This window comes from Nocardiopsis sp. NPDC007018, from assembly GCF_040635075.1.
GTDB lineage: Bacteria > Actinomycetota > Actinomycetes > Streptosporangiales > Streptosporangiaceae > Nocardiopsis.
Genome location: NZ_JBEYHA010000009.1, coordinates 113253 through 165974 on the forward strand (window position 1 = coordinate 113253; position 52722 = coordinate 165974).

Annotated in this window: 62 protein-coding genes, 5 tRNA genes, 1 other RNA gene and 2 pseudogenes (1 of these 70 cut by a window edge); 48 read left to right on the forward strand and 22 right to left on the reverse strand. The window is 70.7% G+C overall.

Going from position 1 to position 52722, the window contains the following annotated elements:
* Positions 1-262 (forward strand): annotated as a pseudogene (locus tag ABZ635_RS07140) (MFS transporter) (it extends 924 nt beyond the left edge of the window).
* Between the two features lie 122 nt (positions 263-384).
* On the opposite strand, the gene ABZ635_RS07145 reads toward ABZ635_RS07140, so the two are convergent.
* Complete coding sequence (locus tag ABZ635_RS07145; protein WP_357760233.1) at positions 385-1116, reverse strand: rRNA methyltransferase; 732 nt, start codon at positions 1114-1116, stop codon at positions 385-387.
* A gap of 67 nt (positions 1117-1183) precedes the next feature.
* A tRNA-Asp gene (locus ABZ635_RS07150) sits at positions 1184-1258 on the reverse strand.
* Positions 1259-1357: 99 nt separating this feature from the next.
* Here ABZ635_RS07150 and ABZ635_RS07155 point away from each other — a divergent pair.
* The 3 genes from ABZ635_RS07155 to ABZ635_RS07165 all read left to right on the forward strand — a co-directional run bounded on the left by ABZ635_RS07155 (position 1358) and on the right by ABZ635_RS07165 (position 3283).
* Entirely contained in the window at positions 1358-1765 is a 408-nt protein-coding gene (locus ABZ635_RS07155; protein WP_357760235.1) for an RNA-binding S4 domain-containing protein, read from the forward strand.
* Between the two features lie 17 nt (positions 1766-1782).
* Complete coding sequence (locus ABZ635_RS07160; RefSeq protein WP_357760238.1) at positions 1783-2436, forward strand: phosphotransferase; 654 nt, start codon at positions 1783-1785, stop codon at positions 2434-2436.
* Between the two features lie 124 nt (positions 2437-2560).
* Positions 2561-3283, forward strand: coding sequence for a hypothetical protein (locus tag ABZ635_RS07165; RefSeq protein WP_357760240.1), 723 nt, complete (start codon positions 2561-2563; stop codon positions 3281-3283).
* 36 nt (positions 3284-3319) lie between these two features.
* Here ABZ635_RS07165 and ABZ635_RS07170 read toward each other — a convergent pair whose 3' ends face one another.
* Entirely contained in the window at positions 3320-4120 is an 801-nt protein-coding gene (locus ABZ635_RS07170) for an alpha/beta fold hydrolase (RefSeq protein WP_357760243.1), read from the reverse strand.
* 70 nt (positions 4121-4190) lie between these two features.
* The gene (locus tag ABZ635_RS07175; RefSeq protein WP_357760245.1) at positions 4191-4763 is read right to left on the reverse strand and encodes a hypothetical protein; all 573 of its coding nucleotides are present in this window, start codon (positions 4761-4763) and stop codon (positions 4191-4193) included.
* A 192-nt stretch (positions 4764-4955) separates the two neighbouring features.
* Here ABZ635_RS07175 and ABZ635_RS07180 point away from each other — a divergent pair, with 192 nt between their 5' ends.
* Complete coding sequence (locus ABZ635_RS07180) at positions 4956-5882, forward strand: phosphatase (RefSeq protein WP_357760248.1); 927 nt, start codon at positions 4956-4958, stop codon at positions 5880-5882.
* A gap of 266 nt (positions 5883-6148) precedes the next feature.
* On the opposite strand, the gene ABZ635_RS07185 is transcribed toward ABZ635_RS07180, so the two are convergent.
* Together ABZ635_RS07185 and ABZ635_RS07190 are read right to left on the reverse strand one after the other, a co-directional pair.
* Positions 6149-6589 (reverse strand): NUDIX domain-containing protein, encoded by a 441-nt coding sequence (locus tag ABZ635_RS07185; RefSeq protein ID WP_357760251.1) that lies wholly within the window; start codon positions 6587-6589, stop codon positions 6149-6151.
* The gene (locus ABZ635_RS07190) at positions 6586-7377 is read right to left on the reverse strand and encodes a GntR family transcriptional regulator (protein WP_357760253.1); all 792 of its coding nucleotides are present in this window, start codon (positions 7375-7377) and stop codon (positions 6586-6588) included. Before ABZ635_RS07190 ends, ABZ635_RS07185 begins: the two co-directional genes overlap by 4 nt.
* A gap of 478 nt (positions 7378-7855) precedes the next feature.
* On the opposite strand from ABZ635_RS07190, the gene ABZ635_RS07195 reads away from it, so the two are divergent.
* The 25 genes from ABZ635_RS07195 to ABZ635_RS07315 all read left to right on the forward strand — a co-directional run bounded on the left by ABZ635_RS07195 (position 7856) and on the right by ABZ635_RS07315 (position 23468).
* Entirely contained in the window at positions 7856-8143 is a 288-nt protein-coding gene (locus tag ABZ635_RS07195) for a hypothetical protein (RefSeq protein ID WP_357760256.1), read from the forward strand.
* Entirely contained in the window at positions 8143-8337 is a 195-nt protein-coding gene (locus ABZ635_RS07200; protein ID WP_357760259.1) for a hypothetical protein, read from the forward strand. Before ABZ635_RS07195 ends, ABZ635_RS07200 begins: the two co-directional genes overlap by 1 nt.
* Positions 8334-9086, forward strand: coding sequence for a hypothetical protein (locus ABZ635_RS07205; RefSeq protein ID WP_357760262.1), 753 nt, complete (start codon positions 8334-8336; stop codon positions 9084-9086). Before ABZ635_RS07200 ends, ABZ635_RS07205 begins: the two co-directional genes overlap by 4 nt.
* 88 nt (positions 9087-9174) lie before the next feature.
* Entirely contained in the window at positions 9175-9363 is a 189-nt protein-coding gene (locus ABZ635_RS07210) for a hypothetical protein (protein ID WP_357760263.1), read from the forward strand.
* An 89-nt stretch (positions 9364-9452) separates the two neighbouring features.
* Positions 9453-9866 (forward strand): hypothetical protein, encoded by a 414-nt coding sequence (locus ABZ635_RS07215; RefSeq protein WP_357760266.1) that lies wholly within the window; start codon positions 9453-9455, stop codon positions 9864-9866.
* Positions 9867-9978: 112 nt separating this feature from the next.
* A complete protein-coding gene (locus ABZ635_RS07220; protein WP_357760269.1) occupies positions 9979-10116 on the forward strand; it encodes a hypothetical protein in 138 nt (45 codons plus the stop codon).
* A 109-nt stretch (positions 10117-10225) separates the two neighbouring features.
* On the forward strand, positions 10226-11611 hold the full coding sequence (locus ABZ635_RS07225; RefSeq protein ID WP_357760272.1) for a hypothetical protein: 1386 nt from the start codon (positions 10226-10228) through the stop codon (positions 11609-11611).
* 300 nt (positions 11612-11911) lie between these two features.
* Complete coding sequence (locus tag ABZ635_RS07230; RefSeq protein ID WP_357760275.1) at positions 11912-12277, forward strand: hypothetical protein; 366 nt, start codon at positions 11912-11914, stop codon at positions 12275-12277.
* A gap of 12 nt (positions 12278-12289) precedes the next feature.
* Positions 12290-12826 (forward strand): hypothetical protein, encoded by a 537-nt coding sequence (locus tag ABZ635_RS07235; protein WP_357760278.1) that lies wholly within the window; start codon positions 12290-12292, stop codon positions 12824-12826.
* A gap of 23 nt (positions 12827-12849) precedes the next feature.
* A complete protein-coding gene (locus ABZ635_RS07240; RefSeq protein ID WP_357760281.1) occupies positions 12850-13284 on the forward strand; it encodes a hypothetical protein in 435 nt (144 codons plus the stop codon).
* A 4-nt stretch (positions 13285-13288) separates the two neighbouring features.
* Positions 13289-14311: a hypothetical protein gene (locus tag ABZ635_RS07245; RefSeq protein WP_357760284.1), complete on the forward strand. Its 1023-nt coding sequence runs from the start codon at positions 13289-13291 to the stop codon at positions 14309-14311.
* A 166-nt stretch (positions 14312-14477) separates the two neighbouring features.
* Positions 14478-14909: a hypothetical protein gene (locus tag ABZ635_RS07250; RefSeq protein WP_357760287.1), complete on the forward strand. Its 432-nt coding sequence runs from the start codon at positions 14478-14480 to the stop codon at positions 14907-14909.
* An 18-nt stretch (positions 14910-14927) separates the two neighbouring features.
* An RNA gene (locus tag ABZ635_RS07255) (hammerhead ribozyme type II) lies at positions 14928-15014 on the forward strand.
* Between the two features lie 23 nt (positions 15015-15037).
* Positions 15038-17341: a hypothetical protein gene (locus ABZ635_RS07260; RefSeq protein WP_357760289.1), complete on the forward strand. Its 2304-nt coding sequence runs from the start codon at positions 15038-15040 to the stop codon at positions 17339-17341.
* 170 nt (positions 17342-17511) lie between these two features.
* Positions 17512-17760 carry a hypothetical protein gene (locus ABZ635_RS07265; protein ID WP_357760293.1) on the forward strand — a complete coding sequence of 83 codons (249 nt, stop codon included), beginning with the start codon at positions 17512-17514 and terminating at the stop codon, positions 17758-17760.
* Between the two features lie 161 nt (positions 17761-17921).
* The gene (locus tag ABZ635_RS07270; RefSeq protein WP_357760296.1) at positions 17922-18491 is read left to right on the forward strand and encodes an NUDIX domain-containing protein; all 570 of its coding nucleotides are present in this window, start codon (positions 17922-17924) and stop codon (positions 18489-18491) included.
* Entirely contained in the window at positions 18491-18865 is a 375-nt protein-coding gene (locus ABZ635_RS07275; protein ID WP_357760299.1) for an RNase adapter RapZ, read from the forward strand. The genes ABZ635_RS07270 and ABZ635_RS07275 overlap by 1 nt, the downstream gene beginning before the upstream one ends.
* Positions 18862-19188, forward strand: coding sequence for an HIT family protein (locus tag ABZ635_RS07280; RefSeq protein ID WP_357760301.1), 327 nt, complete (start codon positions 18862-18864; stop codon positions 19186-19188). Before ABZ635_RS07275 ends, ABZ635_RS07280 begins: the two co-directional genes overlap by 4 nt.
* Before the next feature lie 231 nt (positions 19189-19419).
* The gene (locus ABZ635_RS07285) at positions 19420-19752 is read left to right on the forward strand and encodes a hypothetical protein (protein WP_357760304.1); all 333 of its coding nucleotides are present in this window, start codon (positions 19420-19422) and stop codon (positions 19750-19752) included.
* A 602-nt stretch (positions 19753-20354) separates the two neighbouring features.
* Positions 20355-20600, forward strand: coding sequence for a hypothetical protein (locus tag ABZ635_RS07290; RefSeq protein ID WP_357760307.1), 246 nt, complete (start codon positions 20355-20357; stop codon positions 20598-20600).
* A 10-nt stretch (positions 20601-20610) separates the two neighbouring features.
* Positions 20611-21303, forward strand: coding sequence for an ATP-binding protein (locus ABZ635_RS07295; protein ID WP_357760310.1), 693 nt, complete (start codon positions 20611-20613; stop codon positions 21301-21303).
* Between the two features lie 27 nt (positions 21304-21330).
* Positions 21331-21504, forward strand: coding sequence for a hypothetical protein (locus tag ABZ635_RS07300; RefSeq protein ID WP_357760313.1), 174 nt, complete (start codon positions 21331-21333; stop codon positions 21502-21504).
* A 91-nt stretch (positions 21505-21595) separates the two neighbouring features.
* The gene (locus ABZ635_RS07305; protein ID WP_357760316.1) at positions 21596-21781 is read left to right on the forward strand and encodes a hypothetical protein; all 186 of its coding nucleotides are present in this window, start codon (positions 21596-21598) and stop codon (positions 21779-21781) included.
* Positions 21778-21999, forward strand: a complete 222-nt coding sequence (locus ABZ635_RS07310; protein ID WP_357760319.1) for a helix-turn-helix domain-containing protein — start codon at positions 21778-21780, stop codon at positions 21997-21999. The genes ABZ635_RS07305 and ABZ635_RS07310 overlap by 4 nt, the downstream gene beginning before the upstream one ends.
* Complete coding sequence (locus tag ABZ635_RS07315) at positions 21996-23468, forward strand: site-specific integrase (protein WP_357760322.1); 1473 nt, start codon at positions 21996-21998, stop codon at positions 23466-23468. The genes ABZ635_RS07310 and ABZ635_RS07315 overlap by 4 nt, the downstream gene beginning before the upstream one ends.
* Positions 23469-23596: 128 nt before the next feature.
* On the opposite strand, the gene ABZ635_RS07320 is transcribed toward ABZ635_RS07315, so the two are convergent.
* The 4 genes from ABZ635_RS07320 to ABZ635_RS07335 all read right to left on the reverse strand — a co-directional run bounded on the left by ABZ635_RS07320 (position 23597) and on the right by ABZ635_RS07335 (position 25565).
* Positions 23597-23670 (reverse strand) — tRNA-Phe (locus ABZ635_RS07320).
* 28 nt (positions 23671-23698) lie between these two features.
* A tRNA-Asp gene (locus ABZ635_RS07325) sits at positions 23699-23773 on the reverse strand.
* Between the two features lie 89 nt (positions 23774-23862).
* A tRNA-Glu gene (locus ABZ635_RS07330) sits at positions 23863-23935 on the reverse strand.
* Positions 23936-24032: 97 nt separating this feature from the next.
* Entirely contained in the window at positions 24033-25565 is a 1533-nt protein-coding gene (locus tag ABZ635_RS07335; RefSeq protein WP_357760424.1) for a metallophosphoesterase, read from the reverse strand.
* A gap of 96 nt (positions 25566-25661) precedes the next feature.
* Between ABZ635_RS07335 and ABZ635_RS07340 the strand changes: the two genes are divergently transcribed.
* Together ABZ635_RS07340 and ABZ635_RS07345 are read left to right on the forward strand one after the other, a co-directional pair.
* A complete protein-coding gene (locus tag ABZ635_RS07340) occupies positions 25662-26012 on the forward strand; it encodes a metallopeptidase family protein (RefSeq protein WP_357760325.1) in 351 nt (116 codons plus the stop codon).
* Positions 26013-26587: 575 nt separating this feature from the next.
* Positions 26588-27808: an MFS transporter gene (locus ABZ635_RS07345; RefSeq protein ID WP_357760427.1), complete on the forward strand. Its 1221-nt coding sequence runs from the start codon at positions 26588-26590 to the stop codon at positions 27806-27808.
* A 127-nt stretch (positions 27809-27935) separates the two neighbouring features.
* Here ABZ635_RS07345 and ABZ635_RS07350 read toward each other — a convergent pair whose 3' ends face one another.
* Positions 27936-28196 carry a PspC domain-containing protein gene (locus tag ABZ635_RS07350; RefSeq protein WP_357760328.1) on the reverse strand — a complete coding sequence of 87 codons (261 nt, stop codon included), beginning with the start codon at positions 28194-28196 and terminating at the stop codon, positions 27936-27938.
* 146 nt (positions 28197-28342) lie between these two features.
* Positions 28343-28951: a helix-turn-helix domain-containing protein gene (locus ABZ635_RS07355; protein ID WP_357760331.1), complete on the reverse strand. Its 609-nt coding sequence runs from the start codon at positions 28949-28951 to the stop codon at positions 28343-28345.
* An 891-nt stretch (positions 28952-29842) separates the two neighbouring features.
* On the opposite strand from ABZ635_RS07355, the gene ABZ635_RS07360 reads away from it, so the two are divergent.
* Positions 29843-30280 (forward strand): hypothetical protein, encoded by a 438-nt coding sequence (locus tag ABZ635_RS07360; protein WP_357760334.1) that lies wholly within the window; start codon positions 29843-29845, stop codon positions 30278-30280.
* 174 nt (positions 30281-30454) lie between these two features.
* Here ABZ635_RS07360 and ABZ635_RS07365 read toward each other — a convergent pair.
* Both ABZ635_RS07365 and ABZ635_RS07370 read right to left on the reverse strand, forming a co-directional pair.
* Positions 30455-30527 (reverse strand) — tRNA-Lys (locus ABZ635_RS07365).
* 350 nt (positions 30528-30877) lie between these two features.
* Positions 30878-31270, reverse strand: a complete 393-nt coding sequence (locus ABZ635_RS07370; RefSeq protein WP_357760337.1) for a VOC family protein — start codon at positions 31268-31270, stop codon at positions 30878-30880.
* Between the two features lie 210 nt (positions 31271-31480).
* Here ABZ635_RS07370 and ABZ635_RS07375 point away from each other — a divergent pair, with 210 nt between their 5' ends.
* The 8 genes from ABZ635_RS07375 to ABZ635_RS07410 all read left to right on the forward strand — a co-directional run bounded on the left by ABZ635_RS07375 (position 31481) and on the right by ABZ635_RS07410 (position 38470).
* A complete protein-coding gene (locus ABZ635_RS07375) occupies positions 31481-31714 on the forward strand; it encodes a hypothetical protein (RefSeq protein WP_357760340.1) in 234 nt (77 codons plus the stop codon).
* Positions 31715-31995: 281 nt separating this feature from the next.
* Entirely contained in the window at positions 31996-34839 is a 2844-nt protein-coding gene (locus ABZ635_RS07380) for a DUF4040 family protein (protein WP_357760343.1), read from the forward strand.
* Positions 34836-35144 carry a cation:proton antiporter subunit C gene (locus ABZ635_RS07385; protein WP_357760346.1) on the forward strand — a complete coding sequence of 103 codons (309 nt, stop codon included), beginning with the start codon at positions 34836-34838 and terminating at the stop codon, positions 35142-35144. Before ABZ635_RS07380 ends, ABZ635_RS07385 begins: the two co-directional genes overlap by 4 nt.
* The gene (locus ABZ635_RS07390; RefSeq protein WP_357760349.1) at positions 35141-36694 is read left to right on the forward strand and encodes a monovalent cation/H+ antiporter subunit D family protein; all 1554 of its coding nucleotides are present in this window, start codon (positions 35141-35143) and stop codon (positions 36692-36694) included. The genes ABZ635_RS07385 and ABZ635_RS07390 overlap by 4 nt, the downstream gene beginning before the upstream one ends.
* Positions 36691-37065: a Na+/H+ antiporter subunit E gene (locus ABZ635_RS07395; RefSeq protein ID WP_357760352.1), complete on the forward strand. Its 375-nt coding sequence runs from the start codon at positions 36691-36693 to the stop codon at positions 37063-37065. Before ABZ635_RS07390 ends, ABZ635_RS07395 begins: the two co-directional genes overlap by 4 nt.
* Positions 37065-37322, forward strand: coding sequence for a monovalent cation/H+ antiporter complex subunit F (locus ABZ635_RS07400; protein WP_357760355.1), 258 nt, complete (start codon positions 37065-37067; stop codon positions 37320-37322). The genes ABZ635_RS07395 and ABZ635_RS07400 overlap by 1 nt, the downstream gene beginning before the upstream one ends.
* Positions 37319-37669, forward strand: a complete 351-nt coding sequence (gene mnhG, locus ABZ635_RS07405) for a monovalent cation/H(+) antiporter subunit G (protein WP_357760358.1) — start codon at positions 37319-37321, stop codon at positions 37667-37669. Before ABZ635_RS07400 ends, mnhG begins: the two co-directional genes overlap by 4 nt.
* A 54-nt stretch (positions 37670-37723) precedes the next feature.
* Entirely contained in the window at positions 37724-38470 is a 747-nt protein-coding gene (locus tag ABZ635_RS07410) for a GIDE domain-containing protein (protein ID WP_357760361.1), read from the forward strand.
* Between the two features lie 40 nt (positions 38471-38510).
* On the opposite strand, the gene ABZ635_RS07415 is transcribed toward ABZ635_RS07410, so the two are convergent.
* Positions 38511-39713: an ATP-binding protein gene (locus ABZ635_RS07415; protein WP_357760364.1), complete on the reverse strand. Its 1203-nt coding sequence runs from the start codon at positions 39711-39713 to the stop codon at positions 38511-38513.
* 166 nt (positions 39714-39879) lie between these two features.
* Complete coding sequence (locus ABZ635_RS07420) at positions 39880-40884, reverse strand: helix-turn-helix domain-containing protein (protein WP_357760367.1); 1005 nt, start codon at positions 40882-40884, stop codon at positions 39880-39882.
* An 84-nt stretch (positions 40885-40968) separates the two neighbouring features.
* Here ABZ635_RS07420 and ABZ635_RS07425 point away from each other — a divergent pair.
* The 4 genes and pseudogenes from ABZ635_RS07425 to ABZ635_RS07440 all read left to right on the forward strand — a co-directional run.
* A pseudogene (locus ABZ635_RS07425) lies at positions 40969-42246 on the forward strand (MFS transporter); the annotation flags it as partial.
* A gap of 811 nt (positions 42247-43057) precedes the next feature.
* The gene (locus tag ABZ635_RS07430; RefSeq protein WP_357760371.1) at positions 43058-44161 is read left to right on the forward strand and encodes a sugar diacid recognition domain-containing protein; all 1104 of its coding nucleotides are present in this window, start codon (positions 43058-43060) and stop codon (positions 44159-44161) included.
* Positions 44162-44213: 52 nt separating this feature from the next.
* Positions 44214-45425 (forward strand): glycerate kinase, encoded by a 1212-nt coding sequence (locus ABZ635_RS07435; RefSeq protein ID WP_357760374.1) that lies wholly within the window; start codon positions 44214-44216, stop codon positions 45423-45425.
* A gap of 33 nt (positions 45426-45458) precedes the next feature.
* On the forward strand, positions 45459-46820 hold the full coding sequence (locus ABZ635_RS07440) for a GntP family permease (protein ID WP_357760377.1): 1362 nt from the start codon (positions 45459-45461) through the stop codon (positions 46818-46820).
* A 119-nt stretch (positions 46821-46939) separates the two neighbouring features.
* Here the strand turns inward: ABZ635_RS07440 and ABZ635_RS07445 are convergent, their stop codons facing one another.
* The 6 genes from ABZ635_RS07445 to ABZ635_RS07470 all read right to left on the reverse strand — a co-directional run bounded on the left by ABZ635_RS07445 (position 46940) and on the right by ABZ635_RS07470 (position 50422).
* A complete protein-coding gene (locus ABZ635_RS07445; RefSeq protein ID WP_357760381.1) occupies positions 46940-47872 on the reverse strand; it encodes a hypothetical protein in 933 nt (310 codons plus the stop codon).
* Entirely contained in the window at positions 47865-48209 is a 345-nt protein-coding gene (locus tag ABZ635_RS07450) for a PadR family transcriptional regulator (RefSeq protein ID WP_357760384.1), read from the reverse strand. Before ABZ635_RS07450 ends, ABZ635_RS07445 begins: the two co-directional genes overlap by 8 nt.
* Before the next feature lie 185 nt (positions 48210-48394).
* The gene (locus ABZ635_RS07455) at positions 48395-48748 is read right to left on the reverse strand and encodes a hypothetical protein (protein WP_357760387.1); all 354 of its coding nucleotides are present in this window, start codon (positions 48746-48748) and stop codon (positions 48395-48397) included.
* Positions 48749-48900: 152 nt separating this feature from the next.
* Entirely contained in the window at positions 48901-49443 is a 543-nt protein-coding gene (locus ABZ635_RS07460) for an ATP-binding protein (RefSeq protein WP_357760390.1), read from the reverse strand.
* Between the two features lie 110 nt (positions 49444-49553).
* Positions 49554-49871 carry a hypothetical protein gene (locus tag ABZ635_RS07465; RefSeq protein WP_357760393.1) on the reverse strand — a complete coding sequence of 106 codons (318 nt, stop codon included), beginning with the start codon at positions 49869-49871 and terminating at the stop codon, positions 49554-49556.
* Entirely contained in the window at positions 49871-50422 is a 552-nt protein-coding gene (locus ABZ635_RS07470) for an ATP-binding protein (protein WP_357760396.1), read from the reverse strand. The genes ABZ635_RS07465 and ABZ635_RS07470 overlap by 1 nt, the downstream gene beginning before the upstream one ends.
* Before the next feature lie 533 nt (positions 50423-50955).
* Between ABZ635_RS07470 and ABZ635_RS07475 the strand changes: the two genes are divergently transcribed.
* The 3 genes from ABZ635_RS07475 (at position 50956) to ABZ635_RS07485 (ending at position 52398) form a co-directional block, all read left to right on the forward strand.
* Positions 50956-51789: a helix-turn-helix transcriptional regulator gene (locus ABZ635_RS07475; RefSeq protein WP_357760398.1), complete on the forward strand. Its 834-nt coding sequence runs from the start codon at positions 50956-50958 to the stop codon at positions 51787-51789.
* A gap of 7 nt (positions 51790-51796) precedes the next feature.
* The gene (locus tag ABZ635_RS07480; protein WP_357760400.1) at positions 51797-51994 is read left to right on the forward strand and encodes a DUF397 domain-containing protein; all 198 of its coding nucleotides are present in this window, start codon (positions 51797-51799) and stop codon (positions 51992-51994) included.
* Between the two features lie 215 nt (positions 51995-52209).
* Positions 52210-52398: a DUF397 domain-containing protein gene (locus tag ABZ635_RS07485; RefSeq protein ID WP_357760402.1), complete on the forward strand. Its 189-nt coding sequence runs from the start codon at positions 52210-52212 to the stop codon at positions 52396-52398.
* Positions 52399-52722 lie beyond the last annotated feature (324 nt).

Consider the following 52722-nt stretch of genomic DNA (forward strand, 5'->3'; position numbering starts at 1 on the left):
GTTCGTCCTGATCGCGATCACCCTGGGCCTGGGCACCGGTGCGGTGTTCGCCCTCGTAGCGAAGTTGGTCGACCCGTCCCGGGTGGGCACGGTCACCGGTCTGGTGGGCGCCGCCGGAGGGCTGGGCGGCTACTTCCCGCCGCTGCTCATGGGCGTGGTGTACCAGGCCACCGGGGCCTACACGCTGGGGTTCGTCCTCCTGGCCGTGATCGCTCTGGTCGTGGCGCTGTACACGACCAAGGCCTTCCGCGACGTCTCCTGAGCGTGGGCTGGCGGTCGTCCGGGACGCCCGTGCCAGGGAAGTCCGTGTCCGGGGCGCCCGGGGCGCTCGGGGCGCCCGCGTCCGGGCCGTCCACAGGCTGTGGACGGCCCCGCCCCCGCGGTTCACAGCGCGGCGGCGAGGTCCCTGGCACGGACCAGCACCGCCGACCGGTTGCCGACCCTCACGCGCTCCAACGCCCGCACCCCCTCCGGCAGCGGCACCCGCCGGGTCCGCGCCGCCACGACCGCCACCGCGTGGCGCGGCAGAACCCGACCCATCGAGGCGAGCAGCGCCCGGATCGGGTCGCCCTCGGGGACGCTGCCCTCCCAGTGCGTCATCTCCCCGTAGGGGACGTCGGTGATCACGAGGTCGGCGTCCACCGGGTCGGTCAGCGTGAAGACGTCGGCCACACCGGCCTCGTGCGGGAGGTCTCCGCCCGTGGCGGCCAGCCCGGCGGCCAGGTCCCGGGCGGCCTCGGCGCGTTCCACGAACGCCACCCGGCCGAAGTCGCGGGCCGACCGGCGCAGCTCCCGCTCCCGCTCGGCCAGCCCCTCGGCGGTCAACAGCTCCAGGTTGCGGGCGGCGATGGCCACCGCGTCCCCGTCCACGTCCGTGGCGCGCACGTGCGTGAGGTGTTCGCGGTGGAGGAGCCCGAGCACCGCCGCCAGGTACCCGCTGCCGCAGCAGGGGTCCCACAGGCGGACCCGGTCGCCCTCCACGTGCACCATCGCCCGTTGGAGGAGTTCGCTCGCCAACCGCACCGGAAAACCGGGGTATCCGGGCGCGGACCGCAGCACCTGTCCGCTGGCCAAAGCCGAGTGGTCCGCACGCTCCGTGGCATACCGGTAACTCACAACCGTCTCCCCTGTCACGCGACAACGCCGAAGGCCCGGTGTCGGGGACACCGGGCCTTCGATGATGCGGTCCTGACGGGATTTGAACCCGCGGCCTCCACCTTGACAGGGTGGCGAGCACTCCTAACTGCTCCACAGGACCTCGTTGCAAGAACAACTGTAGCGCGACTTCGGAGCACTTCGTACCGGAAGCGACCTAGAGTGGCTCACGACGCACCCGAACCCGTGAGAGGACCCCCGCGTGAGCGACTCGTCCGCCCCCCTGCCCTCCGGCCCCGACTCCACACGGGTCGACCGTTGGCTGTGGGCGGTACGCCTCACCAAGACCCGGGCCGACGCCGCCCAGGCCTGCCGGGGCGGGCACGTGCGCGTCAACGACCGCCCGGCCAAACCCGCCACGGCGGTGACGGTCGGCGACCAGGTCAGGGTGCGCCTGCACGGCACCACCCGCGTGGTCGACGTGAGCCACGTCATCGCGAAGCGGGTCGGCGCCCCCGTCGCCGTCCGCTGCTACGTGGACCGCACCCCCGCGCAACCGCCCCAGGCGACCGCACCGGTGATCCGCCGGGACCGGGGCGCGGGACGGCCCACCAAGCGGGACCGCCGGCAGCTGGACCGGCTCCGCACGGAGTTCCCGCCCCAGGCCTGAGAACCACAGGAGCCCCGGTGACCACCCCCGTCCCCCTGGCCTCCGGGCGCGACGCCGAGGTGTTCGCCCTGGACGGCGCCCGGGTGCTGCGCCGCTACCGTCACGCGCGCGACACCACAGCCGAGGCCGCCGCCATGGCCCGCGCCGCGGACGACGGCTACCCCGTGCCCAGGGTGTACCGGGCCGACCACGGCGAGCTGGAGATGGAGCGACTGCACGGGCCCACGATGCTCGACGCCGCGTCGGAGGGGCGCCTCACCCCCGAGGAGACCGGCAGGGAGCTGGCACGGCTCCACGGGCGCCTGCACGCGGTCCCCAAAGGGTCCGGCGGCCGCCTGCTGCACCTGGACCTGCACCCCGGCAACGTGATCCTCACCCGTCGGGGACCGATGGTCGTGGACTGGACCAACGCGCGTGAGGGCGTCCCGGGGCTGGACCTGGCCGTCACCGCGCTCCTGCTGGCGCTGACCGGGCTGTGCGGACCGCCCGGCCTCGCTCCCCTGGCCGAGGCGTGTCTGGCCCCCTACGTCCGGCACACCGGCGGCAGGCCCGGGAGGTTCGTCGACGCGGCCGTCGCCCTGCGCGCGGACGACCCGCACCTGACCGCGGAGGAGGTCGCCCGGCTGCCCCGGGCCGCCGCCCTCGTCCGGGCGGTTCCGGTACGCGCCTGAGCGAAGGGCCCGGTCGCCCGCCGCCACCGCGCCCGCGCCGTGGCGTCCATCCGCTCGGAAAGGCCTGGTGTCCCCCGGGTCCCTGAGCCAGGATGGGGAAGACCCCCTTCGGAAGCCAGGAGCCGTGGACAGACAAGATCCTCCCGAACACCCCCCGGAGAACCTCCCCTCCCACCGCCCGCCCGCCGCACCCGACCCGGACACGACCGAGCCCGGTACCGAGCGGGCACCCCGTGCGGGAGACGGGTCGGGCCCCTTCGCGCAGACCCGCGTGGGCGACGTGCACGGGAACGTCTACTTCAGCTACGGACCGAGCGTCGCCATGCCCGGTCCACCCCCGGACCGGCGGCGCCGGGCCCAGGACTTCCTGGTCAGTGTCAACGAACAGGCGCTGCGCCACGCGAACGACTCGTTCCGGATGAGCATGGTCGTCATGGGGACCGGCGCCCTGGTCATCGGGCTCGGTGTCGTGCTGGGCCTGCTTCTCCCCCTGATCACCTCGGCCGACACCGGTTCCGCGCCCGCCATGCTCGCCTCCGGTGTCACGGGCGGCTCCGTGCTGGCCCTGGGGACGGCCCTGGCCCTCCACGCGCACCGGTCCCGCAAACACCTCGCCGAGCAGGCCCGGAAGGTCCACGACGAACTGAGACTGGAGGAGGCGATCGACCGCGTCATGGACATCACGGAGTCCCTCAACGACCCGGGTCAGGGCGACAACCTGCGTGTGATGGCGGCACTGCGCATTCTCGGGCTGGAGCCGACGCAGGAGTCCGTCGGCGTCATCCTGAGGGCGCGGCGAAGCGGGGGACCCCACGGGTCCGAACCACCCCCGGCCCCCGAGCCGTGACCCTCGTGGGCCCTGACCCTCGCACGGCCGATCGGGTCAGAGGCCGCCGTCCTCCAGGGGGTGAGCGGCCAGGAACTCCAGGACGGCCTCGGTGGCCTTGGGCGCGGCCTCGTGCAGGTAACCGTGGCGGGCGCCGGGCAGCACCAACAGCTCCGCCCCGGGAACACGCGCGGCGATCAGCTCGGCGTTGCCCACGGGGGTGAGCTCGTCGTCCTCACCGTGCACCACCAGGGTCGGCGCCTGCACCCGGGGCAGCAGGTCCCAGCCGTCGTGCTTCAGGCTCGCCTCGTAGTGGCGGCGCTGCGCGCGCAACGGGTTGCGCGGCAGGATACGGGTCACCGACTCAGGGTGCTCCCCCGCCCACTCCGGCGAGTAGAACAGCGGTCCGATCAACGCCCGCCCCTCCTCCCCGCTGGCCCTGCGCAACGCGAGCGAGGCGTGCTCGGGGCGCTCCACCTCGTGCGCCCCGCCAGGGGCGGTGGCGCCGAGCACCAGGGCGCCGACCCGCTCCGGGGCGGTCGCGGCGAGGGTCTGGGCGACCTTGCCGCCCATCGAGAACCCGTAGACGTGCGCGCGCCCGACCCCGAGGTCGTCCAGGACGGCGAGCACGTCTCCGGCCAGGAGCTCCATGGTGTACGCCCGGTCCACCGGTGCGTCGCTGCCCCCGGTGCCCCGGAGGTCCACCCGCACCACACGGTGGCGCTCGGCGAGGTCCTCGTACACCCCGTCCCACATCTCGTGGTCGAGGGACTGCCCGTGGATCAGTACCAGGGGGTCCCCCGCACCGTGGACGTCGTACCAGATCAGGGTTGCGTCTGCGGCGGTCGCGTGGTTCACGTCAACGGACACTACCCGACATTCCCGGCGCGGTCGGGCCGGTTCGAGGAGCGTGCCAGGGACGGGGGACCTAAACGGACCGGGTCTGGCCGTCGTGGCTGGCCCGATAGGCGGCCACCGCCACCACCAGGCAGGCGACAAGGGCCACCGTCACCCCCGGCCCGGCCTCCATAGAGGTGGTCCGGGCGTAGACGGGCCAGGTAACCGGCACCAGCAGCACGGGTACCACGGAGAACCAGGCCGTGGACAACGAGAGACCCCGTGCCTCGACGAACAGTCCGAGCACCGCCAGCACCCCCAGCACGGCCACGGAGAAGAAGAACAGCGGCATCACTCCGGCTCCGAAGAGCTCCCACCCCGTGGCGACGGACTGGTCCCCGCCGAGCCAGAGGGACGAGTCCGACTTCCACCAGTCCCCTGTCGGAGCGTCGGTTCTCGCGCTGTACCTGGCTTCGGTCCCGCTCCGCACCCACGGCAGGGACATCGAGAGGAACAGGGCGACGGCGCCGCTCGACAGTCCCGCGGTCACCGCTCGGGCCCGCGCCTCCTGCAGGGTGTGTTTGTCGAACTCGGCCTCCAGACGGTTCAGGCGCTTGCGGAGCGCCGCCGTCTCGCTGGGCTGTTCGGCGGGGCGATGCGTCATCGTGGATCTCCCGGGATGGGGGACGGGGAACAGCACATGGGACCCCGCCCCTGGCACGGTGGTTCACCCCGTTCGGGACCGCCCTCACCCGTTCGTGACCTTCCTCCGCGAACCAAACCCCGGTCGGTGAGCATCTCCCCAGGTCCCATCGTCCTTGGGTGAGGTCCACCCGAACCGGTTGAAGGAGCGCGCATGAGTGCCCCCGTCATCGCCACCGACACCGACCAGGGGCCCCGACCGACCCAGCAGGACGCCTGCGCCCACCGGATCGAGTCCGCGTCCGACGGTTGGCGGGCAGCCGTGGCCGACGGGTTCGGCGACCATCCCGACACCGCCAGGGCCGCGCAGCTGGCCGCCGACACCGCCACCGCCGCCCCGGGGGAGGCCGCCGACGCCGTCCTGGCCGCCGCCCGCGCGATCATCCGCGTGTACCCCGGAACGGACTGTGTGATGGCCCACGCCCGCCAGGACGCGCCCGACGACCCCGTCGACATCGCCTGGGTGGGCGACTGCCGGGTGTGGACCTGGAGCCCCTGCGAGGGTCTGCGCCAACACACACGGGACCACACCCACGGACAGGAGCTGCGCGACCGGTGGGCGTCGGACGACCTCGCCCGCACCTGTGACCACACCGTCACCACGTCCGTGGCGACGGCGGGCCGCGAGGACGTGGGCACCGCCACCGTGCCCGCAGCCGACCTCACCCTGTTCACGTGCGACGGCATCCACGACTACGTGGACGAGCGGCTCCTGGCGGAGCTCGTGGCCGACCACGCGCACGACCCCGGGACCCTGGTGCGGGTGCTGGTGGACGCGGCGCGCGAGGCGGAGAGCACCGACAACGCGACGGCCCTGGTGATCCGGTCGCAACCCCGGGCCGCGCCCGCCGCCCGGACCCGCCAGGGACGCCTCCTGGACGGTCTGGAGAGCTTCGGGGAGCCGGGGTTCGGCGACCCCGCCCCGGAGAGCCCGGAACGGCTCCTGCACGCGCTGGCCGAGGACCGCGCGGCGGGGATCGCCTGCGACGATTTCCTGCTGCGCGACGGCACCACGTACTGGTGCACGAAGGACTCCGACCACACGGACCACCACGTGAGCTGGCACGGCGTCACCTGGTGACGAGGCGGCTCCCCCAGCCCCGCCGGGCCCGGGGGTCCCGTGCACGACGAACGCCCGGAGCCTTGGGGCTTCCGGGCGTTTCTGGATGTGGCTAGGGGCGGGGTCGAACCGCCGACCTTCCGCTTTTCAGGCGGTCACACTGAACCCGCCAACATGGCCCCTGAGCTGGGGTAATGCACACTCCGCTCGTCACTTCCGCCAACTTCAGCACGTATTCAGCACACAGAGCTGTTGGAAGCACTTCCGTCGACTGAAGCTTCATGCCTTCAGGTTCGAGGCGTTGGCAACAGGGATGTCCCATCGTGAGCTCGAACATAGGGACCATGCGCCGACAAGGCGTCTTGGATGCGGATTCCCCTCGCTTCGGGGCATCGCTCCACAGCCTCCTCGGGGGTAACCCACGTGACCACGCTCGACTCGCTACTCGCCCTTGGCTCGCCCCCGATGGCTTCGCAGAGGAATGCTAGCGAAACCACAGCGAGGTTCATGTTCTTGTACACCCCAACCAGGCGAACCGGGGAAACTTCGATCCCGGTCTCCTCCCAAACTTCTCGCACCACGCACTGCTCTGGAGTCTCATTCAGCTCCAGGACGCCGCCAGGCGGGACCCAACGGCCATCGTCCATACGCTTGATGATGAGCACCTTGCCATCCTCGGAGCGGATTACCACTCCGGTGACACTGACGCTGTGTCGGGGAAGGCTCATGAACTCACATCCTGCTGCCAGGCGTAGGTGAGCTTCCACTGGAGTGCCGAGATCACGTTCAGGCACGTCTCTACCGGCCGGTCGACCTTGTCGAAGGCCGTGCGAAGAATGGCGAACACGGGCTGCCCGACAGAGATGTTGAGGAAGGATGCCTCGTCCTCGGAGGCGCTTCGCACCTCGATGTCTTCGGTGAACCGCACCGGCCCGAAACCGCGCTCAGCGATGCGGGCGTACATGCCACTCGGTCCAACATCCGGCATGGCGATGTCCACGCTTCCCGCCACGCTCATCGGGATGTAGGAGGCCGCGATCTGCACGGGCTTCTCTTCGGCGTACATGTGGCGTTTGCGAAGTAGAGCCTGCTCCGACTCCGCAAGCCCCAAGTGCTCAGCGATGTCCGCAGGAGCGTTCACCGCTTCACAGGCCACCAGCTCAGTGCGGGAGGTGCGCCCCTTTTTGGTCAGCTCCTCAGCGAAGCTGCTGCCTGTGGGGCGGGTCCGGTAGTCACGGTCGATGCGGCGCACACGCTTGACAGTGGGCACTTCCAGAACAACGGAGCCTTTCCCATGCTCCGTGCGAATCAGCCCCTCAGACCGCAACACGGCCATCGCCCGGTTGATGGAGCTCTGGTTGAGGCCGTACTTCCGGGCGAGGTCCGGCTGGCTGGGCAGACTCGACCCCGCCGGGTACTCGCCACGACTGATGGCTTCGCGAAGCAGCTCAGCAACCTGCTTGTAGCGCGCTTTGGGCGGTTCGAGGCCGGCCATCTTGCCTCCGTCTTCTGACATATCCGAGGTCCTTCCACCGTAGCCGTCTTGCGGGGTCGCCGGAGAGCCCCCGCCCTCACCTGGTCTCAACAACGCCTCACCTCAACTTATGCCATATGTCTTGACGCTTATTGCATAAGTGCGTATGGTCAAGGACGTAGCCAGAGCCCGGAGGCAGACTCCGCTGGTCAGAGGGCCTCTTCTCTGTCCTGTGTGTGGAAGCCCGGAGCACATGAGCGTTGAGAAGCCCTTTGCGGCACATAGCGAGCACGCCCTGACCCCACCCCGAGCAGACAAGGGGCGGCGAAGGGAAGACGTGGCCACGGCACCCCCACACGGGTGCGCCGACCGGAATAGACCGGCGGCACGGAATGGCCGCGCCGCACCCCTGGGGTGCCTGTCCCTCCCCGACCCCCACCTCCTGGTGGCGGCCGGGGGCGGGCAGGGACAGCAGGGCCTCCGGCCCACACCACGTTCCACCAGCTGAAAGGACCACATCATGACCCTCAGTAAGAGCATCGTGTACCCGATCATCAAGACCGTCCGCGACATCTGGAGCACCGCCGAGACCCCCGCCGGGCTGCTGGTCCGCCTCACCCACGACGGCAGCGGGCTGGTCGCTGCCGTCCTGCGAGCCAGCGGCTACACCGTCACCGAGATCGACGACCAGACCGTCCTGGTCGGCGGAGTCGACCGCCTCGCCCTCCTCGAGGGACAGATCGCGGCCCTGACCGCTGAGCGGGACGCGCTCCTCCAGGAGCGCCGCTCCACGGTCGGAGCGCTCTGATGGCCTCCGCACTCGTCGACCAGCTGGCCGAGATCGACCTCGCCGACACCACCCGCCCCGGCGGGGTCGCCGCCCGGGTCGAGGAGGTCTCCGAGCTGATCCGCGCTGACCTGGAGGGCTTCTCCACCGGCCGTCTCGCGGACGTCGTCCCGATCACCACCGACACCGAGACCACGAGGAGCGCCGCCGCATGATCCGCTTCACCCACCGCCGTTGCCGGGACGAGGTCACTGCTCTCGACGCCGAGGCAGAGCGGCTGACCAGCGAGGCCACGACCCTGACCGGCCAGGTCGAGTCGCTGACCGACGACCTCCAAGCCGCCGAGCACGCCCTGGACGAGGTCGTGGACGCCTGCCAGTCCCTGGACTACGGACTCGGGGACGAGGTCGACATCCCCGAACCGCTGCGCTCCCGGCTACGCGACGCCGCCGACCTCCCCGAGGTCCTGCACCGCCTGTCCGAGGCGCAGGAGGAGAACGACCGGCTGGTCCGCGAGCGTGACGACCAATGTGAGGCGCTGCTGGTGGCCGCGCACGAGGCCGGAACGCTCGTCCGTACCTGGGCCCTGATGGCCCAGGCCGGACACACGGCCGTGAGCCCGACCGGGCCCGGCAAGCTGCTGAACGACATCGTCATCACGTCGTGGCGCGGTTTCGCCACCTCCTGGCCTTGCCAGGATGCCGCGTGCGACGCATCCGAGCGCACCTTGGCCTGGCACCCCGACCACCTCGACCAGGCGTACCTGGCGTGTGAGTGCGGGCGCGTCTGGCGGGCCGGGTCCGAGGCGGTCGAACGCTCGAAGCAGCGGATGGACGCTGTTGAGCGATCCTCCCTCTACTCCCGGGCGCCGCTGCGCTGGGAGCACATGTCCCGGGCCGCGTTGGAGGCTGCGGATCGTGCGCTTCCCACTCCGGCTCTGACCCGCCGCGAACTCGCGGCCTGAGTCCCTGGGTTGCCTGTGCTGTCCGGCCCGTCCTGCCGGACAGCGCGGGGACCACCAGGGTCCACCGATCACCCACGAAGGAGCCACCGTGACCACCACGATCTTCGCCGCCGACCTGTGCGTGGGCGACACCATCGTCTCCACCGCCGGCACCCCGGGCCGACTCACCAAGAAGGAGACGAGCCGCGGCCGGGTCCGCATCTGGGTGGACTGGGTCGACATCGGCCCGGGCCAGGCCCCCGACATGGCCCCCACCGACCGCGTCACCATCGCCTGACCCACCCGAAGAACACAACGAGCCCGCCCGGGATCGCCGCCCGGACGGGCTCTTGCACACCCACATCCACTCTCAACAGGAGGAATCAGATGTACGAGCCCGAGCCTACCCCCGAGGAACTGTACGAACTCGCCGCGCTGGCTGACCTGGAGGCCGCCGAGATCGTCCAGACGCACAGCCCCCGCTTCTGGGACGCCGACACCGCCGAGGTCGCCTTCTGCGACCCCTACGACCACCCGTCCTGGGACGTGCGCGAGGCCCTGACCGAGGCCGGGTGGGACGACCCGGCCGACGCGGCCCTGCTCCTGGAGCAGACCGTCCAGACCGACTACCGGCTGGTCGGCCTGGTCGACACCCCCACCGGCCGCCCCCACGTGCGCCCGGTGAACGAGGCCCTCCTCGAGGAGCCGGACGGCGAGGAGGCCCTCCACGAGCGCGTTCTCGCCCTGGTCCCGTCCACCCGGCCCGCCGACCAGATACGGGCGGAGGTGAGGGCGGCATGAGCGTCCTGACCTGGGCCCCCGGAGCGGTCGTCTACTACCACTGCGGCGTCCCCATGACCTACGAGGACCTGCCCCGATCCGCCTACATCTGCATGGTCTGCGGGGACACCAAGTGACGCTCCTGATCCCGGTGGCCGCCCTCCTGCTGTGGGTCGCGACCACGATCGTGCTGCTGGTGCTCACCGACCACGCCGAAGCCCACCACCTGGTGCGGCCCCGGCCCGCTCCTGACACCGAGGACGTCCCGTGACGCCGACCCGCCTGCTCCTGACCGCCGTGACCACGCTGACGCTGCTGGCCCTGGTGCTGCTCGCCCTGAGCCGAGCGCCCACCCGCTGACCTGGAAGGAACACACGACCGTGTCCAACAAGAGGAACCGCGAGAAGCCCGACCACCCGCCCACTCCGGCGGCCCTGCCCCTGGACGAGGTCGTCAAGGCCTACGCCGCCCAGGCCAAGGCCGCCGACCAGCTCGCTGACGTCGACACCACCCACCTGGAAACCCCTACCGTCAACCCGAACGTGGTCGGGGTGCTCAACGCCGAACGCGACCACACCGCCCGCGAACGCATCCGCCTGGACTACCAGCGCGAACGCATGAGCGACGCGGCCGACCACGAACGCCTGGTCGACCGGCACCGTGCCGAACGGCGCCGGGCCGGAGCCGTGGACGCCCGGGCCGACCGCGCGGTCAACGAGGGCCTGGCCGACGCCGACGAGGCCGCCGCCGAACTCACCGAGGTACGGGCCTTCGAGCAGAGCACCTCCCCGGCGACCGCGACCCGCCGGTTGACGGTCGCCGCACGCGGGTGGCGGCGCGAGGAGTTCGCCTACGCCATCGCCGGATCGGCCCTGTCAGCGGTGGGGATGGCGGCCATGATCATGGCCGCCGCGTCGGTTCCGGCTCTGGCCGCCGGTGCGATCGCGATCGCCTTGGAGATCGTGCTGACCGTGCGGGTGATCCGCCTGATCGGGCAGCGCGCCGAGCTGGCCGAACAGCACAAGGGTCAGAATCTCTCCGCTGGTGGGGCGAAGGCGCTGCGGTTCCTGACCAGGCAGATCATCGCCTTGCTGGCGGTGTCGGTCCTGCTCAACCTGGCCGGGTTGGTCTTCTTCAACACCAGCGTCCTGGGAGCCCTGGGCGCCCTGGGTGCGGGGGCGGCCGCACTGGCGTCCTGGTCGGCGTGGCAGGCCTCGGTTGCCGCCACCGAAACGGTGCGCTCCAACGTCAAGGCGTGGCAGGGAGAGAACTGGTCGGCTGCCCGGGAGGAGCTGCGTGTGCGGGCGGGCGGTGCTCACATCCCCGTGCCGGACCAGCTGATCGAGCAGCCGTCCACGGCCACGGTCGTCGACGTCGACATGGTCCGCCAGGTGCTGGCGGGGATGGCCGAGGAGCACCTGGCCGCGCTCGCTGACCGGGGCACCGACGCCCTCGCCGTCATGCTCAAGACCCGTTCCGGTGAGGGTGGAACCCCCACCGGAACCGGGGGTGGAACCCCCCCTGGAACCCCCCTGGAACCCCAGGCGGAACCCGCCTCTGACCGGCAGGTCGAGGTGGAACCCGAGGACCACCGCGAGGCGGTGCTGGCGGCGATCACCGACCCCGAGACGGGGCTGGGTGCCGGTGCCAACAACTCCGAAATCGGCCGCCGTGTGGGCCTGTCCCGCACCGCGGTGCGCAAGCACCGGGTCGCCTTGGCCGCAGAGGGTCACCAGGTGTTCCAGCCCGAGACCGAGTCCGAGTAGCTCTTCGTCCCGCCACCGCCTCGCGCGGTGGCGGGCACCCGCCACCGGCGGGTGAACACACCCACCCTCCCCATGGGTGGTGGGTGTGTTCACCACTCCGGTGGTCGTGACGCACGACGGTGACGCACGGCCAAGCGCCTGCGAGCTGTCTGCGAGCGACCCCACGTCCACCACCCCTGCCACCAGCGAAGGAGAACCGATCGACCCACCCCGACGACTCGCTCGGGCCCCGCCCGGGGCCACCGAAAAGGGTCGCCACCCCACACGCGGGTGGCGGCCCGCTCTCTGCCGAGGAGGACGATGACCCACCCCAACACCACCGGCCGCCCGCAGCGGCCGACCAAGCACCGACCCCACGTGCGGCGCACCCACGAAATGACCCCGGACGGGTTCGCGTGGGTGTACCGGGTCCACTGCTCACCCGGCTGCGACAGCCGCTTCGAGCCGCGCTTCGCCAAGGCCGCGGCCGCCGCTGACCGGCTGGAGCACCTGGAGCAGGTCGCCCCGCCCGCGAGCGAGCGGTGCCGCGACCCCCGCGCGCACCGCACCCGCCCCCACGACCACTGCCCGCTGTGCGCCGACCAGCTCCCGCTGCCCGGCCTCGAGGCCGTGGGCGGGGCGGGGCGGCCTCACTCACACAGACCTGACCTGCACGACCACGATTGATGGGAGGGGCCGATGGGTGCCCTGCCTGACCGCGAGCCCCCGGTGGGGGCCGAACCATACAAGCGCCCCGACCAGGCGCCACCGCTGTTCGCGGTACCCGGCGCTCGCAGCGAACCGGCCCCGGCCTCACCGCCGGCGCCGGTGCCGCCCAAGGCGGCACCGCGACCGGCCCCTCCTGCCGCGCAGTCCGCGACGTCCGTCGAGCCTGCCTCCGAAGAGAAGACCGGCGGGCTGGACCTGGACAAGGTCACCGCGCTGCGGGCCTGGGCCGTGGAGCACCTGCGCCCCCCGGACCTGCTGAACGAGGCCAGCCCGGGGCTCAAGGGGCTGTGGGAGCAGGCCCTGAAGGGCGACCACCTGCCCGACAACCGCGTGGTGCGGGTGGCGGAGGTGGCCCGGTTGGTCGTCTCGCTGCCGGTGATCGGCGCGGCGGTGCTGCTGGCGTGGTCGTGCGTGTCCGCGGCCCGCCAGGCGGCCCTGGCCCTGGCCGTGCTCGCTGTGTGGGTGCTGGCCTCGACCCTGGTCTCCGCCGTCACCGACCTGCTCTAACCCCCCTGAACTGGAGGAACACCGTGTACATCATCACCGCGATCGGCTTGTTCTGGGCCGCGTGGATCACCAACAAGAAGTGGGGCAAGCACTGGTGGCTGCCCCTGTCCCTGGCGGCTCTGGGCTCGCTCGCCCTGGCCGCGTCAGCGGTCGGCGGGTGGATGGGGTCGATGATGATGCTGCTGGCCAGCATGGTCGCCGGGATGCTCAACAGCGTCTTCGGTGGCGGGGTCTCCGCGACCATGATCCTGGGCGTGTTCGCGCTGATCGGCACCATCGTCATCGTCGCTGACGTCATGGTCGACCACACCTGCAACAAGTACGCGATCGCGTCCTTCGTGCTCACCCCGGTCGCCGCGATGTACGCGGGCGGCATCATCGGGTCTCTGCACGCCGGCCTGCGCGACGCCGGGTCCGGTGCGGCCACCGGCCTCGTCGGCGCCCTGATCGGGGGCTGAGCCGATGGACCCGATCACCGCACTGGTGCTGGCGTCCCTGGTCACCTGGGGAACGGCGGGGGGTGGCATCAAGGACACCGCCGCGATCCTCAAGGGGCAGACGCCGCCCTCCTACGCCTACCGGACCGCGAAGATGGCCGCCTCCGAGCGCGAGCGCAAGGCCGCGCACGCCCTGATGCAGCAGTGCCTGGACCAGGGGAAGCCGATCCCGGCGCACCTGGAGCCGCGCCGGATCCGGATGCGGGACCTGGTGCGGCACTGGTGGGAGGACGCCCTGGAGGACGCCGACCACTGGCGCTCCACCACTCGGTGGGATCGGCGTCGGGCGCGCCGGGCCTGGCGGGCCAAGAAGAAGGCGCAGATCAAGCGCGGCTACGAGCTGCTCAAGCGGCGGGGCGAGGAGCGGTTCGCCACCCCCGAGCCGGAGGAGCCCCGCTGGGACGAGGGACCCCGCTGGGACGAGGGACCCCGCTGGGACGAGGGACCCCGCTGGGACGAGGAACCCCGCAGGGACGAAGAGTTCCCAGAGCCGCAGGAGCTGCCCGACAACGTCATCCCCTTCGGCAAGAAGGGGTCCGGCCACCACCCCGACCCCGAGCTCGAGGAGGAGGTGGCCTTGGACGCCGTCATCGACGCCCAGAACCAGCGCCGCGAGGCCTACGAGGCCCTCGGGGACTTCCTCGAAACCAAGAACACCCAGCACACCAACGAGAAGGGGGCCCCTGTGGCCATCGACCTGTCTGACGCCCCGACCCTGGCCGCGCACCTGAAGGCGCTCCAGGCCTACACCGGCTACCTGTCCAAGATCGCCTCCGACATGGACGCCCTGGCGGCCGGGATGCGCTCCCACCAGATGGGTGACATCGCCGTCTCCGAGGTCTCCTTCGCGGGGATCGCCAACTCCGAGGCGGCCTCGTCCATCTCGGCGGCGCGCACCCAGTTGGAGCAGGCCCACACCCCGGTGGCCGACGCTCGCCAGGCCGCTCCCGAGGCCGCCGACGGCGAGTACTTCAACCGGGGCCGGTAGACGCACAGTCACCGACCGAACCGCGACCGAACGAGATTCGGTCGCCTTCTTTGTCACCTTTTCACCCGATTCTTTCGGTCGCCGGACCCCCAAACCAGGGGTCCGGCCCGTTCGGTCGCGACCGACCGAACCACACCCATATCACCCTGCGTGAAGAAGGAGCTCCATGTCCGAGAACACCAGCAACAGCGGCCCGACCCCCTCGAACCCCTCCTCGACCGGCGGCCAGGGCGACGCCTCGACGGGCTCCTCCTCGACCTCCTCCGGCGGCCAGACCGGAGGCGAACAGCAGCAGCCCGTGGTCGTGGTCGACATGCCCTCCTTCGAGGGCGACGTCGCCGCGATGCGCGCCCACACCAGCTTCCTGGACACGGTGCTGCTGCCGCACTTCGAGTCCCTGGTCGCCTCCGCCCGCGCCCAGGGCATGGGCGAGGGCCTGGTCGGCGTGCTGGCCCAGGGCCAGGAGCAGGCCCAGTCCAGCCGGGACGCGGTCGCCCGGGCCACCGACGCGACCGTGCGCCTGAACCAGGCAGTGGCCCAGGCCTACGCCGACGCCGTGGACGCGGCCAAGAACAAGTCCTACTACCAGGGCGAATAGCGCGTAGGTCCGTCGAGTAGCCGAAACCCCGCCCCCAGCAACCAACAGTTGCCGGGGGCGGGGTCCGTCGGGGGTGTCGCCCCGACGCTGACGAGGCAGACACCCCACCCACACGAAGGAGGCCCGTCGTGGCCACGAAGACCAGCAAGCGACCCGTGACCGCGCGGGATGTGGAGACGGCTCTGGCCGAGCGCCCCTGGGACATCGACGGCGTCCTGGGCCCCCACGCCCAGACCAAGAAGACGCGGGCGTGGAGCCGCGAGGGCATCCTCGGGCAGACCTGGGACGCGATCGCCCACCCCGGCGAGGCCTCCTTGCGGCGGATGTACTCCCACGTCTTCACCCCCTGGTACTGGGGCGGGGGCGCCTTCGCCGCCACCGCCCTGCACGTGGGTCTGGCCGCCGAAGCCAGCATCGCCCCGGGCTTCTCAGCGATGATCGCCGCCGCCGGTGCGGGGCTGAGCGCCGCCGTGGCCCCCCGGGTGCTGCGCTCGCGGTGGGGGACCAGGCGCTTCCCGCTGGCCGCGCACTGGGTGCGCACCGAGGTCGGCCACAGCCGCGTCATCGCCGGGGTGGCGGTGGCGGCCGCGACCCTGACCGCAGCCTGCGCCCCCACCACCTCCGAAGGGTGGTCGGCCGCCGCAGCCGCCGGGGTACTGACCTTGCTGAGTGTGTCGGCGCGCTGGTGGCAGCACCACCGCCACCACCTGATCGTGCGGCGTCCAGGGTTGGAGGAGATCTTCACCGGCCCCCTCCCGGACCCACAGGAGTCCGGAGCGGCCGTGCCCGCCGACCTGCACGGGCGCATCACCCAACGGTGGGACACCCACGTGGCCGCCCAGGGCAAGATCCTCGCCGGAGCCCAGCTCCTGAGGGCCACTCCGACGACGTTCGGGGTCATGGCCAAGGTCGAGACCACCTCCGACGGCCACTCCGCCGAGATGGTGCGCGCCAACCTCCCCCGGCTCGGGACCGCGCTCAAGATCTCGCCTTCCCAGTTGGAGATCGAGGAGGACGCCCCCGAGGAGGGCGAGCCGGACCCGACGATCTTCTGGATCCGGGCGATCAGCCGCCAGATCATGGACGTGCCCGTCCCGCTCGAGGACGGCCAGGACCGCGTCCTCGAGCGGGACGGCAAGACCTTGATCCGTATGGGCCGCTACGTCGACGGCGACGGCGAGCCCGAGTGGCTGCTCTACGACGGCAAGTCCATGTGGTCGGGCTACATCGGCGGCATCACCGGCTCCGGGAAGTCCTCGCTGTCGGAGGGGCTGATGCTGGGGATGATGCAGACCGGGTGCACCTACACCATCTACATCGACCCCAAGGGCGGACAGTCCAGCCCGCGGATCGCGGAGCACGCCAACTGGTTCATCGGCTCGAGCGAGCTCGAGGACTGGCACGCGGTGGTCGATGGCCTGATCACCCTGGTCAAGGAGCGCGGCGCCTACCTCAAGACCCAGGGCCAGTCCGGGTTCGCCCCCTCCCCCGAGTTCCCGGGGGTGTGCCTGATCTTCGATGAGTTCTACGAGGTCAAGGCCGACCTGGCCCTGGCCGAGAAGGTCGGCTGGCTGTGCCGCAAGGGCCGCTCCTCCGGGGTGGTCGCCATGATCATCACCCAGGGGTACGGGCTGGAGGACTTCGGCCACGACAGCGTGCGCTCCAACGCCACCGCCGCCAACAGCGTCGCGTTGAAGATGAAGGCCAACCAGGCCAGCATCTTCGTCCGCGACTTCCCCAAGTCCAACCCCGCCACCCTGCCCGACCCCGAGAACCAGCCCCGCAACAAGGGCCTCGCCGTCAGCTTGAAGGGGCGGGACACGGTGATGCGCACCGCCTACTCCGGCGACGAGGTCACCGACCGGCTCATGGCCGCGGCCGCCGAGGTCCAGGTCCAGGACCTGGACCCCTACTCCGCCGACGCCCTCGACGAGGGCAGCGGCGGGTTGTTCGCCTCTCGGCTGGAGGACGCCGACGCTGCCGAGGCGGCCACCGAGCAGAAGATCGCTGAGCGCATCGCCCGGGGCCGCCGGCTGCTGGCCGGGGACAAGCCGACCCGGGCGAAGAAGACCAAGCCCTCCTCCTCACCGGCCGGTGGGGCGGGTGGTGGTCCGGCGGTGGGGGTGACCCTGCCCCCGGAGGTTCCCCACCAGGTGCTCCTCGACCTGGGGTTGGCCCGCGCCGAGAAGCAGGCCGCGACCGAGGTCGCGCACACCGAGGTCACCGACCCTGAGGGGGTCACCGGCACGGCCGCCGAGGTACTCAAGGTGCTGCGCGAGCGCAGGACCGCCACCACCGCTGAGGTCCTGGACGCCCTCAAGGGCCGTCCCGGGTGCGGGGCCACGGCCGTCAAGGCGGCCCTGACCTCGCTGCGCGAGGCCGGGCACATCATCAAGCCGGGCTCGAGGAAGGCCCCCTACCGGCTGGCCTGAGGTCGACGCAGAGTGAGCGACCAGACGGCGACCGAACCACGGTTCGGTCGCCTTCTTTGTCATCTTTTCGACCGATTCTTTCGGTCGCCGGACCCCCAAAACGGGGGTCCAGCCGATTCGGTCGCCAGCGACCGAACACGCACACCATCACCCAACGTAAGGAAATGCCCATGAAGTCCATGACCGTCGCTGACCTGCGCCGCGCTCTGGAAGACCTGCCCGGCGACCAGCCGGTGGTCAACGCCGCCACCGGCCATGCCCTGGTCGAGGTCGATTCCGACCCCAACGAGCCCGTGGAACTGCTGTTCATCGACACCACCCCGCGCCGCCCCAAGAACCGGAACACCTTCGTCGGCACGATCCAGAGCGGAGCACTGATGCAGATCGGCGGCGATCACCACGGAGACATCAGCTTCTGACCCTCCCGGCTGTCCCGGCTGCTGGCTCTGCTCACCCCGCCACGCGGCGGGGTGAGCGGGGGGACCAGCCGGTCCACCACATGACGACGGCCCGCCCTGGCTCTGGTTTTGCCGACAAGGACCCGGGCGGGCCGCCACCCCATGAATGGAGCACACCCAGTATGACCACGAAGAAGCGCTGCTGCGGCACGAGCGTGGGCGTCATCATCACCGATGAGGCCGACCGTCTGCTCATGGTCACCCGCGGCTGGTGGCCCAAGGGCACCGCCCCCGTGGCCGGGCACGTCAAGGACGCCCACACCGACGTGGCCGGGGCCCTGGTCGAGGAGGTCCAGGAGGAAGTCGGACTCACCGTCACCGGGTCCGGGCTGGTGTGGGAGGGGCAACTGCCCAACCTCTGCGCGTCCCTTCCCCACCAGCCGGTGGCGGGCCACTACTGGCACCTGGCCGTGGCCACCGCCGAAGGCGAGGTGACGCCCGCCCCGGGCGAGACCAAGGGCGCCCGGTTCTACGCCCGGACGGAGGTCGACGCGCTGGCGGAGGCGACGTTGGCCCACTACCGGACCGGAGGCGAAACGGCCACCCAGCCCGACGACAGCCTCGAGGCCGTCTGGTTGCGCCTGCTGCACGAGGCCGGGCGTCTGTCGTGGGTGAGCGAGGACGACCTCGCCCTGGCCGAGAAGGCCTACAGCACCGCGCCGGGCGAGTACTGGCTGGGAGGCCGCCGGTGATGATCCACCTGACGTCCTTCGGGTTCCTGCACGCCGCCCCGCCCGAGGCGCACGCGACCTTCGACGCCCGCTCTCACTTCCGTGACCCGCACGTGGACCCGGCCTTGCGGGAGATGACCGCGCACGACCAGCCGGTCGTCGAGCGGGTGCTGGCCACCTCCGGCGTCGAGGACCTGATCCGGGCGGTCGCGGCGACCGCTGCCGCGATGGCGGCCGGACCCAGCGGCACCGACGTCGACCTCGCGGTCGGGTGTGCTGGAGGCCGCCACCGAGCACCGACCATCGCCGCTCAGGCCGCGAGCCTGCTGCGCGAGCAGGGGTTCGAGGTCCAGGTGCACCACCGCGACCTGCACCAGCCGGTGGTGGCCCGATGACGTGCGTGTTCTGCCAGATCATCGACGGCCAGGAGCCCGCCGAGATCGTGCGGGTCTGGGACGACGCGCTCGCGATCGTCCCCCTGGCCCCGCTCACCCCCGGCCACGTGCTCGTCATCCCGCGGATCCACGTGGCCGACGCCGCCGTCGACCCGGTCATCACCGCGATCACCGCCCGCCGGGCCGCCCAGCTCCTGCGGCCCGGCCACCACCTCGGTCTCAACACCGGGGCCGAAGCCGGGCAGACCGTCTTCCATCTGCACCTGCACCTCTGGCCCTGTCAGGGCGACCAGCGCTGCATGCCGTGGGGGTGCCCGCAGTGACCGACCCCGCACACCTGCGGTGAAGGGGATGGCCGAAGCCGTCCAGGCGGCGGTCGAGAGCCTCGTGGCGGTGCGTGGGCACCTGCGCACGGCCCAGCGGCACACCAGCGGCATGGAGAAGCCCCGCAAGTAGAGGCACTCGGCCCAGCTCAGACGCGGGCCCACCCGAACGCCAATCCCGGTGGGCCCGCCGCTTCCCGACAATCCCTTGAACAGGAAGGCCACACCAGTATGACCACCCAGACCACCAATCAGGATCTCCAGCGCACCGGTGCCAGGGTGCTCACGAACCTGCTCTCCGCTGAACTGCCCGAGGTGAATTGGAGTCTGTACGCGCCGGGCGACTTCACCCAGTGCTTCGTTCCGGCACACCTGGGCACCGCCCTGTTGATCGGGCAGGCCGACTCCCACCAGGCGGTCCGGGACTGGGCCGAACACCTGGGCGCCCGTGTGGAACTGTGCCACGGCACGACCCCCGACACCCGCACGATCGTGGACGGCATCGTCGTGCGGGTCTGGTGCGCCCCGGAGTTCCGAGACGACGTGACCGCCTCGGAGGGGTAGTGGCACCGGCCGACCCGAACACGGTGCGCGGGCGGTGGCTGCGCTACGTCTACGCCACCGCCCGCGTCCCTGACAGCGTGCGCGTGCTCCTGCTCGTCATGGCGGAGCACATGGACGAGGACGGCCGTGTCGAGATCGGCCGAAACGACCTCGCCGCACTGCTCTCACGACAGCCGAGACGCATCTCCGCGCGACTTGCAGAGGCCGTACAGGCCGGGTTCCTGACGCAGGTACGCCGGGGAGCACGAGGGCAAGTCTCCATCTTTCAAGCCGCTCATCCCTCGAACGAATTGGTGTCCCCCGGGGGCCAACCGCTTCCCAGGAAACAGGGGACGGAATCTAGCACCCTTTCCCAGGAAGAGGGTGTCCCCCGGGGGACACCTGTTTCTGAGGAAGAGGGTGTCCCCCGGGGGACACAAGAAGACCCCAACTGGTGTCCCCCGGGGGACACCAGTTCCGGGGCCCCTATAAGGGAAGGTTCGCGCGACCAACCACCACAAGACCCCGTAACCACCCCGACGACACAGCTCGACGCAGCGGCACCGATCGACCGCAAACGCGTCAACTCGCTCGCCGCCGTTTACCACCGTGCCACCAACGGCATGGGCGACTGGAACAAGACCCGTGCCGTCGTCAAGAAGGCCCTGACCAACGGCTACTCCGACGAGGACATCACACGCGGGCTCGAACACGTCGCGGCCGACGGCCGGTTCGCTCTGACCGCAGACACCCTGCGCATCGCGATCAACCGCTCCACCCCAGCACGACCTCACCTGCGTGTGGTGGGAGGCCACACCCCGTACCGCAACCCGACCGACTACGGCGACGATCCCGACCCCTGGTCTTGAGAGGAAGCGCATGAACACCTCCATCGACTCGCAGTTCCTCGCCCGACTTGCACGCATCACCCGCGAGAAGGGACTGGACACCACACCCGGGCCCGTCAAGGACGCTCCCGACCCCGAACTGCCGGGGCACCCGACCTACCACCACAGGCAGCGCATCAATGCGGCCCTGACCAAGTTCGAACGCGTCGCCCCGCCCCGCTACCTGACCGCCACCACCCAGCACCCCACGGTGTGCGACTGGGCCGACCGGGTCGCCGCCGACGTCACGCAGGCACCCTCACTCATGCTCTGGGGCGGCACCGGAACCGGCAAGACCCACGCCGCGTTCGGGGCCGTGCGCCGAATTGCCCTGACCGGGCCCACGCGGTTCGGGTTCCTGGCCACCACGTTCCCCGACCTGTACGCCGCGCTCCGCCCCGGCAGGGGTAACGACGACGAACGCGAACGGCTCATGCGGCGCGTGCTGACCGTGCCCGTGCTGCTGCTGGACGACCTCGGGACCACGAAGTCCTCGTCCTGGACCGAGGAGACCACGTACCGGATCGTCAACCACCGCTACAACCGCATGCTCCCGGTGATCATCACCAGCAACGAGCCGCCCGCCGCGCTCCCCGCACTTCTGGGCGACCGGATCGCGTCCCGGCTGATCGAGATGACGACCCGGGTCGAGATGACCGGCGCCGACCAGCGACTCAACCGATAAACACCACGTCACCGGAGGAATCGACCAATGAGCAGGACCACCAAGGGAACGTGCCGTGACTGCGAGGCCGAGAACGTCGGCGTCTGCGCAGAGTGCCGATCGCACTGCGAGTGCTACTGCGGAGAACCCACCTACGAGTCACTCGGGATCATCTGCCGCGATTGCCGTGGTGAGGAGTGCTTCTGCAACGAGCCCTTCTGACACAGATCGACGAAGCGGCTCCGGCCTGTACCGCCAAGCACCGCCGGAGCCGCGCCCCCAATCCACAGAAGGTAAGGAGGCACCACCCATCATGACCGACCGCCGCAAGCCGCGTTTGGACCTGGCCAAGGTCCGCGTGATCGGGCCGCCGGAGACCGTGGCCCGAGTCGTAGACGCCATCACGAACGCGATCCCGTCCGCCGACCCCTCAAAGCCCTACCCGAGCCGCCACAACTCCGGCCACGTCCGCGTCTACCTGGAGGTCGCACCCGAATGAGCAACGTCAAGACCCCCAGCGTCCCCGCCCAGCGCAGCCGTGGCTGGCTCACGGTCGACGACTTCTGCGAGGAGCTGATGATCAGCCGCGACACCTTCTATGACTGGCGGAAGAAGGGCCGTGCCCCCAAGTGCGCGAAGCTCCCCAACGGGAGCCTGCGCATCCGCCGTTCCGAGTTCGAGAAGTTCATGACCAGTGCAGAGGACAGCTCCCGATGATCGCCCCCGATGACCTGAGCTACCAGGTTCGGATCTGGAAGACCGAGGTGTACAAGGGAGCTCGGGTCACCACCTACTCCGTCCGCTGGCGGGTGGGCAAGAAACCCCACCGTCAGGCGCACGGTTCGTCTGCCCAGGCCGAAGCATTCCGTTCCCAGCTCGTACAGGCTCAGAGCAGGGGTGAGGGGTTCAGCATCAGCCGCGGGCTCCCCGTAAGTGTGCTCCGCAACGAGAAGGCGAAGGACGACGAAGCCCGAAGCGAGGTGACCTGGCACGATTTCGCGGCCTCCTACGTGGACCACAAGTGGCCGGACATCTCCGCCAAGCACCGGGGCAACATCGCGTTCGCGCTCATGATGGCGACGACCGCCCTGTTCACCACCGAACGGGACATGCCCGACCCCGCTTTGCTCCGGGCGGCTCTCCGACGGTTCGCCTACAGCAAGACGTTCCGGTCTGGCGAGCACCCACAGGACGTGATCGACGCCCTGCAATGGGTCTCCGAGCATTCGCGGCCGATAACGGATCTACGGGAGCCCTCAGTCGCCAAGGCCGTTGTCCAGGCAGCGATCCGAGACCTGAACGGGAAGAAGCTGGTAGTCGGATCGCAGCGCAGGAACCACGGCATCCTCAAGGCCGCGTTGAAGTACGCCGTCGACCAGGGGTTGCTGGAACAGAACCCGATTCCTGACCTGGAAGCGGCCGGCGCCCGGTCATTCCATGAGGTAGACCGACGGTGCGTGGTCAACCCAAGGCAGGCCGGGGATCTTCTCAACAAGGTCCGGGAGTACGGTTACGAGGAGTCCGAGCGGCGCCAGGGCATGAAGTCCGGCCCACGCCTGGTCGCGTTCTTCGGATCGATGTACTACGCCGCGCTCCGACCCGAGGAGGCGGTCAACCTCCACAAGCACGACCTCTCCCTGCCCGCACCGCAGCGCCGGACCACTGAGGACGGACGTGAGGAAGTCACCTACGGCTGGGGGACGTTGTACGTGGGCGAAGTGACACCAGACGCCCGGCCGGAGTTCACCGATGACGGCACCAGCCGAGACACCCGCAACAGCCCCAAACAGAGAGGAGAGGGAGAGGTCCGGCCGGTCCCCTGCGACCCGGAGCTGACCCGGCTGTTCTGGGAGCACCTGGAGGAGTTCGGCACGGACGCCCAGGGGCGGCTCTTCACCGGGGTGCGAGGCGGCCCGCTGGCGACCATCACCTACCGGCGCGCGTGGACGTGGGCCCGGGCGGAGGCTCTCAGTGACGCTGACGCGGCTTCTCCGCTCGCGAAGCGTCCATACGACCTCAGGCACACCTGCGTGTCCACGTGGCTGAACGCGGGCGTCTCAGAGACGCTCGTGGCCCAGTGGGCGGGCCACAGCGTGGCCGTGCTGAAGAAGATCTACGCGAAGTGTCTCGTCGGGGAGGAGGACCGCGCCAAGAGCCAGATCGAGGAGAGTCGCCGGCGCTACTAACTTCAGCGCGCATTCAGCGCAGCTGACCACCGAGACCCACCACCGGTCACCGACAGCCACCGACGCACGAAAAGGCCCCGCCACCTGTTTTCGCAGGTGGCGGGGCCTTTTTGCATGTCTGCTGGATGTGGCTAGGGGCGGGGTCGAACCGCCGACCTTCCGCTTTTCAGGCGGACGCTCGTACCAACTGAGCTACCTAGCCGCGGCGCCGATTCCCTCGGCGACGCACGCGGTCCTGACGGGATTTGAACCCGCGGCCTCCACCTTGACAGGGTGGCGAGCACTCCTAACTGCTCCACAGGACCTTGTTCTGTTGTCACACCGGGCCTCGCGGCCCCGTGTGTCGCTGCGGTTCTCATTCTGCCAGACGCCCGGCAGTGCTCTGACCGCTTCGTACCCCCAACGGGATTCGAACCCGCGCTACCGCCTTGAAAGGGCGGCGTCCTAGGCCGCTAGACGATGGGGGCCCGTGTAGACAGCCTAAGCATAGGGGAGATTCCCACCAACGCCAAAGCGAATACCCGAGTCCACACAAACCCTGCGGGACCTGCGACGACGCGGAGCCTACGACGCGCCCCTCGACGGCGACGGGCTCTCGTCCCCGTCGTCCTCCGGCACACCGATCCGGCGGTCGGGGTCGGTCTCGATGTGCCGCTCGACCTGTGCCGACGTGAGCCCGATCCCGCCGAGGTCGATGTCGTCCCGGGCCTGGAGCCGGCCGGTCTCGGCGTCGAAGTACAGCACCGACGCCTGGTACGGCGTCGGCCGACCGGACCCGTGATCCAGCCCACGCAGCCCGGCTCCGCCGGTGGACCCCTGGACGAGGAACCTGGTCCCCAGGTCGGTGAGCTCCGTGGAGCGCAGGTGCTCGTTCCCGGCCAGGACCAGCGGGACCACGCCGTCGAACGGCAGCGCCTGGGTGCGTGTGTGCAGGATCGCGACGTCCACGTCGTCCCGGCCGCCCCGGACGGAGGCCGCCTGCTCCTCGCCCAGCGCGGCCACTCCGGCGGCGTCGGGGTTGAGCCGGGTGGCGTCCGGGGTGAAGCGGGGGTCGCCCGCTCCGTAGAAGGTGAGGCCGCCGACCTCCTCGACGTCCCCGTCCAGCACCACCGCGTTGGGTTGGGCCTCCACCGCGCGTTGGGTGCCCATGGAGTCGTGCTGGCCGCGCACCCACACGTAGGGAACGTCCAGCTTCCCGATCTCGTCGGCGAAGACGTCCTCCGCCGCGCTGCCGCGGTCGGTCAGGTCACCGGAGTCCACGATCACGTCCACGCCGTACTGCTCGCGGAGCGTGTTGATGATGCTCCACGACGCCGGGTTGAGCTGGATGTCCGACACGTGCAGCACCCGGATGACCGACTCGTCGTCGTCGTACACGGGCAGGGACGACGTCGCCTCGTAGATCATCGACACGTTGCCGACCAGCCCGGCGAGCTGCTCCTGGTACTCGCTGAACCGGCTGACGACGTCGTCGGCGCTGCCCACCACCTGTGGGGCGCCCGCGATGAGTCCGGTGTAGCGCGGCTCCGCGATGGCGCTCGGGTTGAAGGTGAGCCCGGCGAGGCCGCCACAGCCCACCAGGACGACCAGGGACGTGGCCCCGCTGGCCAGGGCCCGCCACGCGTTCCGGAACAGCAGCAGGCCCATCAGGGTCGCGCCCAGGGCCGCCACGAGGAGGGAGCGCAGCAGCAGGGCGGTCACACCGCTCGTGAGGTCCGCGCCGATCCCGGCCGCCATGCGGTTGATGGCGTCGGGGTCGGCGAACATCTCCTCGGCGGCGGACAGCCGGATGTCGGTGATGGTCGCCTCGAGCCGCAGGGGCGCGGCGTGGGTGTCGAAGGCCAGCTGGCCGAGCGGTGCGACGTTGACGACGGTCTCACCGTGCCACTGGGGCGCCAGGGAGAAGGTGACGTCGGCGGGGCCGATCGGCGTGACCACCTGCCCGCCGAGGGCCAGCCCCAGCCAGCCGCCGACCAGACCGGCGGCGACGACGCAGCTCCACCGCCACAGACGTCCGGAGCGCCACCGGCGAAGGGTCACGCGGAACCGTTCGAAGGCACTCTTGTAGTCGTAAGCGCGGATCTCTCCCCAAGACAACACACCCCCATCATGCCGTTGACTGGAGCCGTTCCCAATGTTTCCTCCCGTCCAGAGTGTTATGTCTCTTCCTCCAAACCCCGCGGAGGCAGCACAATGGCAGGCGTGGTTGAACTGACGCGCAGGGACTTCGAGGAACTGGTGGCCGACGCCCTGGACCAGATCCCGCCGGAACTGGCCCGACTCATGGACAACGTCGTGATCTCGGTCCAGGAGGAGTCGCCGGAGGGCCTGCTCGGCCTGTACGAGGGGATTCCGCTGACCGAGCGGGGCGACGCGTACTTCGGTGTGCTCCCGGACCAGATCTTCATCTACCGGCGCAACATCTGCGCCATGTGCGCGACCTCCGAGCAGGTCGTGGAGGAGGTGCTGGTCACCGTGGTCCACGAGATCGCGCACCACTTCGGTATCGACGACTCACGTCTGACGGAGCTCGGTTGGGGCTGAGGCGGGAACCGCGCACGGGACAACCGGCACACCGGGCGCCGGGTGGACGGGACACACCTGACACAGGGCGCCGGTGACCCCGGGCGCTCCGGCACCGGCGCGCCGGCGCGCCGGGCATCCGTCGACGCTCACACAGAGCGACCACATCGGCGAATAATCATCCGAAGGTCCCATAAATTGCCCCATCTGGGACGCGATTCCCTTTAGTGACACCATTCCGGCGAGTAACGAACACCTCCCCCCGCGCGGCATGCCCCGAGGCCGCGCGCACCTCTCCTGCATCAGTACCCACCTGGGAAAACAATCCGGATGGCAGGCCGCACGGAAGATACCGAATCAGATCAGGAGACATTACTCGGAGCAACGAATCAGACACGAATTCACCCAACCCGCTTGCCAGCCCGCCCTACTTCCGGAACCGTTGGTTAGGGGAACACGACACAGCGTGATTCACCCCTGTGACAGTGAGGGAGTGCCTGGTGGGCAATCCGAGCCTCGACAAGGCCGCCGGTGACGGAGACCACGAGTCCCCGAAGAAGCAGGACAACGCGTGGCGCAGCAGCTACCGCGACGTCATGGCGATAGCCGAGTTCCGCTCCATGTGGTTGGCCCACGCCCTGTCGGTGATCGGCGTCAACCTGCTGAACATCACGTCCAGCGTGCTGGTGTACCAGCTGACCGACTCCGCGTTCGCCGCGGGAATCACGCTGGCCGTCATGTTCCTGCCCCCGATCCTCGCCGGACCGCTGTTCTCCGGGCTCGCCGACATCCTGCCGCGGCGTCAGATGATGGTGGCCTGCGACCTGATCCGGGCGGCGGTCATCGTCCTCGTCGGCATCCCCGGCATCCCGATCTGGGCTGTCTGGGCGCTGCTGTTCGTCTCGATCCTGCCGTCGATCCCGTTCGCCGCCGCCAGGGCGGCGCTGCTCAGCCAGATCGTCCAGGGCGAGCGCTACGTGGCCAGCACAGCGATCATCCAGCTGACCGCGCAGATCGGGATGCTCCTCGGCCTGATCGCGGGCGGCGTGATCGTCACGTTCGTCAGCCCCAACATCACCCTGATGTCGACGGGCGTGCTCTTCGTCCTGTCCGCACTGATCGTGCGGTTCGGCGTGCGGGCCCGCCCCGCCCCCGCGCGCGAGAAGACCGGTGAGAAGGGTCCCGGCCTGCTGGCCATGACCAGGGACGGCGCCAAGCTGGTCTTCCGCGACCCCAAGCTGCGCGTCCTGGCGCTGCTCGCCTGGCTCGCGGGTCTGTACTCGATCCCCTACGGGCTGGCCAACCCCATGGCCGACGAGGCCGGAGCCGGTCCGGCCGCCGCCGGGTTCATCATGGCGGGCCAGTCGATCGGGGCGCTCGTCGGCGGCTTCGTGCTCACCCGACTGATCGCCCCGCCCACCCGGACCCGTCTGCTCGGCCCGCTGGCGGTCCTCACCTGTGTCCCCCTGCTGCTGTGGGTGTTCCCCATGCCGCTGTGGATGATGATCACCGCCCTGACGCTCTGCGGTGCGGCAGGCTCCTACCAGTTCGTGGCCAACGCGGCCTTCGTCCTGTGCGTGCCCAAGGAGGGCCGCGGACTGGCGTTCGGCCTGGTCGCCTCGGGGCTCCAGGCCGCGCAGGGTGTGGGAATCCTGCTGTCCAGCTACTTCGTGGAGCTCACCAGCACCAGCACGGTGATCGTCGGCGCCGGGCTGCTCGCCCTGCTCTCCGCGATCGCTCTGGCCATCCCGTGGTCCCGGATGTCCCGGGAGGTCATCGAGCGGATGGAGGCGACCGAGTCGGAGGCCGCCTCCTAGGAGGCGGGTTCGGTGTTCGGGGCGGTGCTCCGCGAGCAGGTCTCACGGGACTGGTCGTTCTGACTTTCCTCCCGTGGGGCGCACAGCTCGCGCCGCCGCCACCCCGGGTGTGCGCGCAGGGTCCACATCAGTTGTCACTCGACTTTCCCTGGAAGTTGCGGATGATCTGCTCCAGCAGCGAGCGCTGCTCGCTCTCGGCCGGCATGAGCAGCCAGGCCAGGATGTAGATCGGGATGCCGGCCATGCCCAGCAGGGCCAGGACGACGAAGACGATCCGGATGATCGTGGAGTCCACACCGGTGTAGGCGGCGATGCCGCCGCAGACGCCGGTGAGGAAACGGTCGGTCTCGCTGCGCTGGAGGCGCTTGGTGGAGAAGTTCTCGTTCATGTCTCCACCATGCCCTCCGACGACGACGATTCCCATCGGGGACAGCCCTGGGCGGTCCCTGACTTCCGCCCCCGAAGGGTCCCGCGTGGCTTCGACGGCGCTGGCCCCGGGCGCGTTCCCGAGACCTGGGGCACACTCGGGGCCGGTCAGCCCCGTCGGCCGGGGGCGAAGACGTCGCCGAGTGTCCTGAAGGCCTCGCCGAGACGGGCGCGGAGCTCGTCGACGCCCTCCTCGTGTTCGGGGACGCCCTTCATGGACTGGCGCGTCGCGGCCATGGCGGCCGCCGCGGCCACCTGGGATCGGGCGTCGTCGAGGGGGACCCCGGCGCGTTCGGCCATCGCCGAGGCCACGCTCCGCTCCACGTCGTGGAAGCGGCTGAGCAGACCGGGCAGGAGGTGGGGTTCACGGTCCATCAGCTGCCGTCGCAGGGCGATGTCGGCGCGCTGTCTGCCGAGGTCGCCGGAGACGAGCAGGGAGGCCATCAGGAGGGCGCCGAGGTCCTCGGTGAACACGCCGGTGGGGCCGCCGGCCACGAACTCCTCGCGGGCCTCCTCGTCGAGGGAGACGGGGACGTCGTCGAGGAGCGCGTCCTCCTTGGTCGCGAAGTAGTTGAAGAAGGTGCGGGGCGAGACGTCGGCCTCGGCCGAGATGGCCTCGACGGTCACGTTCTCCAGCCCGCGCTCCAGGGTGAGCCGCACGGCGGCCTCCCGCAGAGCCCGGCGCGTGGCCAGCTTCTTGCGTTCTCGCAGCCCCATAGGTCCTCCCCTTGCACGAACAACGATTGCAGTGCGCGCAATATTTCTCCATGTGTATTTTTGCACGCGCCCAGCGGACGCCCGGTGATCATCTCACCCGCCCACGACCATCCGGCGGACCACCGCCGACCGGCATCCCGGTACAGGCCGCCGCTCGCCGAACAGGCTCTGCCCCGAAACCGCCCGCGTCCCGGTACAGGCCGCCGCTTTGGGGCCTGCGGTACGGCACGGGACTCCCCAGTTCTCGAACTGGGCGATCACAGGATTGCCGGGTGAGCGGAGTGTGGCACGGGCGGAGTGTGGCTCGGCGGAACACCACGTCGGGCGGCCCGACGTAGCCGGTATCGCCCAGTCGGAGCAGGCCTGGATTCCGCACTCCAGGCAGAGGAATGACGCGAAACGCGAGCCTTCCGAGGCCGGGGAATGGAGGCGGGGAGTATCGGGTTCGATCGCTTCTACCAGAACTGGTGATTTCCTGTAGATTCGCCTCGTGTACCACGATAACCGCGGCGCGGAGAAGAACGCGCTGCCGTCGGCGTACGCGAGAGAACTGATCCGCAGCCGCGGTTGCCACTGCCAGCATCGCCCTTGCGCCGGCCGGGTGCTCTGGCGGCGACTCCATCGAGGGCACCTACTTCGGCACCGCCGGACATACCGTGCCCGTCTTCGAGCCCGGCGGCGAACGCGTTCACACCGGGGCCTATGACGAGGTCGAGGGTGTGCGACGCGACGAAAACGGCACGTGGTCACCGTCCAGTACCGATCTGACCCTCATCGGTTCAGCCGCCACGGCTCCCTCACAGCGTCCGTCCGCGACGACGGAAGCGTCTCCATCCCCGACCAGCACCGCTGGAATGGCGAGAGCTACTCGAAGGAGTAGGAAAACCGATCATGGCACGTATCAGCAGGGACAACTTCCACGGCGGGTACCGGGTGACCGGCCTGGAGGACGACATTGCCAGAGCCAGAGCGAACGCCCAGTTCGAGCAGGACATGAGCCGTATCGCCGGACGTGTGGTCGACGCCCCGGCCGACGCCTTCGTCGGCGCCGTACGCACGACCGGAGGTATCGCTGCCGGTGGTGTCGGTGTCGGTGTGAGAATGGTGCGCGATCGGCGGTTCCGCTACATCACGCAGGCGGTCCTCCACTTTCCCATGGCGTTCTTCGTGGCGTTCTGCTTCGTCATGGCTTATGGGGGTGAGCAGGCGTCGATCCTCCAGGAATTCGGGCGGGGCGTCCTGATCGGGTTGATCGTGGCCGTGGTGTGGACCGCTGTGTACGTCGTCTTGCGCACGCGTCCGAAGCTGCGCCGACTCCACCAGTACTGAGTTCCGTGTAGCCGCGCGGTGATCGCGCCAGGACAAGGAAGGGAAGGGGTGAGGCCCCCTGGGCCTCACTTCTTCCCGCACCAGAGCGTGTACTCACCACGAGGCCCCTGTGGCCGCCACGAGAGCGCGCAACGAAAGCCGAGGAGCAGGTTCGCCACAGTGAAATGGATCGAGTAGGCCCCCAGGGGCTCGAACCCTGAACCCACGGATTAAAAGTCCGTTGCTCTGCCAATTGAGCTAGAGGCCCGCGCTTCGACCCGGAGCCCGCTCCCGGCCGTCGCCGGGTCAACTCTACCGCAGCGGTGGGCGGTCGCGGCGTCCGGTCACGGCCACCCGCCGCGACCGCCACCCGGTTCCATTGAGTGGCGAGGTCGGGGAGGCGAAGGCGGTGCAAGGTCTGGTGAACCACCCGAACCGCCGGGGAGCCCGCCGCCCTGTCCATCCGGTCCGGATTCCGTTTCGCACCGTGTCCCCACTCGGGCGCCCGGCGGATTCTGACGACTCCCTCGCGCGCTCAGACATCGACCCCGGTTCGCCCCCGGCCCTCCGGCCCGGGACGGCGGTTCGAGGGCGGACCGGACCGCTCCGGACACCCCCTCAGGGGCGGCGGGTCGCGAGGACGCAGAACTCGTTGCCCTCCGGGTCGGCGAGCACCACCCAGCTCGCGTCGCCCTGACCCACGTCGACGTGGCGGGCGCCCAGCCCGACCAGCCTCCGGACCTCCGCGTCCTGGTCGCGGTCGGCGGGGTTCACGTCGATGTGCAGCCGGTTCTTGACCACCCTGCCCTCCGGCACGCGTGCGAACGTGAGCACCGGGGCCACAGGCCCGGGCCCCTCCGTGCCCTCCACACCGGCGGCGCCACCGATGGTCACGAACCCCTCCTCCGGCCGGTCGTCACGCACCTGGTAGTCGAGGACCGCGCACCAGAACCGGGCGAGCGCTTGCGGATCGGCGCAGTCGATCGCGAGCTCCGTGAACCTGCTGACCATGTCGGGCCCCTTCGGTCGGTGTGGGGCGTCGGCCCGCCCTCAGTCGTCCTGGCATCCCACACCCCGGCCCGGTAGGGGCCGCGCGCTCCGCGACCGGCCCCCGACGCGCCGTCCCACGCGCGCGCCGCGGCCTCCTCTGGTGCGCGCGAACCGGCTGCTGGTAGAGTCGGGCGCGCTGTGATGTTCCGAGTTGTCTGAGGAGGTGTCGTGATGTCCCCGTCGGTGACCGCGATCACCTCGACGCATCCTCGTTCGTCCTCTCTCGCGGAGCACGCGTCCTACCGTGCTCTGCCCGCCTATTCCCGTGTGGGGCGTTCGCGCTTCGCCGAGCGCCTCAAGGTGCTCGTGCGCAACCCCTACCCCCTGGGAACCAACGGCTACTCCACCTCGTGGGGCACCAACGCCCACGGTGAGCTCAGCTCCTGCCCGCCCGGACGCAGCTGACCCCTCCGCCTCCGTCGAGGCGTCTTCTCTTCTCCGCATGACGATCGTCGCGTGTCCGCGCGCCGGTCAGGCACCGCGCCGCTCCACACCCGTGCCCGGTCCCTGACGTAGGCGTCGCGACCTCGCGCTCACCGTCGTGCCCCGGGGCACGTGTGGCGTGCCCTCCTTCACCCCTGTTCACCAACGCCGACCGTGCTCCGCCCCTGCGCGGGTACGGCCGTTTCCGACGTGTGCCCGCACACGCCCGGGGACCGGGGCGCAACCGTTGAAAGGACAGCGGCGTGCTGCTGATCCTCCTCCTTGTCGTACTCACCGCCATCACCCTGTTCGTCCCGTTGCTGGACCGCCTGCTGGGCCGTGCCACGGGGTGGCCGGTCGCCCTGGTGCTGGCCCTGGCCGCGTTGTGGGTCCTCGCCCAGGGCCCGCCCCTGTGGAACCACGACCGCGTGCTGGAGGCGTCGCTGCCCTGGATGCCCGCGCTCGGCGTGGGGCTGCACCTGCGCATGGACGGCCTGGCCTGGTTGTTCTGCGTGCTCGTACTCGGCGTGGGCGCGCTGGTCATGGCCTACTCCACGCGCTACTTCCCGCCCGGGCGCCGGACCGGCTTCTACGTCCTGATGAGCGCCTTCGCGCTGGCGATGACCGGTCTGGTCCTGGCCGACGACGTGGTCCTGCTCTTCGTGTTCTGGGAGCTCACCACGATCTGCTCCTTCTACCTGATCGGCCTGTCCGGGCCGGGGGCGGTCCGGCCGGCGATCCGCACGTTCCTGCTGACCGCCATGGGCGGTCTGGCGCTGCTGACCGCGGTGGTGCTCCTGTGGGTGCGCACCGGCACGACCCGCCTGAGCGAGATCCTGGCCGACCCGTCCTGGACCCAGGACACCGTCTTCACCACCGTCCTGGCCGTGCTGGTCATCGTCGCGGTGTTCACCAAGTCGGCCCAGTTCCCCTTCCACTACTGGCTTCCCGACGCCATGGCCGCGAGCACCCCGGTGAGCGCCTACCTGCACGCGGCCGCGATGGTCAAGGCCGGTGTCTACCTGGCGATGCGGTTCTCCCCCGCCTTCACCGACAACGCCGTCTGGGGCACGACCCTGGTCGTCGTGGGTCTGACCACCGCCGTGCTCGGCGCGGTCCTGGCCCTGCAACGCGACGACCTGAAGGAACTCACCGCCTACTCCACGGTGAGCCAGCTCGGGTTCCTCGTCGCGGTCATCGGTGTGGGCACCCCGCAGGCGCTGGTCGCCGCCGCCGTGCACACCGTGGCGCACGCGCTGTTCAAGTCCGCCCTGTTCATGTCGGTGGGCGTGATCGACCACCAGACGGGGACCCGCGACCTGCGGGAGCTGGGCGGTCTGCGCCGGACGATGCCCGTGACCGCGACGGTGAGCGCGCTGGCCGCGCTGTCCATGGCGGGGGTGCCGCCCCTGTTGGGGTTCGTCAGCAAGGAGAACCTGTTCGAGGCGCTGCTCCACGCGCCGGGGCCCGTCTGGGCCGGGCCGGTGGCCGGAGCGGTCGCGGTCGTCGCCGCGTCGTTGACCTTCGCCTACGCCTTCCGGTTCGTGTACATGGCCTTCGGGGGCGGTGACCGGCGCCGTCCGGGGGTGGAGCCGCCCCGTGAGGGCGGTGTGGCGCTGTTGGCGGCACCCGTGGTCGCCGCCGGGGCGGGCCTGGTCCTGGGGCTGGCGGTCACCGCGCTGAACCCGGCCATCGGCCGGGCCGCCGGGGACGCCGCCCTGGCCCCCGCCGACGCGGGCCTGGCCCTGTGGCACGGGCTCAACCCGGCGCTGGGGATGTCGGCGGCCGCCGTGCTCCTCGGCGCGCTCGTGACCTGGGCCTCGCGGTGCGGGGAGCGGATCTCCGGGTACCGGCTGCTCCCCGTCCGGGGAACGGCCGTCTTCGAGCACGCGCACGCGGGGGTCATCGCCCTCGGCAGACGCGTGGGCGACCTGACCCGTACCGACGCGCCCACCCGTCACCTGGTCGTGCCGTTCGTGCTGCTGGCGGTGCTCGCCGCCGTGGTGTCCGGGCTTGGCCTGGACTACGGGGTCTCGCCCGCCCCCACCTCCCGGGCCCTGGACTGGCTCCTGGTGGCGCTGACGGCGGTCGCGGTGCTCACCTCGGTGGTGACCCGCTCGCGGATGGCCGCCCTGGCGCTGGTCGGCGTGGCCGGGTTCGCCACCGCCCTGTGGTTCGTGTTCCTCGGCGCCGTCGACGTGGCCCTGACCCAGTTGCTGGTGGAGGTCCTGACGGTGGTCGTGGCGGTCCTCGTCCTGCGTCGGCTCCCCCGGGAGTTCCACCGGGTCAGCCGCTCGCGCACGGCCGTCACCGCCGTGATCGCGCTGACCGCCGGGACCGTGGCGGCGTTGGGCGCCTACCTGCTGACGGGCCGTAGGGAGCCCTCGGCCGTCAGTGAGCACCTGCTCGCCAACGCGCCCGAGGACACCGGCGGGACCAACGTGGTCAACACGATCCTGGTCGACTACCGGGCCCTGGACACCCTGGGCGAGCTCACGGTCCTGGGGGTGGCCGGTCTGATCATCATCGCGGTCCTGCGGTCGTCCGGCCTCCTCTCGAACGGCGGGGCCGCGTCGGCGGCACCGGGTTCCAGCCCGGTCTGGAACTCCGTCGACAACACGGTGATCATGCGCACCGTGGCGCGCTGGCTGGTCCCGCTGCTGGTGCTGTGGTCGGTCTACCTGCTGATGCGCGGGCACAACGCGCCGGGCGGAGGGTTCATCTCCGGCCTGGTCGGCGGCTCCGCCCTCGCCCTGGCCTACCTGGCGGCGCCCAGCGCGTCGGCCGCCCGTATCCGCCTGGCCTACCCGGTCCTCATCGCCGCGGGCGTGCTCACCGCCGCCGTCACCGGGTTGCTCGGGTACGCCGACGGCTCCTTCCTGCGGCCCCTGCACGCGGAGATCCCGCTGCCGTGGGGCGGCTACTACCACTTCACGAGCGCGCTCGTCTTCGACGTGGGTGTCTACCTGGCCGTGGTCGGCGTGCTGCTGACCGCGCTCAACCAGCTGGGGATGCCCCGGCGCGGCCGGGTCGGACCCCTCCAGGCCGAGGCACACCGCGCACCCGACACCGTCCGGCACGATCCGGCCACCGGAGGAACCCGATGACCCTGGCCCTCACGATCGGCGTCCTGATCGCCGGAGCCGTCTACCTCATCCTGCAACGCGGCATGGTCCGCGTCGTCCTGGGCTTCGTCCTGCTCAGCCATGGAGCGAACCTCCTGCTGATGTCGGCGGGCGGGGTCTTCCAGCGGGGCGCGCCGCTGCTGGGGCAGGGCTCCGTCGCCGACATGGCCGACCCCCTACCGCAGGCGTTCGTGCTCACGGCGATCGTCATCGCCTTCTCCATCACCATCTACATGCTCACTCTCGCCGCGACGGGTGAGGGCGACGACACCGAGGACGCCTCATGATCCCCGTTCTCCTGCCCGTACTGGTCGCGGTGCCGCTCCTGAGCGCCGCGCTGCTGGTCCTGCCCCTCGCGCGGCCGTTGGCCCGCGCGCTGTTCCTGGGGACCAGCGGGTTCGCGTTCGCGGCGGGCGCCGCGCTGCTCTGGGCCACCCGCGAGGGACAGGTGTACGCCCACCAGGTGGGCCTGTGGCCCGCCGGGGTGTCCATCCCCTTCGTCGCCGACACCTTCGCCGCGCTGATGGTGACCACCACCGCGTTGCTGGTGCTGGTGTGCTCGGCCTTCGCCGTGGCCACCGGCGAGACCGAACGCCGCTTCCTCCCGACTTTGGTGCTGGTTCTGTCGGCGGGGGTGTACGGCGCCCTGCTCACCGGCGACCTGTTCAACCTCTTCGTGTTCGTCGAGGTGATGCTGCTGCCCTCCTACGGGCTGATGGCGATCGCCGGGACACTGCGCGGCCTGCGCGGGGGGCGGACCTACGTCGCCCTCAACCTGCTGACCTCGACCGTGTTCCTCGCGGGCGTGGCCCTGGTCTACGGCACCGCCGGGACCGTGCAGCTGGGCGAGCTCGCCGGGGCGGCGAAGGAGTCGCCGGTGGTCGCGGTCGCCATGGGTGTGGTGCTGTTGGCGATGGCGGTCAAGGCGGCCGTCGTGCCGGTGCACGGTTGGCTGGTGCGCACGTACACGGCGCCCTCCCCCGCGGTGACCGCCCTGTTCTCGGGGCTGCACACCAAGGTCGCCATCTACGCGATCTACCGCCTCTACGCCGTGGTGTTCGACGGTGAGGCCTCGCTGCTGTGGGTGGGCCTGGTGCTGTTCTCGGCGACCATGCTCATCGGCGTCCTGGGGGCGGTGGGCGAGAACACCACCCGCTCGATCCTGGTCTTCCACATGGTGAGCCAGATCGGCTACATCCTGCTCGGCGTGGCCCTGTTCACCGAACTGGGGCTGGTGGCGGGCATCTTCTACCTCGTCCACCACATGGTGGTGAAGGCGTCCCTGTTCCTGTCCACCGGTGCCGTCGAGCACACGCACGGCACGGGCGCCCTCGACCGGCTGGGCGGGCTGGCGCGTCGGGAGCCGCTGCTAGCGTTCGCGTTCCTGGGCGCGGCGCTGTCCCTGGCCGGGCTGCCGCCCTTCTCCGGGTTCGTCGCCAAGCTCACCCTGGTGGCGGCCGCGCTCGACGACGGTCAGTGGGCGGTCGCCGCGATCGCCGTCGCCGTCAGCCTCATCACCCTGATGTCGATGCTCAAGATCTGGGGTTCGGTGTTCTGGGGTCCCGATCCGGGGTCCGGGACCGGCTCCGGAGCGGGGCCCGGACCAGGGTCCGTCCCCGCCACCGGGATCGCCCTGTCCGGTGAAGGGGGCGTGACGGCCCCGACGGCTCCGGCCCCCACGAGGATGCGCACCGGCCTGGTGCTGCCCGCCGTGGCTCTGACCGGCGTCACCCTCGTCGTCGGTCTGGGCGCCCAGGTCCTGCTCGACCTGAGCGCGCAGGCCGCCGCCCACCTGTTGGACACCTCCACCTACGTCGAGGCGGTGACGAACCGATGACCTCCTACCCGCGCAGGGCCCTGCGGCTCGTGTGGTTCCCGTTCTTCTACGGCGCCCGGGTGGTGACCGCCACGTGGCAGGTCGCCCGGGACGTCCTCACCCCCGGCAGCGCGTCGGTTCCGGCGGTGCTGGAGGTGCCGCTGCGCTGCCGCACCGACCTGGAGATCACGGCCGTCGCCAACATGGTCTCCCTGACCCCCGGAACGGTGACCGTGGCCACCCGTACGGACCCGCCCACCCTGTGGGTGCACGGCATGTTCACCGCCGACGAACCGGCCTTCTTCGACGACATCCGCCAGATGGAGGACTACCTCCTGAGCCTGACGCGCGCCGACGGGCCCAGGGGCACCGACCAGGGGGAGGACTCCTGATGCATCCCGTCGACATCGCCCTGCTGCTGCTTGGGGTGTCCATGGCGGTGGCCGCCCACCGCATCCTCACGGGCCCCCGGGGGGCCGACCGGGCGGCCGGGGCCGACGTGGTCTTCCTCGGCTTCGTCGGACTCGTCGTCGCCCTCGGCCTTCGTATCGACTCCGCGCTAGTGGTCGACATCGTGCTGGTGTGCGCGCTCGTGGGGTTCCTGTCCGCCCTGTCCCTGGCCCGACTGATCTCCGGAGGCAAACGATGACCACGCTCCAGACGCTGGCCGTGGCCTGTGTGGTCGCGGGGGCGGCCGTCTTCGCGGTGGGGGCCCTGGGCCTCGTGCGCCTGCGCGACTTCTACTCGCGGCTGCACGGGGTGTCGATCGCCGCCGGGCTGGGCGTCCCCCTGCTCATGCTCGGTCTGCTGCTGTGGTTCCCCTCGGTGGAGAACGCGCTCAAGATCGGGCTGGCGCTGCTGGTGCAGCTGGCCACCGCCGCGGTGGGGGGCAACGCCCTGGCGCGCGCCGGATACCTGGCGGGAACTCCCCTGTCTCCCGCGACCAGGCGCGACGACCTCGCCGAGACCGGCCCGAGCGACGGGGAGGGGGGCTGACCGCATTCCGTGCCGGTGGCCGGGTGCCGGTCACCGGTGCGGGAGGTCGCGACCATGGATGACCTGTTCGTCGGCGGGGCGCGCACCGCGTTCCAGCTCCTGTCCCTGCTGGCCAGCGTGCTCACCGGTCTGCTCTTCGCCCGGGTGACGCGCGCCCGCGCGGGGGTCCTGAGGCCGCACGGCGCCCAGGACCCCCCGCTGCGGGACCTCCCCCGCTCCGGTACGGCGATCGTGGTCGACGGCAACGCCGTCCCCGGGGTTTCGGGGCCGCTGACCGCGCCCTACTCCGGGGCCGGGTGCGTCTGGTACCGGACCGAGGTGTGGGAGCACCGACCGGACGAGCGTTCCCGCTACGCGCGGCTGCGCACGACCCTGGTCGCGGCGGAACAGAGCGATGCGCCCTTCCGTCTCCAGGACAGGACGGGGAGGGCGTGGTGCTATCCGCGCGGGGCCGTGGCGGACGGGGTCGCCCGTACCCACGACTCCTTCGTGGCCGACTCCCTGGAGGAGGGCGCGCCCGGGTGCCGGGTGGCCGGAGGCGAGCCGGGGGCGGCCGGGTACGAGCACTCCGCCGCCGGCCGCTCCTACCGGGAGTGGTCGGTACCGCCGGGGACCCGTCTGCTGGTCAGCGGCGTCTCGTACGGCTGGAACGGGGAGGCCGTGGTCGCGAGTTCCCCCGACGGGTACCTGCTGTTGTCGACGCGCACCGCGCCGCAGCTCCGCGACGCGCACCGGACCCGGCAGGTGCTCGCCGGGGCGGCCTTCCTCGGCTCTCTCGCGGCCACGGTGTGGCTCCTGTGACCCGGTGCGACGCGCGCCCGCGTCCTCTCACCAGCCCGGCTCACTCCGGGTCGGTGAGCAGGTCCGTGTGGGCCGAGGCGTTGCCCAGCGACCGCAGCAGCTCTCCCACCAGGCGGTCGGTGGCGCTGCCGGGCTTCTCCAGCTCCAGCCGGGGCACCCGGGTGACCTGTTCGTAGCGGTCGGCGTCGTACTCCGTCCCCGGAGCGGAACCGTTCTCCCCGCCCCAGGCGGACATCCCGTGGGTGTTGGTGACCGCCACCCCCACGTCCCACCCGCCGCCGTACCCGGCGTCCTCGGAGAGGCTGCCGAGCAGGTCGAGGAAGGCCCGCACCCGGTAGGCCAGGGCTCCGTCGAAGAACAGGTACCGGCCGTCGGTCCGGGCCGCCGCGCGTCCGCAGTACAGCGACACCTCTCCCCGTTCGCGGACGACGAAGCGCAGGTCGCGTTCCTCCCGGACCACCATCGACGACGTGGCGAGCTGGCTCGCGATCCCCACCCCTCCGGCGGTGCGGAACCCCGAGGCGAGTTCCCCGAGGACCGGCGACACCCGGGACGCCGGTCCGGCCCGGTCCCTGGTCCGCCGCGTCACCCCGTCGCGGACGAGGTCGAACAGCAGCGGGCGGGCGTCCTCCGCGGCCGTCCAGGCCTTGAACATCCCGGGGACGCGCCGTGAGGGCAGCGCCACCAGGTGCAGGTGCGCCAGCGTCCCCTCGGGGAAGGGGTCCTTGTCCACCCGCTCGCGCAGGGCGGCGCGCACCACGTCCAGCGAGGTGTCCCTGGCCCGGATGAGCCGCTCCACCTCGGCGTCGGACAGGCGCCGCTTCTCCCGGTCGCCGCGACCGTAGTAGGCGCCGCCCGCCATGTGCGGGGCGAGCGGGGAGGCGGGCACCTCGATGAGCAGGTAGCCGTGCCCGGGGCGCTCGCTCTCCAGCCACTCCACCGACACCTGGAGCGGGGGGTCGCAGGCGGAGGCGGCGATCCGGGCCGGGGTCTCCAGGATCTGGTCGACCCAGGCGACCGGCGCCAGCGCGAACCGCCCCTCCGCCTTGACCTCGCGCACGCCGACCACGATCAGCCCGCCGTCGATCGCGAAGGACGCCATGTCCTTGGCCTGGTCCTTGGAGCCTCTGAGCTGTTGTTTGGCCTCACGTTTGGGGGTCTCGGTGAACGCGCCCTCGTTGAGGGCCGCCTCCAGGTCGGCCTCGCTGGCCGGACGCCACGTCGGGGGCAGGACTCGATCCATGTCGGCATCATGCCCACTCTCGCCGCCGATCCCGCACGCGTTCGCGAACCGGCGCGCCGCGACCCGCGCCCGCACTGGTCCGTTCCCACGACGGACCGCACCCGCGAGTGCCCACGTCCACGAGTGCCCACGTCCACGACGACCCGCGCCCGCGAGGACCGGGGGTTCAGGGGCGCACCGGTACGCCTCCCGGCCCCCGGAAGGTGCGGCGGTAGGCGCTGGGCGAGACCCCGAGCTCGGCGTGCACGTGCTGGCGCAGGGAGACGGCGCTGCCGAACCCGGCCCGTTCCGCGACCCGCTCCACCGGGAGGTCCGTCCCCTCCAGGAGCTCGCGGGCCAGGTCCAGCCTGCGCAGCGCGAGCCAGCGTCCCGGTGACAGTCCGGTCTCCTCCCGGAAGCGGCGGGTGAACGTGCGCACGCTCATCGCCTCCCGCTCGGCGAGGTCGGCCAGGCTCGGCTGGAGGTGCAGGTGGTTCTGGGCCCACTCCCGGGCGCGGCCGGTGGAGGACCGCTCCGGGGCGGGCACCGGCAGGCGCACGTACTGGGCCTGCCCGCCGTCGCGGTGCGGGGGCACCACGGTGTTGCGGGCCACCTCGTTGGCCACGGCGGCGCCGTGGTCGGTACGGATCATGTGCAGGCACAGGTCGGTGCCGGAGGCCACGCCCGCCGAGGTGAGCACGCGCCCGTTGTCGGTGTAGAGCACGTCCGGGTCGAGTTCGACGCCCGGGTACATCGCGCGGAAGTACCCGGCGGACATCCAGTGGGTGGTGACCCGGCAGCCGTCGAGGAGGCCGACGGCGGCGAGCACGAACGCCGCCGAGCAGACGGAGGCCACCCGCGTCCGCGCCCCGACCCGGGCGAGGGCGGCGGCGAGCGCGGGGCGGACCGGGTCGTGCGGGCGTTCCCCGTAGTCCTCCTCGGCGGCGGGAAGGACCACGGTGTCGGCCTCGTCGAGGGCTTCGGGGCCGTGGCGGACGTTGAGGGTGAGGTCCGTGTCGGTGGTGACCACCCCGGGTTCCAGGGCGCAGGTGACCACCTCGTAGGGCGGCCGCCCGTCCGGTGTGCGGGCGCGGCCGAAGAGACGGTGGACGATCCCGGCCTCCATGGGCAGCACCCCGTGGCGGACGAACACGGCCACGCGGTGGCGGCCGGGGTGGACGAAGACGCTCATGCGCCCGATCCTATGGCCTGATTCTTTCGTTTGTTGTCATTTCGGCCACTGTCCGCTTCCGGCTCCGGACACGAGGCTGGAACCATGCCGCACACCACCGACACACCGAGTCCTCCGCGCCCCGCCGGTGCCCGGCGCCGTCGCGTGACCGTCCACCGCGCCTGGGTGACGGCCCTCGTCGCGGGGCTGACCATCGTGGCCGCGGCGGCCTTCGCCGCCGTGCCCGGTCTGCTCATGGAACCCCTGCACGACGAGTACGGGTGGTCGCGCGGATCGATCGGCCTGGCCGCGTCCGTCAACATGCTCCTCTACGGCCTGGTCGCGCCGTTCGCGGCCGCCCTGACCGACCGGTTCGGCCTCCGCCGCGTGGCCGTGGCCGCGCTGGCGGTGGTCGTGGCGGGAGCCGGGCTGACCACCCTGATGACCGCGTCCTGGCAGCTGACCCTCTACTGGGGGTTCCTGGTCGGCGCGGGCACCGGTTCCCTGTCGATGACCTTCGCCGCGACGGTCGCGCACCACTGGTTCACGCGGCGGCGGGGCCTGGTGGTCGGTGCGCTGACCGGGGCGAGCGCCTTCGGCCAGCTGGTCTTCCTGCCCGCCCTGGCGTGGATCGTGGACCAGCAGGGGTGGCGCCCGGCCGTGGTCACACTGGCCCTGACCGCCACGGTGACGGCGCTCCTCGTGGCCCTGGTCCTGCGCGACCACCCCGCCGATCTGGGGTTGCGTCCGTACGGGGCCACGGAAGACGTGCCCCGGCCCGCACCGGAGCGGGGGGCCGCCACACGGGCGTTGCGGGTCCTGTACGCGTCGGCGCGGGACCGGCGGTTCTGGGTGGTCGCCGCGACGTTCGCGGTCTGCGGCGCCAGCACCAACGGTCTCTTGTGGACCCACTTCGTCCCGGCCGCGCGCGACCAGGGCATGGCGGTGACGACGGCCGCCGCGCTGGTGTCGGCGGTCGGTGTGTTCTCCCTGGCGGGCACGGTGCTGTCCGGGTGGCTGACCGACCGGGTCGACCCGCGCCTCCTGCTGGCCCTCTACTACGGGGGGCGCGGGCTGCTGCTGGTGTCGCTGCCCGCGCTGCTGGGACCGGAGGCGGGGGTGGCGATCGTCGCGTTCGTGGTGGTGTTCGGGCTCCTGGACGTGGCGACCGTGCCTCCGACCATCCTGCTGTGCCGCCGAGTCTTCGGCGCGGACGGGGCCGTCGTCTTCGGCTGGGTGGGCGCCGCGCACCAGGCGGGCGCGGGGGCCATGGCCGTCTTCGGCGGTCTCGTCCGGGACCTGACCGGAGGGTACGGCGCGGTGTGGCTGGTCGCGGCGGCGCTGTGCGCGCTGGCGGCGCCGCTCGCCCTGCGGATCGCCCGCCCCGAGGAAGGTGACCGTGCCCAGAAGGGTGACCGCCCCGAGGAGGGTGACCGTGCCGCGAGGGGCGCCGAGGCCGCCCGACGCCCCTCCGTGGCGTTCACACTGGTCCTGATGGTGCTGGCCGCGACCCTGGCGTACGTGGGCCTGGCCGGGGTCGACCAGGGGCTGAGGGCCGCCCGGGGCGAGGGTGTCCAGGGAACGTTCACCGCCAGCGACCTCTCCTGCGTACGGCATCCCGGACACACGTCGTGCGTCTGCGCCGGGACCTTCGCCGCGAACGACGGCGGGCCTGTCAGGAACGTCGACCTGCACGCCGCCGGGCCCGCGACCTGCCGGGTGGGCGAACCCGTCCCCGCGACGGACGCGGGTGCCTCCAGCCGCGTCTACGGCCCGGACGGCTCCCGGGAGTGGCTCTTCGGCGCGGCCTTGGTGGCGGTCTCCCTGGCCGTCCCCGCGACCCAGGCTCTGCTGTGGGCCCGCTGGGCCCGGGGCCGCCGTCGCGGCCCGATCCGGTGAGGGCGTGCGGTCAACCCGCGTCGGGCTCGTTGCGCGCGCGGCATGAAGTCCTCCAGGTGACGCACACGGCCCTCCTCGGGCACCGTCGGGACGGGGTCTCGGACACGGGAAGCCCGATCCCTCCCTGCCGGGGGAGCGGCTCCGCGCGGTGTCCCGAGCCGGTCCGGGACACCGAGCGTCGTCACGAAGCCCATGGGAACGGGGCTTCGCGCGCGGTCGTGGCGAGGGCGGACCCATCACCGGGAAGGGACACGGAACACCCCTTTCCGGCACCGGCGCCGTTAGGCTTGCGGACATGACCGGAGACCGTCGGCGGGCGCCGCTGAGCAGCGAACTCGCCCAACGGGTGGTCGACGTCATCGCGCCGACCATCAGCCACAACATCAACGTGATGGACGAGCACGGCACGATCATCGCGTGCATGGACCCGTCGCGGGTCGGGAGCCTGCACCACGGGGCGCAGCGGGTGATCGCCGAACGGCGCAGCGTGCTGGTGACGGTGCCCGAACCGGGCACCTCCGACCGCCCGGGCGCCAACGAGCCGCTGGTGATCGACGGCGAGCTGCGCGGGGTCGTCGGGGTCACCGGCAACCCCCGCGAGGTGGAGGACCTGGCCCGGGTGGTGGCGCTCACCGTGCAGTTGCTCATCTCCCAGGAGTACGAGCAGGACGCCGTGAGCAGGCGGCACACCGAAGGCCGCGATCTGGTGGCGGCGCTGAGCTCGGGGACGACGCGTTCGGACGACGCCCGTGCGCGGCTGGCGGCGGCCGGGCTCGCCCCGCCGTGGTCGCTGGCCCTGTGGGCGGCCGCCGCCCCGAGGCCGGGCGGCGGGGTCGCTCCCCCTCAGCTGGCGGAGGCCGCCGCGGCCAGGGTGAACTCGCGCAGCGGGCGGCGGGCGGCCGTCCTGCACGGAGCGCTGTGGGTCATCGGTACCGGCCGTCTTCCGGCCGCCGACGCACTGGAGCTGCCCCCGGACAGCCGCCACACGCGCACCCCGGCCACGGACGACGTGGACGCGCTCATGTCCTACGCCGAGGAGTCGCGGGCGCTGTGCCGGTACGCGGGGCTGATCCCGAGCATCGAGCGCCCCGGCCCGTGGTCGCGGGAGATCGCGGTGTCCGTGGCCCACCTGCCCCGGCGGACCCTGGCCCGCATGTCCGCGCGCACCTCGGCCCTGAGTCCGGCGCAGCGCGGGACCGTCCTCGCGATGGCGTCGGCCGTCTCCATGCGCGAGGCCTCCGACGCCGTCTTCGTGCACCGCAACACACTGCTCCAGCGCGTGGACCGGGTTCGTGAGGCCACTGGCCTGGACATCCGACGCCCGGATCACCTCACCACAGTGCACATGTGCCTGTACGCGGAGGCAGCACTGGGCATTTCGCATATAATTCCGACATAAAGCCCCAGGAAGACAGGGCGCTCCACCGTCGAAATGCACCGAACCGAATTCTATGATCTCGCTCATGTCCACCGAGTTGCATGAGCATGACGAGGCCGCCGACGCGCCCCCGGCCACCCGGGTCGTGGTGATTCCCGACTCGTTCAAGGGGAGCGCCTCCGCCGTCCAGGTCGCCGAGGCGATGGCGCGCGGGGTCCGCGACGCCTACGCCGACCGCGGACTGCCCGTCTCCGTCACCACCCTGCCCTTCGCCGACGGCGGCGAGGGCACCCTCGACGCCCTGCTGGGCGCCTGGGGCACGGAACCGCTCTCGGTGGAGACCACCGACGCCCTCGGCCGCCCCACCCGGGCCCGCTTCGGCGTCTCGCCCGACGGCACCACCGGAGTCATCGAGGCCGCCGAGGCCAACGGCCTGCCCGGCGTCGCCGACGTCCCCCTCCGGCCGCGCGCCGCGAGCAGTCGAGGGGTCGGCCGTATCGTCACCGAGCTGCTCGACCGGGGTGTCGTGGAGATCCTCCTGTGCATCGGCGGTTCGGCCTCCACCGACGGCGGCACCGGCATGCTCAGCGCACTCGGTGTGCGCTTCCTCGACGCGGACGGCGCGGAGCTGTCCGACGGGGGCGGCCGCCTCGGCGATCTCGCCTCCCTCGACCTGGACCGGCTGGACCCGCGCGCCCGCTCCGTCCGCTGGCGGGTGGCGTGCGACGTCACCAACCCGCTGGTCGGCCCGCGCGGCGCCGCCGCCGTCTTCGGTCCGCAGAAGGGCGCCGACCCCGAGGACGTGCGCGTGCTCGACGCGGGCCTGGACCGGCTGGCCGAGGTCCTCGCCAAGAGCACCGGCGACGACCTGCGGGACGTGCCCGGCATGGGCGCCGCCGGCGGCATGCCCGTGACCCTCAGCGCCCTGCTCGGAGCCGAGGTCCTGCCCGGCTCCCGCATGGTCGCCGAGGTCCTGGGGGCGCAGGAGCTGCTCTCCCGCGCCGACCTCGTCCTCACCGGCGAGGGCCGCTTCGACAGCCAGTCCCTGGGCGGGAAGGTCGTCGACGCAGTCCGCCGCCTCACCCCCGAAAACGTGCCCGTCGTGGTGATCGCCGGAAGTGTGTCCGTCGGTCCCGACGAGCTCCGCCGCTCCGGGATCACGGCGGCGTTCTCGATCGCCCAGGGCCCCCGGACCCTGGACGAGATGCGGGACGGGGCCGTCTCCGCCATCACCTGGACGGCGTTCAACTGCTGTCGCGTCATCCTCCCCACCCGGCCGGTCTGATCTCGTCCCGGCCTTCGCTAAGGAACAACTTCCGTGATTAACCTCGCCATCCTCCTCCTGCTCGTGGTGGGCATCGTGCTCGCCACCGCCAGGTGGAAGATCAGTCCCTTCCTCGCCCTGATGGGCGCCGCCATCCTCGGCGCCTTCATGTACCGGCTGCCGCTGGCCGAGATCGTCCCGACCATCACCGCCTCGTTCGGCGGCACGCTCGGCAACATCGGTCTGGTCATCCTCTTCGGAACGATGATCGGTGTGGTCCTGGAGCGCTCCGGCGCCGCGATCGCGATGGCGGAGGGCCTGATCAAGGTCCTCGGCACCCGGTTCCCGAACCTGACGATGTCCCTCATCGGCTACATCGTCTCCATCCCGGTGTTCTGTGACTCCGGGTACGTCATCCTGAACTCGCTGCGCAAGGCCATCACGGTGCGCACCGGGGTGTCCGCCCTGGCCACCTCGATCGCGCTGATGACCGGTCTGTACGCCACGCACACCCTGGTCCCGCCGACTCCGGGTCCGCTGGCCGCCGCCGAGAACCTCGGTGTCACCAGCGACCTCGGCATGATCATCATGCTCGGTCTGCCGGTCGCCCTCGTCGCCGCGATCGCCGGTCTGGTCTTCGCGAGCCTGCACTCCCGCAAGGAGTTCACGCCGCTGCCCGCCGAGACCGAGACCGACATCTCCGACCAGTCCTACGACGAGCTGCGGGCGAGCTACGGCCGCCTGCCCAACGGGTTCCTGGCGTTCTTCCCGATCCTGCTGCCGCTGATCCTCATCTGCGTCGGCTCGATCGTGCAGCTGCCGTCGCGGCCCATCGGCAACGGTTTCGCGTTCGAGATCCTGGCCTTCGTCGGTACCCCGGTGATCGCCCTGGCGATCGGCCTGCTCGCCTCCGTCACGCTGCTGCGCGGCCACGGCAAGCTCGCCCGCTTCAACGAGCAGATGTACGACGCCGTCCGCCTGGCCGGTCCGATCCTGCTCATCACCGGTGCCGGTGCGGCCTTCGGTGGCGTGCTCGCCGCCTCGCCGCTCACCGACTTCCTCTCGGTGAGCCTGAGCAACCTGGGTCTGGGCCTCGCGGTGCCGTTCCTGATCGCCGCCGCGCTCAAGACCGCGCAGGGCTCCTCGACGGTGTCGATCGTGAGCACGTCCGCGATGCTCGCCCCCATGCTCGGTTCGCTGGGTCTGGCCTCAACGGAAGGCATGGTCCTGTCCGTGCTGGCGATCGGCGCGGGCGCGATGGTGGTCTCGCACGCCAACGACTCCTACTTCTGGGTCGTCTCGCAGCTGAGCCGTATCCCGGTCGCGACCGCGTACCGGACCCTCACCCTGGCCACCCTCATCGAGGGTGTCGCCGCCTTCGTCGCGGTGTGGGTGCTCGGCCTGTTCCTGCTGTAACGAACACCGCCCACGGGCGGGGCTGACCGGGTGCAGGCGGTCAGACGACGAGGGGCCCGAGCGGGCGCTCCCGAGGGGAGTCGTCCGTTCGGGCCCCTTTCGCGTGCGCGGGGCGCGGGTCAGGCCGGTGCGGCCCCGGACCGGAGGGACCTGCGCAGGCAGGAGACGATCTCCCAGGCGCTGAGGGCGATCACCGCGACCGCGAGCGGGAGGGGCGCCACCGACCAGTCGGCGGCGACGCCGAAGACCGCGCCGATCCGCTCGGGGAGGTCGGGGACGATCAGGTCGCCGCGCAGGAGCAGCCACACGGCGACCACCGCCCAGGTGGCGCTGGCGAGCACGTTGCCCACGGCCAGCGCCGGGGTCCAGCGGCCGAGCCGCCAGGCGGCGAGCAGCACCACGGCCTCGACCAGGAACGGTCCGACCAGCAGCGCGCCCCAAAGCAGGGAGAGGTCGGGGTTGAGAACCTGTAGCTGTGTGTCCGGGTTGGAGACGCCGGTGAGCTGCCAGGCCAGGAGCGCGATCATCAGGACGGTGACGGCCGCGTGGAGGAGGCTCTCCCCCGCGCCGACCCCGCGTGCCGGTTCCTCGGGCAGTTGGGCGGTGTCCCAGGCGAGGAGGGGCCGGTCCCGGGCGTCGGCCGGACGCGCCCACTCGATGACCGCGTAGGCCAGGGTGACCCAGAAGCTGACGTGCACGGTGACGGCCAGGAGCGCCACGAGGGGGCCCAGGACGACGTCGCCGGGGTCGGAGGAGGCGGAGACGAACCCTTCGATCAGCACCAGGGCGAGGGTGAGGGGCAGCAGGACCGCGAGGAGCGCCCGGAGCAAACGGACGTACTCCGGGTACACGCCGGGGCCGATGAGGTACCGGGGGCGTTCGCCGTACTCGCGGGCGAGCTGGTCCGGGTCGCCCAGCTCGGTGAGGGCCTCCCGTTCCTGGATGGAGCCGCGCAGTTCGCGGGCCACGTCCGGGCCGGTGTCGGGGCCCAGGTGGCGGGTCACGGACCACACGTAGCGGTCGGTGAGGGTGGATCTGGTCTGGTCACTCACGGGGTTCTCCCTGTCCTAGGGCGCTGATCGCGTCGTCCAGCACCCGCCATTCGTGCGACATCCGTTCCAACACCGTCCGCCCCTGCGGGCTGACCTGGTAGAACTTGCGCGGCCGCGCCTCCTCGGTGTTCCACTCGCTGGTCAGCAGCCCCTGTTTCTCCAGCCGCCGCAGCAGCGGGTACAGGGTGTTGCCATCCACCGGGAACCCGGCCTTCTCCAGGGTTTCCAGCAGGGCGTAGCCGTAGTGGGGCCGACCCAGGGTGGCGAGGCAGGCCAGCACGACCGTGCCCCTCCGGAGTTCCTGGAGGTGTCCGGACAGCAGCTCGTCGTCCTTCATGACTCACACGATAGTGTGCGACACACACCATCGTCAATCGCACACCACATCGGGTCCGGACACGGACGAACGAAGGGGAGGCCCCGACCACGGTCGGAACCTCCCCAGACGGCCAAGCCCGGCCTCCGGAGCCACGGGCCGGCGTGGAGCCCGGTGACCTCACCGGGCGCGACCCTCCTCTTGAGTCAGATCGGGATGCCGATGTCGGGGGCCAGGCTCGCTCCGAGGGTTTCCATGGCGGTTTGTCCGAGGAGGAGGACGGTTCCGAGGGCGGTGGCGGGCCAGCCCCACCAGCGGCGCGGTGCCCGGTGACGGCCCCGGGTGCGTGCGGTGGGCTGCGGTTCCGTCTCGGTCAGCTCGGCTCGGGCGTCGGCGGCGGCCTGTCGGGCTTCGCGGGCCTTCTGTTCACGGTGCTGGCGGGCGACCTTGACCCAGTGCGGGACCGGTCCGTGTTGGAGCATGTAGGCGACCCGGGGGTTGCCGTGCATCTGGCGCAGCAGGCGTTCCTGTCGGGCCTGGTGGGTCTCTTCCCAGGGCATCTCCGAGCGGGAAGCCTCCGCTTGGGGTGCTTTCGCCTGGGGTGCCTTCGGCGGAACCGGGAGGGCCCGCAGGGGGCGCCCGGCCGGTCGGGTGAAGCGGTGGCCTCGCGGGGCGGTCAGAACCGACCGCACCTGAGCGCTGACCTGCGCCGTCATCGGGTACCGCCAACGGTGGCCAAGGCCGGGAGGGTGAACTCGGCCCAGATGACGGTGCCCAGCCCTTCGCAGAAGGGGAAGTCCAGCACCGGCCGGAACCCCCACTTCGACGCCAGCTCACCGACCATGAGCAGACCCCTTCCGCGTTCGGCCTGCTCCCACTCGTGCTTGGTCCGCCTGCGCGGAACCCTCGGGAGGGAGCCGGTGGTGGTGTCGGTGCGGGTGCCGTCGTCGATGATCGAGATCCGGACCAGGCCCGGGACCGGTGTTTCCAGGGTGCGGACCACCCTGCCGTCCGGGTCCTGACCCGAGCGGGAGTGCTCGCAGGCGTTGGCGAACATCTCGCTGACGCACAACACCATCTCCTCCCGCACCTGGCTCGGAAGAGCGAGCAGGCGGTTGAGGTCGGTGTCCAGGTCCGAGCGGACCTGGCTGGTGTGGGAGAGCTGTCCGGGGTAGACCCGGCACTCCCACCGCAGCCCATTACCTGGAGGGTTGTTCGTGTGGTTCAGGGCAGGGGTGTGCGGCACAATGGCCATGTCGGCAATCTGCTTTCTCTTCAAGGATGCTGGGTTGTCGGCCTGCTCTGGGGGTGTTAGCGCACCCGCCAGAGCCTTTTTCGTGAACGCCTTCGGGCGATGCGGAGCGCTCAGGCGGCGGTCGGGGGTTCCGGGTCGTCGTGGTCGGCGCGGTGGCGCTGAGCCAGCAGCCGGGACCCCGGGACCGGCCTGTTTCCGGGAATCCGGGTGGGGGCGGGGTAGTCATGCACCGCCTGGTCGATCAACTGCATGGCCCGTTCGGCGTCGCCTTCTTCGCGGGCGATCCGCAGCGCCTCCTGGATCAGGGGGATGCGGTTTCGGAGGGTGTGGTTGTGCCACACGTCCTCCTGCGCGGGGGTCAGGTGTGCGGGTGCGGTGAGGGCGTTTTCGGCGCTTTCGAGCAGGTCCCTGGTGTCGATGTCCAACATCAGCACTCCACCTCGTTCTTGCCGATGTCCTCGGCGTCGTCAGTGCCTTCGGTGTCGATCTGCATCCACGGGTTGTCCGTGAGGTCGTAGGCCAGGAAGAACCACACCTGGCGGAACTTCGGGTCGCCGTTGTCGCCCCACCGGTCCGCAAGAGCATCGATCAGCGCCAACCCCCGACCCGTCGCAGTGCCCGCCTCGATCTCCTCGAACGTGGCGGCGGTGAAGTTGCCCTTCTCCTGCGGCAGACGGCTGCCCTGGTCACGGCAGATCAACGTCATCCCCTTAGCACCCCGATCCACCGTCAACGTGTACGTACTGCCCCGCTCGCTCGACCGTGAGTGGGCGATCGCGTTGTTCGCCAACTCGCTGCCCAGGAGGGTGAACAGGAACTGGAACTCCTCACACCGCTCCGCTGCGCTGGTGTCCAGGAACGCGCGGACCAGAGGCATCAGGCCGGGGAGTCCGGCGAAGGAGTACTGGCGCTTGCGGTAGGGGGGTCCGACGGTGCGGGAGAAGTAGTGCGAGTGGAACGGCTTGATGAAACTCGCCACCGGAGCCACCACCTCACGGCGAGCCAACTCGGGCGAGAACGGCGGAGCGGGCCTCACGGGACCACCACCAAACGCCGCAACCCAGCCAGGACGGCCCGCAAGACCTCCACCGGCACCGCGTCGATCGGCCTGCGGGGAGAGGGGATCACAGGGTTCCAGGAGCGGGATGGGTGGTGGCGGCGGGGGTTCGCGGCGAAGGCCCGCACACGGGCCGCCTGCCTAGGGCGACGGCGACGCATCGCCTCAGACGCGAGGTAGCGCGTACACGCCAGCTCACAGAGTTTCAGGTAACGGGGCGCCATCAGCGCACACCTCCGGTACGGGAAGCCGGATGGGAAAGTCCGGCAAGAATATGTGGAACCAGTGTCACCCTGAAGCTTCAGATTTTCAAGGCTTCATGGCACATTGCTTCATGCAAGATGCTTTCAGTGACCCTGTCTTCATGAGCGGAAGATTCACAGATGAGCGATTCGCGTAGTCCCGACGCCGCCCGTACCATCCGAGGTCGAGAGCAGGGGATTCCAGGAGGCGATATGGCGGACACCCGCAGGTCGATCAGACGACGTCGCCTGTCAGTCGAGATCAAGAAAGCCCGTCTCGAAGCGGGGAAGACCATCGAGGAAGTCGCCGAGGCGACTGAGTGGTCGATGGGCAAGATCAGCAACATCGAGAGCGGCGTGCGGCTGAAGCCGACCGTTATGGAGATCCGTGGACTCCTTGACGTGTACGCCGTCACGGACGAGCGCCGACGCGAAGCGATCCTCGACCTCACCCGGCAGGCCCGGGAACTGGGCTGGTGGTCAAAGTACGGTGACGTGTTCACCGACGACTTCGTCGCGTTCGAGGGTGAAGCCAGCCGAATCCGCACCTACGAGCTCGCGCGGATTCCAGGGCTACTCCAGACACCCCTGTACGTCGAAAGCGTCATGCGGGCAGCTCTCTTCCAGAGTCCGCCCGACATCGAGCGCTCCATCGAAACCCGCCGTCACCGTCAACGCATCCTCACGTCGGCCGACGCCCCGGAGTTGTGGGTCGTGATCGACGAGGCCGCGCTCATGCGAATCCAGCGCGAAGACGTGCGCCAGGAGCAGGTGGAGCACCTCATCGAGATCGCCGAAGCGGACAACACTGTGACGCTTCAGGTTCTGCCATTCGCCTCTGGGATGCACGCTGGCCTGAACGGGCCGTTCGTCATCCTTGACTTCGCGCCCGAGGTGAGGCCGGTGGTCTACCTGGAGACGGACACGGACGGCTTGTACCTCGAAGATGCCGAGGAGCTGGACCGCTACGCGCGACTCTTCGACCACGTCCGCGCCTCAGCGCGTTACCCTGAAGCATCCCTTCAGATCCTGAAGAACCTGATCTAGGACCCACATGACGAAGAACCTATTCCCGACCGATGGCCTGGACTTCCGCAAGTCGAGCTACAGCGAGCGGAACAACTGTGTCGAGGTCGCCGATCTGCTCGGCGGCTCGGCAGTCCGTGACTCGCAGAACCCGGATTCCGGTCACCTGGAGGTCCCCGCACTCGAGTGGACAGCTCTACTCGCCGGTGTGCGTACCGCGCGGTAGTACAGGCAAGAGAAAAGGGCGCCGGAGCTCGTCCGGCGCCCTTCGCCTATTCCCGCAGACACAGTGCCCCTCCGCCCTACGATGGGGGAAGCAAGCGTGAGTGTCCGGTGCTGGACAGAGACTCGGGACGTTCTCCTCTGAGCATGAGGCGCAGAGGTGGGCAGGACTGTGTAGGAAGCAGTCCGTGTCCCCCACCCCCAGCGGAGGTCCCACACATGCACCCCCACACCACCGAACTCACCTTCCGCAAGAGCAGCTACAGCGGAGGCCGAACTGACAACTGTGTCGAGGTCGCTGACTTCGCTCAGGGGTCGGCCGTGCGCGACACCCAGAACCGCGACGCCGGGCACCTTGAGTTCCCGACCACAGAGTGGACGGCGCTTCTACACGCCTCCACCAAGTAGCCGAATCGACGAAGGGCTCCCAGGTCACTCATGTGCTGGGGGCCTTCTCCTCAGCTCACCAGCATCACCGCACGCGGTGGACCTACAGGTGAACAGTGGGTGCGGCTGACCGCAGCCGGAGCCTGGGCTTACCGCCACCCCGTTCCACCTCCCCGTAGCGGTGTCAGTGGTAGGGCGGACCACCGGTCTCCAGCGTCAAAACCCGCTGGGGCTAAGCGCGACTGAACGATCTACGGTTGTGGTTGGTGTAGCGCGAGGGTTCTACGGCCAACCCGTTTATCCCTTTGGGCCGGTAGGTCCTGTGCCGCTTACTGCGTACCCCTT

Excerpts from the sequence above, each read along its gene's own strand:
- ABZ635_RS07355 (WP_357760331.1), bottom strand. The coding sequence starts at position 28,951 with ATGGGGCTGCGAGAACGCAAGAAGCTGGCCACGCGCCGGGCTCTGCGG.
- ABZ635_RS07215 (WP_357760266.1), top strand. The coding sequence starts at position 9,453 with ATGTACGAGCCCGAGCCTACCCCCGAGGAACTGTACGAACTCGCCGCG.
- ABZ635_RS07410 (WP_357760361.1), top strand. The coding sequence starts at position 37,724 with ATGGATGACCTGTTCGTCGGCGGGGCGCGCACCGCGTTCCAGCTCCTG.
- ABZ635_RS07185 (WP_357760251.1), bottom strand. The coding sequence starts at position 6,589 with ATGAGCCTTCCCCGACACAGCGTCAGTGTCACCGGAGTGGTAATCCGC.
- ABZ635_RS07300 (WP_357760313.1), top strand. The coding sequence starts at position 21,331 with ATGAGCAGGACCACCAAGGGAACGTGCCGTGACTGCGAGGCCGAGAAC.
- ABZ635_RS07270 (WP_357760296.1), top strand. The coding sequence starts at position 17,922 with ATGACCACGAAGAAGCGCTGCTGCGGCACGAGCGTGGGCGTCATCATC.
- ABZ635_RS07455 (WP_357760387.1), bottom strand. The coding sequence starts at position 48,748 with ATGCCCTGGGAAGAGACCCACCAGGCCCGACAGGAACGCCTGCTGCGC.
- ABZ635_RS07305 (WP_357760316.1), top strand. The coding sequence starts at position 21,596 with ATGACCGACCGCCGCAAGCCGCGTTTGGACCTGGCCAAGGTCCGCGTG.
- ABZ635_RS07280 (WP_357760301.1), top strand. The coding sequence starts at position 18,862 with ATGACGTGCGTGTTCTGCCAGATCATCGACGGCCAGGAGCCCGCCGAG.
- mnhG (WP_357760358.1), top strand. The coding sequence starts at position 37,319 with ATGACCACGCTCCAGACGCTGGCCGTGGCCTGTGTGGTCGCGGGGGCG.
- ABZ635_RS07390 (WP_357760349.1), top strand. The coding sequence starts at position 35,141 with ATGATCCCCGTTCTCCTGCCCGTACTGGTCGCGGTGCCGCTCCTGAGC.
- ABZ635_RS07395 (WP_357760352.1), top strand. The coding sequence starts at position 36,691 with ATGACCTCCTACCCGCGCAGGGCCCTGCGGCTCGTGTGGTTCCCGTTC.
- ABZ635_RS07485 (WP_357760402.1), top strand. The coding sequence starts at position 52,210 with ATGCACCCCCACACCACCGAACTCACCTTCCGCAAGAGCAGCTACAGC.
- ABZ635_RS07465 (WP_357760393.1), bottom strand. The coding sequence starts at position 49,871 with ATGTTGGACATCGACACCAGGGACCTGCTCGAAAGCGCCGAAAACGCC.
- ABZ635_RS07315 (WP_357760322.1), top strand. The coding sequence starts at position 21,996 with ATGATCGCCCCCGATGACCTGAGCTACCAGGTTCGGATCTGGAAGACC.
- ABZ635_RS07480 (WP_357760400.1), top strand. The coding sequence starts at position 51,797 with ATGACGAAGAACCTATTCCCGACCGATGGCCTGGACTTCCGCAAGTCG.
- ABZ635_RS07290 (WP_357760307.1), top strand. The coding sequence starts at position 20,355 with ATGGGCGACTGGAACAAGACCCGTGCCGTCGTCAAGAAGGCCCTGACC.
- ABZ635_RS07175 (WP_357760245.1), bottom strand. The coding sequence starts at position 4,763 with ATGACGCATCGCCCCGCCGAACAGCCCAGCGAGACGGCGGCGCTCCGC.
- ABZ635_RS07180 (WP_357760248.1), top strand. The coding sequence starts at position 4,956 with ATGAGTGCCCCCGTCATCGCCACCGACACCGACCAGGGGCCCCGACCG.
- ABZ635_RS07400 (WP_357760355.1), top strand. The coding sequence starts at position 37,065 with ATGCATCCCGTCGACATCGCCCTGCTGCTGCTTGGGGTGTCCATGGCG.
- ABZ635_RS07205 (WP_357760262.1), top strand. The coding sequence starts at position 8,334 with ATGATCCGCTTCACCCACCGCCGTTGCCGGGACGAGGTCACTGCTCTC.
- ABZ635_RS07435 (WP_357760374.1), top strand. The coding sequence starts at position 44,214 with ATGATCTCGCTCATGTCCACCGAGTTGCATGAGCATGACGAGGCCGCC.
- ABZ635_RS07245 (WP_357760284.1), top strand. The coding sequence starts at position 13,289 with ATGGACCCGATCACCGCACTGGTGCTGGCGTCCCTGGTCACCTGGGGA.
- ABZ635_RS07275 (WP_357760299.1), top strand. The coding sequence starts at position 18,491 with ATGATCCACCTGACGTCCTTCGGGTTCCTGCACGCCGCCCCGCCCGAG.
- ABZ635_RS07350 (WP_357760328.1), bottom strand. The coding sequence starts at position 28,196 with ATGAACGAGAACTTCTCCACCAAGCGCCTCCAGCGCAGCGAGACCGAC.
- ABZ635_RS07430 (WP_357760371.1), top strand. The coding sequence starts at position 43,058 with ATGACCGGAGACCGTCGGCGGGCGCCGCTGAGCAGCGAACTCGCCCAA.
- ABZ635_RS07340 (WP_357760325.1), top strand. The coding sequence starts at position 25,662 with ATGGCAGGCGTGGTTGAACTGACGCGCAGGGACTTCGAGGAACTGGTG.
- ABZ635_RS07200 (WP_357760259.1), top strand. The coding sequence starts at position 8,143 with ATGGCCTCCGCACTCGTCGACCAGCTGGCCGAGATCGACCTCGCCGAC.
- ABZ635_RS07360 (WP_357760334.1), top strand. The coding sequence starts at position 29,843 with ATGGCACGTATCAGCAGGGACAACTTCCACGGCGGGTACCGGGTGACC.
- ABZ635_RS07265 (WP_357760293.1), top strand. The coding sequence starts at position 17,512 with ATGAAGTCCATGACCGTCGCTGACCTGCGCCGCGCTCTGGAAGACCTG.
- ABZ635_RS07375 (WP_357760340.1), top strand. The coding sequence starts at position 31,481 with ATGTCCCCGTCGGTGACCGCGATCACCTCGACGCATCCTCGTTCGTCC.
- ABZ635_RS07420 (WP_357760367.1), bottom strand. The coding sequence starts at position 40,884 with ATGAGCGTCTTCGTCCACCCCGGCCGCCACCGCGTGGCCGTGTTCGTC.
- ABZ635_RS07195 (WP_357760256.1), top strand. The coding sequence starts at position 7,856 with ATGACCCTCAGTAAGAGCATCGTGTACCCGATCATCAAGACCGTCCGC.
- ABZ635_RS07235 (WP_357760278.1), top strand. The coding sequence starts at position 12,290 with ATGGGTGCCCTGCCTGACCGCGAGCCCCCGGTGGGGGCCGAACCATAC.
- ABZ635_RS07295 (WP_357760310.1), top strand. The coding sequence starts at position 20,611 with ATGAACACCTCCATCGACTCGCAGTTCCTCGCCCGACTTGCACGCATC.
- ABZ635_RS07370 (WP_357760337.1), bottom strand. The coding sequence starts at position 31,270 with ATGGTCAGCAGGTTCACGGAGCTCGCGATCGACTGCGCCGATCCGCAA.
- ABZ635_RS07450 (WP_357760384.1), bottom strand. The coding sequence starts at position 48,209 with ATGAAGGACGACGAGCTGCTGTCCGGACACCTCCAGGAACTCCGGAGG.
- ABZ635_RS07345 (WP_357760427.1), top strand. The coding sequence starts at position 26,588 with ATGGCGATAGCCGAGTTCCGCTCCATGTGGTTGGCCCACGCCCTGTCG.
- ABZ635_RS07285 (WP_357760304.1), top strand. The coding sequence starts at position 19,420 with ATGACCACCCAGACCACCAATCAGGATCTCCAGCGCACCGGTGCCAGG.
- ABZ635_RS07415 (WP_357760364.1), bottom strand. The coding sequence starts at position 39,713 with ATGGATCGAGTCCTGCCCCCGACGTGGCGTCCGGCCAGCGAGGCCGAC.
- ABZ635_RS07475 (WP_357760398.1), top strand. The coding sequence starts at position 50,956 with ATGGCGGACACCCGCAGGTCGATCAGACGACGTCGCCTGTCAGTCGAG.
- ABZ635_RS07230 (WP_357760275.1), top strand. The coding sequence starts at position 11,912 with ATGACCCACCCCAACACCACCGGCCGCCCGCAGCGGCCGACCAAGCAC.
- ABZ635_RS07310 (WP_357760319.1), top strand. The coding sequence starts at position 21,778 with ATGAGCAACGTCAAGACCCCCAGCGTCCCCGCCCAGCGCAGCCGTGGC.
- ABZ635_RS07190 (WP_357760253.1), bottom strand. The coding sequence starts at position 7,377 with ATGTCAGAAGACGGAGGCAAGATGGCCGGCCTCGAACCGCCCAAAGCG.
- ABZ635_RS07460 (WP_357760390.1), bottom strand. The coding sequence starts at position 49,443 with ATGGCCATTGTGCCGCACACCCCTGCCCTGAACCACACGAACAACCCT.
- ABZ635_RS07250 (WP_357760287.1), top strand. The coding sequence starts at position 14,478 with ATGTCCGAGAACACCAGCAACAGCGGCCCGACCCCCTCGAACCCCTCC.
- ABZ635_RS07385 (WP_357760346.1), top strand. The coding sequence starts at position 34,836 with ATGACCCTGGCCCTCACGATCGGCGTCCTGATCGCCGGAGCCGTCTAC.